Consider the following 57,671-nt stretch of genomic DNA (forward strand, 5'->3'; position numbering starts at 1 on the left):
AAGTCTCTAAGGAGAAGATTCGTAAGATCCAAGATGTCTTAAACCACCGGTTAAGGAAGTGCCTTGGATACCGCAGCGCAATCGCGGCGCTCCAGGCCTCCCCCCTGGGCCTGGAGGAATCCCTGCCCACTACCTAAACCAATTCACATGGATGAGTCTTCACTGTTGCACTTAATTTGACAATTCGGGACTTTAAACGAATTCTCTCGAACGATAAACTGTGGATCTTTATGAAAGCTTTCGTAGGCTCGGTATATCCGTTGAATCCCGGTACCATAATTTTCAGTGTACTTCATTTTATCAAGAATGTGGATGAGCCGCGGATTCCGTGCAGCTGTCAAACCGTCCTTGATCTCGGCTAACGTCAATCCATCTGGGATACCGCCCGGAGAGATAATCTCCATGCGATCGTCAAACACTTCGACCTTCACATTGGAATGAAGCAAATAATCACGATGGACAAACGCATTGATAACTGCTTCACGCCAACTGGTCGGCGTAGAAGTGGCCGGTGAAGGTGTTGATACCGACCGCACCGCCGCCACGATCGAGCGCGGCTCCGTCGGCATTTTTCACGGGATGAAGTCTCTCTTTCTCCAAGATGCCAACGGCCAGATTGACAAAGTCTACTCCATCTCCGCTGGCCTGGACTATCCGGGCGTCGGGCCGGAACACGCTGCGCTGGCTAGCGCCGGTCGGGCCCAATACGTGGGCATTACCGATGATGAAGCCGTCGCCGCCTTTGAATACATCGCTCGGGAGGAAGGTATCGTGGCCGCTATCGAAAGCTGCCATGCCATTGCTTACGTGCAAAAAATTGCCCCGATCATGCGTCAGGATCAGATCATTGTTTGTACCCTGTCCGGCCGTGGTGACAAAGATGTTGCCAATATCGTGAAATATAAGGGGGTGGACATTAATGAGTAAGTTACGAGAAATCTTCACTGACCACAAAGCGTTCATTCCCTTTATCGTTGCCGACGACCCGAACTTTGCCACCACGGTCGCCAACGTGCTGGCCCTGGCGGATGGCGGTGCCGACATCGTCGAGCTGGGCATTCCCTTTTCTGATCCCTCCGCCGATGGTCCGGTGATCCAAGATGCCGACCTGCGGGCCTTCGCCGCCAGCGTCACCCCCACCTCCGCCCACCGCGTGCAGAAAATTGCCGAAGCCGCCACTGGCTTCATCTACGTCGTTTCCGCTCTGGGGATTACCGGCCAGTGGGATGAGTTCGCGCATAATTTGACCAACCTGGTGGCTCAGATTCGACAGTACACCGATGTGCCAACGGCGATTGGGTTCGGGATTCATGATAAATGGGGCAAGGAAACCCATGATTTCAATCATGGGAGGAATTGCCCCGACCCTTCTTTCTTTGATATAATTTACTTAGCTGACAAGAACAAGTGTGTGGCTAAGGAGGTGCTCATGTGGAACTGACCAAGACAGTCAAAATACAGATCAAGCTGGCTGCGGCAGTAGATGGCGGCTTGTTGCGACAGGCCATGGAACAGTATCGTTTGGCCTGTGACGACGTCAGCCGCTATGTGTTCGACCATGGCTTTGTACTCAACACCACGAAACTGCAAATCGTCCTGTATCGCGACCTGCGGACTAAATTTGGTCTGAAAGCCCAAATGGCGCAGTCAGTCCTGCGGACGGTGACCGCCCGCTATAAAGCGGTGCGCACCCAGCTGAAACAGAAACCTTACCGCTATCAAGACGCGGCCGGCAAATGGCAAAAACAAGCTAAGGATCTGACCTGGCTGTGGTACCCGATCAGCTTCCGGCGGCCGCAGCTGGATCTGGTCCGGCGGCGGGATTGGGCCATCCGCAAGGACGGCTCTTTTTCCCTGAACACATTAGACCGCCGCATCACTGTTTGGCCGGTACTGAACCATTGGCGCGACTATTTTGATGGCACCTGGAAACTCGGTACCGCCAAGGTACTGACCAGCGGCGGAAAGTGGTATCTGTACATCAGTGCGACTAAAGAAGTGCCGGATTATACCCAGGACCAGACCGTCCACGTCGTGGGGGTTGACCGGGGGCTGCGCTTTCTAGCCACTGCGTTTGACGAGACCGGCCGGACCATCTACCGTTCAGGGACCCGTTTGCTCAACAAACGGCGGCGGTACAAGCACCTGCGGGCTAAATTGCAAGCCAAGGGGACCAAATCAGCGAAACGAGTCTTGAAACGGATCCGTCAGCGAGAGAACCGCTGGATGTCGAACGAAAACCATCGTGCGGCTAAGGCACTCGTTGACTATTACGGGCCAAACACCTTGTTTGTGCTGGAAGACTTGACCGATGTTCGCTTTGCGACTGAACAGGTCGCTAAAGACCGCCGCTATGAACAGGTCAGTTGGCCGTTTTATCAGCTGGAACAGTTTCTGATTTACAAAACCGCCGCGCAGGGCAGCCATGTGCTGAAAGTGCCGTCTGATTATACCAGCCAGCGCTGGCCGCAATGCGGCGTGATCAAGAAACAGCAACGAAATCACGACCGCCATGAATACCGGTGTGCCTGCGGTTTCCAGGCCAATGATGACCAGTCGGCCGCCATGAACATCCAGCAGCTGGGCAGCCAGTGGCTGGCCGGTACTGCTAAACCGCGATACACGCGCAAGCGAACCGGCTAGAGAAAAACTGCATCTGCGGGAGCCGTCAGCCCCCGAGGCCGTTGAGACACGACCTGAGATGTGACCACACCAAGTAGGAGCCGTTAGGCGTTTGCACTACTGCTGCCCGTTGAGCAGCGTGAGTCACAAGCCCGTCACTTTAGTGGCGGGTAGTTGACACGCCGGCGCAGGCGAGAAAAATGAGCGACCTGGCCGATGGCGCAATCATCGGCAGTGCCATTGTTGATTTGGTCCGGCAGCATGGAACGGCGGCACCGCGGTACTTAGCAGCGTATACCCGGGAGATTCGGGCGGCAATTGACGCGGAAGAACCCGCGGCGGCGGCCAAACCGGCATGACTGATCTACCGACAACACCCCCATGAACAACCAAAATATCGGCTTGCCTTCATCGCGTACTGAAGGGCAGGCCGATATTTGCTCGTTACAATTTGTCCTGCAGCGCATGCAGCACTGCGTTATTTGCCTCAGACGGCAGCGCACCCGCTTCGTAGCTGACCACCGTGGTCAGATTCCACCCCAGCATGTCGGCAAACTCGCTTTGCGTCAGGTTAATCTGCTTGCGCAAGGTGACGATGTCTTGGGAAGAAAAGTAGTCGTGCCGCCCGCGGCATACGGCAAACGTCTGCTCAATAGCAGCGTCATCCAATTGCTGGTCGAATACCGGTTTCCCAGTTTCTACATTAATTCGAGCGCTTGCCGTTATTGCTATTTCTTCACCGCGAATGGTGTACGTCTCTTTAAGTGGTATGACTTTTGTGGACATTGACTGCGCCTCCTTACTTATTCTTGCTTGCGTGTGTACCATTCATATGCTTTGCGCGCTTCAGCAACAATCTCTGCTCCAAGAATGCCGCTTTCCGAAATATTCTTAACCCAACGCACCGTAATATATCCCCAGGGATCGCTCCACTTAGCCTTATCCGAACGCTTTGAAAATCGGATATGGTTATTCCACACATCATCAATGTGGCGGACTACCAGTTCGGTTAATTCCTTCTTCTGGGCCGCCGTTGATGTTTTCCAAGCTAGCTGTAAATCCCTGCGTTCGAAAATATTAACCCTGAGGCCGTCACTAGCGTCTTCCTCCATTTCAGAGCGCAACTGTGAAATATAAAGCGTCGCAGCTTCTGCCTCGTTTTCAGAAACCACATGCAACTTATCATCAATCATCACTACTTTGGTCATTTTCCATTCCTCCTAAAGTTTTCTGCAAACAAAAAGTCGCACACGTATGCACGACTAAAGAAACTTTAGGTGCATCCGTCTATGGTGGGGCACGTTGCCATAAAGGTACGTTGCCGGCCGGTCACAGTGCATAGCCACTACCGACGCTCTTGATACAGAACGACTATTTATTTGACTTTATTGTTCCATAGCCAGTAAGTGATGTCAATACTGCCGGCCGCTTAACACAATTACCAAGTCCGCTTGGTATAAACTATAGACACTTCTTCGGTACGATGACTAAGAGATGGGGAGGTGTGTGCTGTGGCAGACGACAAACAAATTATCCAAGCTAAATTTGGTGCTGCTTTAATGCGCCTGCGTCAGGCCCAGCACTGCACCCGTCAAGAAGTTGTCGACCACAATGATATCTCGCTTAACGCCTTAGCCAGTATTGAAAACGGGCAGGCCCTTGTTAAACTGGACACGCTCTCCATGCTATTGCAGTATTACAATACGTCACTGGAAGATTTCTCCACCCAATACGTGGACGCGGCCAACAATTCAGATTTCGCCACGCTAATGCAGCAATCTATCACACCAGATACGCGGTTCTTCATCCTTGACACAAAGGGCGCCACCCCGGCCAACAACTATTCAGACCAAGATTTCTTCCAGTATCACTGGAATGCTCGGCAATTCAATAAAATGCGCACCGGTGATTGGTTTATCTATCGACGGCCCCAAGGCAGTGCCAAATTTTGGTATTTCTTTGGTGCTGGCCAAATCGGTCCGATCACCCACGACACCCAGGGCAACCAGCATGCCCAGATCATCAATTCAATTGCGTTCACCTATTATTTGACTCCGGAAGATCTGGCTGATTTTCCCTGGACATTTCGTCAACGAACACGCCAGGATTGGCAGCATTTCTTTAATCAATACGGCATGACTGAAATCAGACCGGCGGACTACCACGGTCTGCTAACCATTGCTCTGGACCAGATGAACGGCCAATCACTGCCGCCGCTCACCCGCGCAATCGTTAAAGAGGACGTGGCCGTCTACCGCGATATCCACCAGGGTCGATTCGGCGTAACGGAAAAAATTGAGCCGCACAAACAGCGCATCGGCCAGAGTCAGCTCGCCGAACTGGTCCGGTTGAACTACAGCTACCAATGCGCCGTGACCGGTATCCATACCCGTCCACTGCTGATTGCATCGCACATCATCCCTTGGGCCGTATCACCCCAGGATCGGCTGGACCCCAGCAACGTGATCTGCCTATCGCCATTGTGGGACAAAGTGTTCGATCAGGGCCTCATCACGTTCGATGCATCCGATCGCACCATCCGACTAGCCGCCCAAGTGCAAGCGGATAATCAATTGTACCGCGAATTGGCGCCGTTTAAGGGCAGAAAGCTGCATGATCCCGTGCACGATAAACCCAAAGAGGAATTTCTGGCGTATCACAATCAAAAAATCTTCAAGGGTTAAAATTGCTCGATAAAATGATTGGGATATTTGTCCCAATATTCGCGATATACCAGTGCATCTGTTTGCGCTAGATTGAGCTGATACATCCGAAAAGTAACCAAGATGTCTTTGGGTTGCCACTGTTCTTTGTAGGAATACTGGTATTGCATGCCCAATCGCTGCATCACCTTGCCGCTGGTGGGGTTGTTAACGTCGTGAGTGGCAGTGATGAAAGGCAGCTGTTGCGCCCATAATTCCGTGACGACAGCGCCGGCCGCCTCAGTCGTAATGCCCTGACTCCAATAGGCTTTGCGCAGGCCGTAGCCAAGATCGCGGCTCGGTCCTTTTCCGATGGTGACGTAACCAATCGGTGTGTCATCATCGCGCAAACAGATGGCGTACCACCGGGACTCAGAATTTGGTGCAATCCGTTTTTGATAGAAATCCTGCGCTTCTGCCAATGATTGGATCGGCCACCACGGTAAAAAACGATTCACATCCTTGTCCGCCAAAATCGCGTACAGAGCCGCCAAATCAGTTGGGCTATTTTGAAATGGTCTAATAACGAGTCGTTCGGTTTTTTTCATGATTGCCATCCTCCAAGAAGTTCAATTTTCCCTGTTCACTCTTCTATCTCCCGGCACATTGTGTATACAATAACCCCAAGAATCACGAGAGGGTGGTCACGATGACGAGAACGTATTTTCTAAAAACTCAGCGAATTGGTTTTGCCGTGTGGCAGAAAACCGACTTGCCGCTAGCTAAACAATTGTGGGGTGATCCGCGAGTGACCCACTATATCCACCAGAATGGTGCATTCAATCCAGCAGAGATTGCCACGCGGCTGCAAACCGAAATCAATCAGGAGAAAACTGCTGCAATGCAATACTGGCCGATTTTCAACCTGACCACTGGTCAATTCATTGGTTGCTGCGGTCTGAAACCAGTAGTAAACGGGGCAGAGCTGGGGTACCATTTACGGCCTGAGTTTTGGCATCAGGGTTATGCCGCCGAGGCGGCTGCCGCTGCCATTCATTACGCCTTCAATCAGCTCAAACTCCCGCAATTGGTCGCTGGTCATCACCCGGCTAATCTGGCTTCCGGTATTATTTTAAGAAATCTGGGATTTCACTTTATTGGCACGGAATACTATGCCCCAACAGGGTTGGAACATCCGACCTATGTGTTGGTGAACCGTAGGCAGGTCAACCCAAAAGCAACTCGCTAAAGTTCCTAATTTCGCTGGGTGACCGGACTAGTTAACACGATGGAAATCGATTGGCCATCCTGAATTATCGAATTTCTAATTGTTTCATGGTTAATAAATCGTTCGTCCCTTCAAAGGATTTTTCGTTAATGCAAGCGCTGTAATTTCAGATGAAACAGTATGCTACAATCCATGTTAGAAAGTGCACGATCACCGATCGAAGCACTCAATAATTCATGAGGAGAGCGATTGTTATGGACTTAATGCATCGTATCACACACGAGAATGATCAAACAAAGAAGTTACTGGCATCCCAAAACAAATTGCCCATTGGCTACGCCGCTTTTGTCAAAAAGAATCAAGCGGAAGAAATCATGGCAGAAGCAGATAAATCGGATAAGCGAAACTTTGCCAGATTCTTCGTTGAGTTGGGAGAAAAGGATGGCTTTGACTGGATGACACCCATGCGCAGCTACTTTCTCTATAACTTTTTGCGGTTAACCGTTGGTGACCGGATTTTGGTGCCGTCTCCAGGGCAATTTAGTATATTTGAAGTGACTGGTGTGCCCGAAGCTCTCACTCAAGATGATGTCAATAACGCCGATTTAGGTTTCGCGGTCACTGTTAAACCGATTGCAGAGCATTTACCCCGTAATAACTACCTTGGATCGGCACTCACTTCAAAGCTCAAATACCGAGGGACCAATCTGGTTCTCTCAACGGCCGAAGTCGATAGATTAATCGAGACCCTCAATACAAAGACCACCATCACCGACTTCTCCGCAACAAAAGATGCCGTTGTTGAACAGGTGCAAAAATATATAATCGATAAGCTAACCCCAGATCAGTTGGAGTTGCTAGTCAAAAACTATTTGGAAAACCTCGGTGCCGACAAGACATATATACCATCAAAAAACGGCCAACGCAATGATAACGATCCCGTTGCCGACATTGACGTCATGGGTCAATTCAACAATTTAGGTATTGCTGTTTATGCTCAGGTCAAGCATCACAAGGGGGCTGAAAGCCATGCCGGTTTCACCCATGCAATAGCTCAACTGGCGGCAAGCAGGTACACTGGGATTCAGGAGTACGATTCGCTTATACCCGTCAAGTGGCTGGTCACAACGGCCAAGGTTGATAGTGAGTGGATAGAAGATGTTGCTCCGCAGAATATTCGCGTTATTCAAAATGACGAATTCGCTACCCTATTGGTTGAAAACGGATTGACGATCAATGCGGATACATTCACCAACACTCCTGAATAACCCATTAATTATGTTTATATATTTTTGAATATTTACAAGAAAAAGAAAGCAAGGTCTGCTGACCCTGCTTTCTTTTTCAAGATAAATTACATATGATGCTCTTACAGAGAAATGGTTACTTTTCCCAGTTTATTGATCAGTTTCATGTTCTCGCGATAGTCAACTGGTGCAATAATCACATTGACACCATTGTCCTTTGCCAGACTCTGTTGCAGGGATGAAACCAGATCACTACGACTCGTCACTTTATGTGCGTTGGCACCAAATGAATTGACGTATTGGATAAAGTCGGGATTGTCAAAATCAACTTCGGAGTGGTGACCCATCTCCATGTCCATCTTCCACTTAATCAACCCGTAGGCCTTGTCGACCCAGAGCAGCACTGTCATCGGTACATGATACCGAACGGCTGTCTCCAGTTCTTGGGAATTCATCATAAAGCTGCCGTCACCCATGACAGACAGGATATGCTTGTCTGGCTTGGCCAACTTTGCGCCAATTGCTCCTGGCAGCGTCCAGGACATGGTGGACAACCCATTGTCGATCAAGCATGTGTTTGGCGCATATGTTGGATACAATCTTGCCATCCACATCTTCAATGCCCCTGTATCGACAAGAACAACCCCTTGATCGTCAACTGCCTCACGGGTGGCACTTACGATTTGTTGCGGCGTTAACGGAACGGCACTATCAGCTGTGCCTTGAGCTAATTCATCTGCCACGGCCTGCTTAATCGCCGGAGTGAAGGCAGGCGCCTGGTAGCCAGCCAAAGCCTTGGTCAAGGCGGGGATACTCTCTTGGAGTGTAGCGACAATATTGATCTTAACGGGATAATGTTCATCAGTATCTTCCGTGAAAGTATTTAAGTGAATAATCGGTGTTTTACCCTCAGGATTGATTTTTACCGGATTAAATTCGGATAGACCATATCCAATCGAGACAATCAAATCGGCTTGATCAAAGGCAAAATTCTCATAATCGTGGGCCATGAACCCAACTACACCGAGAGAATACGGAGAACGATCGTCAACCACACCCTTACCCATAAAAGTTGTTGCTACTGGTAAGTGCGTCGCATTCATCAGTTGCGTCATTGCCTCGCAGGCATGCCCGCGAATGATTCCATTTCCTGCCAGAACAACCGGATGCTTAGCCTGGCGAATCGCCGTAGCAGCCGCTTGAATTTCTTCTGGCCGAGGTGCATTTGTCTCAGCTGGCATAGGACTGGCAATTAATTGGGTACCAGTATCCTGTTCCTCAACATCTTGGGGAATACCAACATAAACAGGGCCTGGGCGACCATTAACAGCTTTGTCATATGCTTTCGTAATTACCTCAGAAGTAGACTGTGCGGTATAAATATTCGTGGACCACTTGGTGATTGGCTGGAACATAGCCCGCAGATCAATGACCTGATGAGACTCTTTATAAATTCGATTCAAACCACCCTGGGCTGTGATCGCAATCAACGGAGTAGAATTCGTTTGCGCATCCGCAACACCTAACAGAAGATTGATAGCTCCTGGTCCTAAAGTCGCGGTCGCCACCCCTGGTTGTCCGGTCAAGCGGCCGTATACTTCGGCCATAAAGGATGCTCCCTGTTCATGACGAACCAGAATGAACTGAATCTTATCCGATTGATTGATTGCATCCACCAAATGGATGTTTTCTTCGCCCGGAATCCCGAAGACGTATTTAACGTTTCGGTTCTCAAGAACTTTAACAATTTGTTTTGCTGTTTCCATAATAAAACCTCCACTACACTATCAGATGCTGCGAACGACGATGATAACCCCCATTGTCACTACTGAAAGAATGGTACTCAGGAACAAAGTTGAGGCCATTTCCTGCTCGGCCAAGTGATATTGGCTGGCAAAAATAGTGGCAATGGCCGCAGTCGGGATACTAATCGCCATCAAAGACATGTTCAAAATTGATGTCGGGGTGTGCGCAGCCAGCATAATGACAAACATTACTGCTGGCAGTGCAATATCCTTGGCCAACGAATTGACCCACACGGGCAACGATAATTTAGGCTGCTTCGTAAACAGGATAATCCCAGAAGAGAAAAGTGCTAAACCACCCGTGGCACTGCCTAGGACCGTGAAGTTTTTGGCCCAGGCCGCCGACAACTGACCACCGCACAAAACGATGATAAATGCCAGAATTGGGGCCCATACAACAGGCTTCTTCATCGCACCAAGCAAATTGGCACTGGCAGAAGTATGTTGTTTGCTCGTGGTGGATAGCATAAGTACAGTGAATGGCACCTGAATGATATTCATGATTAAACCACCAAGAGAAATCAACAGTGCGCTTTCGCTGGGAAAAAGTGACCCTAGAATGGTCGGTCCAACGAAGGGAATCGCTGGCCCCGCAATTGCTAACGCCCGCAACGCCGCCAATGCAGTGGACTGATGCAGAATAAAACGCGCAATGAGCAAAACAACAAGATATCCGCCAACCATTGCCACCAGCAGCCAGCCGGCAACCGCTAAATGAGAAAAGATTGCCGCGCGCTGAGTCGTCATAATACCGCCAAACAAACTTAACGGCAAAGTGTAATCCATAACCAATTGATTTAAACTACCAGCTTGCTGCTCACCAAAGTCCTTACGCCATCCGGCGAAGAAGCCCAAAAACAACGTCACAACAATGGGCAGCAATGAGCTGATTAATGCCTCAGCCAATGGTTCTGGTCATCTCCTAAAACTGATTTTGGATAAAATCATCATCATGATGTTGACAATGCAACAATAACGCCATGGTGTTGCATTGTCAACACCCCAATTCAGGATTGCTCTGCCAAGCAATCCATGTTTACAATAGTGGGGAGATTGCATTGACACTGATAGGAGTGGGATCTATGGTACTCAACACGTTCCCCGGCGATATTGCCCAGGCATTTTCGGTCATTCACCGTGCTTTTTTACGTGATACAAAACAAGAATATGCCGCACTGGGGTTAAACCCTACCAGCGCGTATATTTTGCTATATCTGGCCCAACACGGTCCCAGTACTCAATCCACATTGGCGCACGCGCTGATTATCGATAAGGGGCAAATTACCCGTGAAATAAAGAAATCGGTGACCCTCGGCTTTGTCACTAAAACTGTTTCAACTACTAATCGCACCGCAAACATTGTGGCAATTACTGCTGCTGGCAAAGCGATACTGCCCACTATTGTCACCATTCGTAATCAGTGGTGGCAAACACGTCTAACGCGCAATCATATCCAACCCGATGCGCCATTTGTACAAAGTATCGAAAAAATACAGGATGAGTTGATTACCCATTAAGCGTTTGCACCCAGCCCCCTGAGCACCGCTGGGCAATCACCCTACGGCGTTGATCAATACCACCGAGAGTTAAACGGTATCTCTTGAAGCCCAGCAGATGGTCTTACCTTTGGCCAAACACTTATAGATGAACCGCAAACAACTCACTATGTGGGCCGCAACAGTGCATTCGGTCCCACAGAAATTATTGCTGGCAAAGCCCGGTGATATCATCAAGGGTTGCAGACAGAACGGTATATCCGCTTGATTATTCTGAAATGGTCTAATAATGGGGTATTCTGCCATTTCGCATTGCAAAATTTTCTTTCTGCCCAAAAAAGACTAGACAAGTCTTACCCAAAAGTGGTATTAAGTCTCTACCACAAAAGGAGGCTGGTTAATTGTCACTGACCACTGATCAAAAAGAGGCCATTCAGGAATCCCTGCTGGCCATCGACGATCCATACTACCTGAATACTTTCACCAACGCCGCCGATGAAGACGAATGGTTCCGACTCAACGAAGCGTATATTCAAGATGATCTGCAACGCTATATGCCCGTTGGGATCAACACGCACACACCGGCAGTATGGCGCTGCATCCGAGAACTGCTGCGGCAATTCTCAGCTTAATGGGGTAACTTGCTGATCATTGCCGCGGCTTGGGCCGGGACAAGATCCGTCGTATCCAGCTTGATGCTGTTGACGGCGGCAAACTTCGGCAGCCGCGCAATGGCCTGCGGAATAGCATCTGCTGTTCGGATCCCGGCGCGAATATCAGCAGTAATATTCTGAGTCAGTTTCTCTGCACTGGGCATTAACGATACGTTGACCAGCCGGACGCCCTGCATGGTCAGGCCAGCCAGCACATCATCAATAATTGCCTGCTCGTCCATCACCCAGCAAAACACAATGTTGACCAGATCCGGCGCTTGAATAAACGCGTTCAGCAAGTGCTGGATATTGTCCATCACCATCGCTTTAGTCGCGTCGTTCACGACAAATGGATCCATCGCCCAACACCAGTCGCCGTCCAGCATCACCGCCTGCGGCAGCTGCTTGATCAGCTGCTCGCTAACGGCTGTCTTACCAGCCCCCATCGGTCCGCTGATCAGATACAAGGTCTTCGTCACCTCTGTCATCTCCATCTCCGTATCAAAAATGAGCAGCGTCCGCCACCAGGCGGCCTGCTCATTTTTGATAATACGCGATGTTCCAAAGAAAAGAAATCAGTTTTTCACCGGTGCTAAAGCTAATTTACGAATTGCATCCGCCAGTCCGCCCGCGTCATTCGTTCCTGTGACATAATCCGCATGGCCTTTGGCAATTTCTGAACCATTTCCCATAGCGACTGCTGTCCCCGCAAAACTGAACATCGGCAGATCGTTGGCCTCATCGCCGACGGCCATCACTTCCGCCGCAGTGATTTCCAGTTGTTTAGCCAACTCGGCCAATCCTTTGCCTTTGTCCACTTGCGGCGCCATGACTTCCAAGAAATTCGGACTGGCCCGGACGGCATAGAAATCGTCGCCGAATTCCGCCATCACCGCGGGCTCAGCGGCGTCCAGCACGGCTCTACGCCCAACAAAAAGTCCTTTGGCAATCGCAAAGTCCGCCGGCATTTCTGCCGGATCACGCACCAGCATACCGGCTGAGTTCTCCATGGCTTGGACGACCGTCATAAAGTCGATGTCCCGGTCCGCGGTATAGATTGTGCTGTGCTCGTCCAGCACGTTGAACGGCACATGGTGGGCGGCAGCAAACTCGGTCAAGCGGACATACGTCGCCCGATCCAGCAAATGCTTGACCAGCACCCGACCAGCGACGGATTCAATAATTGCGCCATTGTATGTCACCACATACTGATCATCGCCGGCGATGCCCAGCTGGGCAAGAAAGGACTTGACTCCCGCCAGCGGTCGGCCGGTACACAGCACAATTTTGATTCCTTGGGCCAGCGCATCGTGCACTGCCGCAATCGTACTGGGCAGGATTTCTCCCTTGGAATTCAGTAATGTATCATCAATATCCAGTGCAATCAGTTTAATGGTCATGGGAATTACCTCTTTCTAGAATTGGTTGGGGCTGATGGCGGAAGAACGCCGTGACGGCCACCGCGATCAGTCCAAGCAGGCCAGCGGCCCACAGGAGCACGTTGGTGGTTACGGTACCAGGCCCGAGCGCGCCCAGAAAGTTCCATACCGGCGGCGCGAAGAAGGCGCTGATTACTGTGGCGATGGTCAGCCAGCTGCTCATGGCATCAATTTGCGCGGGCGGCAGATCCAACTGGCTGCGATAGACCAGATAGGGGCCGGTATAGGAATAAATAAAGTTGAAGAACACCGCACTGCCCACGGCGACAAGTGTATTGGCGGTCGTCAACAGCAATACTACCGCTAAGGCCGCGCCGGCGTATCCCAAGGTCAGCGTGTATTGATGCAGATACCGGTGCACCCGGCCAAACGTCAATCCCGCCAGCAGTCCGCCCATATTCATCGCCGACAGGGTCCAATTGGCGAGTTCGGCACTGCCGAAGGCGCGGTCCAGGAATAACCACGGCAGCTTGAGCTGCACCCCCCAAATGAGCAGGTAGGTGACGAAAGCCAACGCGACCAGCAGCCAGCGGGATACCGGCAGCTTTTTAACCGCCAACTGATCCGCCGGGACCGCTGCCTCGCTGGCCGGCAGCCCGGCCGACGCCAGCAGCGCCACTCCGCCCAGCAGCAGGTAAAGCAGAAAGACATTGCGCCAGCTGAAGGCCACGACCAGACCCGCCAACGCGAGAAACAGCGCGTTGCCCAGTGCACCGAGGCCGGTCTGATAGCCCAGCAGCCTGGCGCGCAGTTCACCGTGATACGTATGGGCGATCAGGCCGATGGCGTGGGGCGAAAACAGGCCGATACCCAGCCCTAACGCCAATCGGCTGAGCAAAACCAGCCAATAAACATGGGTGAACAAAGGAATCACACCAGTCAGTGCCGCCAGCCACAGGCCCGTCACGACAACCTTCTTAATTCCCCAGCGGCGCGTCAGGTACGGATTCGCCAGCAGCGTCACCAACGCGCTGATGTTCGCCGCTGTCACCAGCCATTCGACCATCGTCGTGGACACGGTGGCGAACTCTCGCTCCAATTGAGGCAGAATGCCAGTGATCAGTGTCGACACCCCGCCGACCAGCGAAATACTGAGGATGCTCGCAGTCGTCAATCCAGTCGGCTTGCTCATTGCGGTACAGCCAGCCAGTCATCAATGAACTGCAGCACACCCTGTGCCTCATTCGTCGTGGTGATCGCATCGGCCACAGTCTTAACCGCCGGCTGCGCGTTGGCCATGGCCACTCCCATGCCGACTTTCCGGATCATTTCCAGATCGTTCCCGCCGTCGCCGAACGCACCCATATCGGCCAGCGCAATACCCAAGGTGTCGCCCAGGATCTGCAAGCCGGCGGCCTTATTCATCCCTGGCTGGATCACATCAATGTCCCCGTGCCCGCTGCTGGTCGGTTCGGCGACCCCAGTTAGCGCTGCCCGCAGATGGTCAACCAGCGCTTGGGTCTGTTCCGGTGGGCAGGTCAGCGCGAACTTCAAGATCTGATCGTCGATTTGGTCAAAACTGTCGATCACCTTGAGCTGGTGGTAATAGTGGCGGGCAGCGGCCACGTGGGCGGGATCGGTGGTCGTTAGTGCATAGGCACTTTTCTGCCCGCAAACCAACAGTTTCACGTCCGGCAAGGCCTGGACCACGGGCAAAATCATCTGGACCGCCGCCGGGGTGAACGCATTCAAGGCATAGATTTGTTTGCTATCGCGGATATACGCCCCATTTTCGGCTACGTAAATCGTGTCGGGATAAGCTTGAAAAAACGACCGTAGTTGAAAGTACTGGTTACCGCTGGCAACCACCCAGCGAATGCCGCGACGCTGCAGTTCAGCATGCAGCCGGGCAAATAATACATCGTCGTAACTCATGTCCTGCCGGAGAAAGGTGCCGTCCATATCGGTGGCCATCAACTTAATCATGGTGAATTGCCTCCAAATAGGCCTGCTTTTCACCTTGCCAGAATCGTTCATCGTTCGCCGTCAGCGGTCGAATCACCCGGGCCGGGTTGCCGGCAGCAATGACGTTCGCTGGAATATTCTTGGTGACGATTGCTCCGGCCCCGATGACGACATTGTCCCCAATCGTGACCCCGGGACAAATCACGGCATTGCCACCGATCCAAACGTTGTTGCCGATGGTGATCGGATGCCCGTATTCCAGGTCCTCATTGCGCACACTAGCCACCACGGGATGCCCCGCTGTATAGACACTGACCGCGGGCCCAAACATCACGTTGTCGCCAATCGTAATCGGCGCGACATCCAAGAAAATACTGCCGTAATTAGCGAAGAACGAGCGGCCTAAATGCAAGTTGCCGCCATAATCCATGCGGGTCGGCACTTCCAAATGGGCATCGCCACTGGGACAATCCACTAGGCCGGTCAGAATCTCCTCACGTGCGTCCTCGTCCTCTGGTGCTGTTTGATTGTAGCGATAGATCGCCTGCTGGGCTTTTTTCCGTAAGCCGATCAGCTCCGAATCATTAGAATTATAAAGTTTCCCAGCAAGCATCAAGGTACGTTCTGTTGTGGCTGCCATATATAAAAAAACCTCCTGTGTAAGTATCTGACAGGAGGTAGCATATCGCGGATAATACGGTTACAAGGGACAATTTTAAAAGCTGTGGGTATCATTTTTGTGATAACGGGCGAATGCCTGGCGATAATCGCTGGGGGTCAGGCCCTTCCACGCCTTGAAGTTGCGATTCAGCGTCTTATCACTGGAAAAGCCGCAACTAGCCGCAATATACGCCACTGTTTTGTTGGTCTCCAGCAACAGCCGCCGCGCCGCCATCAACCGCACCAAGCGGATATAACGATTGACCGACAGTTGCAAGTTCACTTTGAATTGTTGGTTCAAAGTCGTCAGCGATACATTGAACTGCTTAGCCAGCGTCGCACCGCTCAGAGTCGGCTCAGCAAAGGCGCGATTGATGTAAGTCATCACCGTGTCAGTCAGGCTAGGATTAGGATTAATATCCGCCGCTGCTAACGGCACGGTGAAATGTGCCTGTAAAACCACCAGCAGAGCATAAAACTCGCTCAAGATCGCCAACCGGGCAACATCGGTGACCCCTTTGGCGAGCTGATCGTGAATCGCCAATAAATGCCGGCGCAGGGCGGCATACGCTGCTGGGGCTGCGGCCTGGGATTTCTGCCCCGCTAAAGTGATCCGCCAATTCACGCTCTCAGGCAGTTGCGCTTGGAGAAAGTCATCGTCAATGATCAGTCCGAACTCGTCCCACTCAGCCGTTGTCGGCCCGGTGGCACTGTGGACGGCCCGCCGGTTCACGGCCCAGATATCCCCAGGCTGGTACTCCGCTGTCTGGCCGTCCGTCACAAACTTCAAGGTCGCTCCCGCCACCAGATAATTCAACTCAATCCCTTGATGCCAATGAGGTGCTACGTCAATCGCGGTCAGTGGATCATGGACATAATATTTAAACGGCAGCCGCGGGACCACCTGGACATTTTCGTGCTGAATCATCGTCTGACGCCTTTCGTTAATAACGGCTATCCTTCACCAGCGCCGTGCCATAGCTCTGGGGATTGACCGGCGAGAAACCGAGCGACCGATAGAAAGCCACCGTCTTGGGCTCCGCCTCGGACAGCAGCATGATCTGGCCTACATCTTGATACTTTGCTAAAAACTGCCGGATCAAGGTCGAGCCGATGTGCTGCCCCTGAAACTCCGGCCGCACCAGCAAGTCCTGAATATACAGAATCGTCTCGCCGTCGCTCACGCCGCGGATCAGCCCCACTAACCGGCCATCATCCGCCACCGCGGCTAAGACAGTTGATGCGCGCAGGGCCCGCTGGGTTTTCGCCACGTCTTGCAGGTATGCTTGCCAGCCCACCGATTGATAGAGGGCGGTAATGTGGTCCTGAGACCAGTCGTTTTGCCAGGTATAGGTAATCATATCGTTGTTTCTCCTCCTTCGCTTGCTGAGTCCAGCAGCGCCAGTAGTTGTTCTTTCAAATCGGTCAGTCCGGCCCGCCGGTCGGCCAGCTGCTTTTCCTGCACACTGATTTCAGCCAGCTCGTCGTCAATCAAATGCAGATTGAACTGCCATTGTTCCGTTGTACCGCAATGCTTTTCGTGCTGCTCACGGATTTGCTTGATGGCCGAAATCGAGAATCCCATCTGCTGCAGTGTCTTGATCTGGTCGAAATCTGATTCATCCGCAGCCGAATACCAATAATTCCGCCCGCGCCGCACCGGCGTGAGCAACCCCTCTTGGACATAAAACCGGACGGTATCCTTCGTCGTTTGATGCTTCTGGATAAATTCACCGATCAACATTGGCCAGCATCTCCTTGCCGTGGGGTGCACCCCACATGGTTTACTAGACCCATGGAGGTGTTTATTATGCGTATTCTATTCACTATTCTGGTTGTCGCCTATGCCGGATTAATGGCAACGGCCGCACTCTTATCGCGACACAAAATCCCAGCCTGGCTGATTGTCGGCACATTCGCGTTCAGCCTCTGCTTGCTAAGCGGCCTCTTTTGGCCATGGGCCATTCCCCTCGGCCTGGCCGGTCTGCTCGCTGCCGCGGTGGGCAACGGCCTGGCGCTCTATGGGCATGTCCATTGGCCGCATGTATTGGTGCGCGTTCTTCTTTCTGTCATTATACTTGGCTTGTGGTGGAAAATACAAAGGAACTGATCGTTACCGCCGTTTGAAATACGGCCAGAAAAGCAGCACCATGGCACCGGCATACCCCGCCGCAATAATGACTGGCGAATAGGGACACGCCGTCCACTTAAGCACACCAATCAAGCCAACCAGACCAAGCACCAGTAGCGTCGGCGCCCAGAGATTTCTTTTCTTAGTCGTCCCGCGCAACGCCCGGTAATAGCGACCGACCCGAGGTAATGACAACACGTTGGTCACAGTCATCAGAACCAGTAACAAGCTGAGCCCGTGACTGGTCGAAAAGCCCGGTACGGCCAACTGTTCCGCTACGAGAAACAAAATGAACCCAATGTCCAACAACAGTGACACGCGGAACATGATTCCCGCGTCCCGTAGTGCTGCCTCTTTATCTTGCCATGCTTTGATCATATCTTTATCCTCCCGAATCAAGTTATCCAAGGAGAGGTGATACAGCTCGGCCAGGGCGACTAAACTCGTAATATCAGGATACGTCCGTTCAGTTTCCCAACTTGAAATAGTTTGCCGGGTCACGTGCAGCACGGCCGCCACATCATTTTGCGTCAGTTCGCTATGCTGCCGGGCCGTCGCCAGCCGTTGGCCAATCGTCATCATCATTACTCCTCGCAGGTTTAATTTAGTAAACATTACAGTCGTGTTGAGTTGCCTTTATTATGCTGTTTTATGGCGTCGAAACGGCCGATGCATATCGGGCCAAAACATAACCATTGCAAAAACAGCATACCCAATACCAATCACAGCGATGGTATACCGAAAGTGCAAGATTCGAGTCACAATCATTAAAACGACCAAGCTGAATACAACAGTCCGCCACACCCATTTGGGCAGCGATTGTTCAGCCTGCATTGTCTGGTAGTATCGCCGAGCTCGCGGCAAGGCCAAGACGTTGGTGAAGGCCATCAATAAAAGCAGCAAACCCACCCCGTCATCCATGGCAAACCCCGGCGCATTGATGCAAAGTCCCAATAAGAGCAGCATGAAACCCACATCTAACATCATTGATACCCGGTACAGCACACGCGCCTCACGTAAGGCAGCGTCCTTCTTTGTCCATGCTTTCATCAAATCAGTATCCTCCCGAATTAAATCATCTAAGGAGAGGCGATACAACTTGGCCAGCGCGACTATGCTCGTCATGTCAGGATAGGTACGCTCAGTTTCCCAACTCGAAATAGTCTGCCGGGCGACATGTAACTCGGCCGCCACAGTATTTTGTGTTAAGTTAGCATGTTGCCGAGCGGCCGCTAACCGTTGACCAATTGTCATCAATCACTCACTCCTTGTCGTTCAACATAATTCGGTTCCTTTAAGCATACAAGCAAAGAAATGTAGCGGCCAGTATTTCCTGGGAAATATTAGCCGCTACAGTTTGTTGCATGTTCAGTTACCGGTATCTAGTCATTCTCTTTCAGCCAATGATCCAGTACACTGATGAATTCATCATGCTGATCCAACAGCGCCAAGTGCCGGCTGTTGGCAAATAAGTGCCACTTGGCCCCCGGAATATGGTCATACACCGTTTTGGCAATCAGCGGCGTGCACAGATCATCAGTCCCGTTAGTCACCAGCACGGGAACATGGATCTTGTGCAGCTGGTCCGTGACCTCAAAGTCGCTGATCGTGCCATTTTCAGTGAACTCATTAGGCCCTTCAGCAATCAAACTCGCCCGTTTGCCATTGGTCGGCCGGCGCAGCGGCTCCGGTGAGTTTTCATCCGGATCATCCCAGCAATACCGTTCCATATAGCGGTCATTCGCCGCCAGATACTTCACGTTCTTGAAATCACCCGTCCGCTCCGCCTCGGCGATAGCCATGCGATCTTCGTAACTCAGGTAAGAAATCAGCCGATGCTGCTCTTTGATCCACAACTTAATGGACGACGGCGACCCGTCGATCATGACACTCTTGATTCCCTGGGGATCAAAACTGGTCAAATAGTACATTTCCAGCATACCGCCCCAGGACTGGCCCAGCATATGCACCTCATCCAAGTGCAGATACTTGCGCAGCGCAATCAATTCCTCAGCCCACGTCTCTTTGACGTACACCTTGGGGTCCTCCGGCAAAGACGATTTCCCACAACCCACTTGATCATACATGATCAGCTGCCGACCGGTCTCGGCATAGTCATCCAGCAGCTCAAAGTAGTTGTGGGAGGATCCAGGACCGCCGTGGATCAGCAATAGCGGTGCCTTATCCGGGTTGGGTTCGCCAACAATGCGGTAATATGTTTTGTATTCGTGGAACGGCATGTAGCCTTCTTGAATTTTCATTCTTGAGTCAGTCCCTTTTACTGAAAATTGTAATGCTTAAGACTGATTGTACTACTTCTGATTTTCCAGACAAAAACACCCGGCGGTTTCCCACCGAGTGTCAAGTGTTCCTGGTGTTTCATGGCGTCGCCGCAGTTAGAACTTTAACTGTCCGTCGCCTGCCATTAAGGCCGTCATTTCTTCGATTTTATCCAACGGGAACGGCGGGTCTGCCACGGGTTTCATGGCAATTGACATGAGCTTCATCGGATTGTCGTCCGCCGCGATACGGTTGGATGATAACGCACCGCAGCGCCGGCAGCGGTGAATGATCGCCCACTCGCCGCCCTTTCTCACCCACACGGCCACGGGATCCATAATGCCGCCGCAATTGGCTTGCCGATCCCCGGGTTCGTTGTCGACGTGCAAGCTGCTCAAGCAGTTCGGGCAGTGGTTGCGCTGCTCCGTTCCCGCCCCATTGGGCATGACCGGCCGGCCGCAGACTTTGCAGGTGAAGCTGTCGTTGTTCGCGTGTGTTTTGTAATAGCCTTTAGCGTATTGTTTTCGTTTATTTTCTCGATTCACGAGTTGTACCCTCCTAGTTGCTTCGCTGATGACTCACGATTAGGAAGGTTTGCAACGTTGGTGCTGTGCACAAACCCTCCGGTTAGCGCACACTCGCCGATGTATAATTTTTATGCATGGAGCATAGTCCTTTCTTGGCATTGCCAGACCGTACCGTCAGGCCTTACGGAGGTACGAAAAAAGCACAGTTCCCACTGCGCTACAAAAGAGACTGCGGGTGCTGTCATCCGCGGCGTCATTCCGTAGGGCATTTGGGTACACAAAGAGTATCGTCTGAAAACCTCTTTTGTATCACAAATGGTTCCTTACGCAATCGCCGACATACAATACCTCACTCGCTATTAAGATGCTCAAATCTTAGCATGTTGTTGTATTCGCTGTCAACTGCTGCTTACTTTTCCGCCGGTTTTCTGTGGGTCCGATAATGCTGGTACACCATGTCTTTGACAACCAGGAATGTATCTAAATCGCTCAGACCGAGTTCTTTGCCCACCCAATCATAGAGATCGGCAACTTCTTGGCTCAGCATCCTAGCCTTCGTCCTGTGCTGATAGTCCTGAAGGATCGGATACTTCTTTGCCCACGCGCCGGTCCAGTCAATCTGGTCCGACAGCTGTTCCCAATTCGGATTGTCCACGGTGACATCATTACCCACTAATCGATCGTAGGTTAGGCCAAACAAATCAGCCAGGATCTTCCCCTTCATTAATTCCGGTACAGCCTGGCCGGTTTCCCATTTTGAAACAGTTTGCCGCGTGACGCCGACCTTTTCAGCTAATTCTTCTTGCGACAGCCCGGCTTTACGCCGCTGGTCACGCAGTTGGTCTTCGAATTTCATTGCTGATCCCTCCTGACGCCTCTTATTATCGCGGCGCTGGTTGTGTCTTGCTACCAACTCAAACGGGCAAAGTGTCAACTGAAATTAACAACAAAAGCATGTAGATAACTCTGGCCCCTTCAATCAAGGGCTAGCTCACGCACCGCCTGTACCTCAGAGTCACGGGCAGCCAGTACACCATCAAGAGCCGCATTTAGTTCAGCTCTCAACCGATTCAACCGCGGCATGTCCTTAACTACATCATCACTGTACATGATTTCTTTCGGTGTCCACCAAACCGGTCCGGCCTGTGCCGTGTCACCGTTATGCCGCGGAAACAGGTGCCAATGCACATGCGCATCCCCGTTGCCAAGCAGCTCAATATTCATTTTATCTGCGTGAAATGCTTTGGCGCAGGCTTCTTGGACCAAACTCATTTCTTCCAGAAAGACCAATTTCTCAGCTGATGCCAACTGGTGAAGTTCGGTGACGTGGCGTTTACTCAAGAATATCGTGTAACCTTCAAAATACTGACTATCAGCAAGTACGACGTAGCCGGTACTCAGCTCACGGACAAAGTATGGATTCTTGTTTTCTTGGATCAGCTTGATACGGTCGCAAATCAGACAATTATTGGTCAAGCGGACGGCCTCCTTAAGCTTGGTACTACTTATGATACGGACTCCCAATATTAATCATAAACGCCCGATAAATCTGCTCCATCAGCACCAACCGCATCAACTGATGCGGCATTGTCAACTTGCCAAAACTCAGCGTATCATTGGCCCGCTGCATCACCTCCGGACTCAACCCCAGCGTTCCGCCGATCACAAAGGTGACATCAGGATGGCCATAGGTGCCCAAGTCGGCAATCTCTTTGGCAAAGGCCTCAGAACTGCGCTGCTTGCCCTCAATGGCCAGGGCAATCACATACTCCTTGTCCTTGATCTTCCCCAGAATCCGGCTGCCTTCTTTCTCCTTCACCTGGGCCATCTCCGCTGCGGACAATGACTCCGGCGCTTTCTCATCGGCGACTTCCACGATCTGCACCTTGGCCAGCTTGTCCAGGCGTTTCTTGTACTCCGCGATGCCGGCCTTGAAGTACTTCTCCTTAAGCTTGCCCACGCCAATCACTTTGATATTCAACGGCTTCACCTCGCTATCATTATACAGGGCGGTGCGGGTACAAAACAGGCTGACCTGCCGCCCAGAGAACTGGAACAGGCAAGTCAGCCTGGATACTGGATTAATTGATTAGCGGGGCTGCAGTGAACTGCGCTCCGCGACGAATCGTGATTCGGTCGTCGGAACTTGGTTGGTCATCACTTCGGGAGAAAAGAGACGATCCACCAAATCGGGGGCGAGAATTTTCTTTTCTTTCAACAAAGTCTGAATGTCGCATTGCTTCGCCAACGCTTCCTTCACCAGCGCCGTGGTTTGAGCATAGCCCAGATAGGGATTCAGCACTGTGGCACTGACCGCGGAGTGGCGGACGTTCTTTTCGCACTGTTCCACATTCACCGTCAGCCCGTTCAAGCAATTGTGCACCAGCGTGTCGATGGCCTGGGTCAAGAACCGCTCGTTTTGCAGCAGGTCGCGGAACATGATGGGTTCAAAAGCGTTCAGCTCAAGCTGCCCCGCTTCCGCCGCCATGCCGATGGTCACGTCCTGGCCAATAACTTGGAACGCCACCTGGTTGACGACTTCGGGAATGACCGGATTGACCTTGCCGGGCATGATCGACGACCCGGCCTGTTTCGCGGGCAGCCGCAGTTCGCCGAAGCCGGCCTGGGGACCGCTGTTCAAGAGGCGCAGATCGTTGCAGAATTTAGAAAGGTCCACCGCCAGCACCTTCATGGCGCCGGAGAAGGCCACATAGGTATCGGTATTTTGGGTCGCATCAATCATGTCGTCCGCCAGCGCCAATTTCAAACCACTGATGCCGTTCAAAGCCTCGACGACGTGGGTGCGGTAGTAATCGGTGGCGTTCAGGCCCGTGCCAATAGCAGTCCCGCCCAGATTGATCTGCTGCAACGCCTCGGCGGCAGTCCGCAGGCGAGTTAAATCCCGGCGGAACAGCGACGCATAGGCATGGAAGGTATGGCCGTAAACGGTCGGCACAGCGTCTTCCAGCTGCGTGCGGCCCACTTTGAGAACATTGGCATAGCGATCCGCCAGATCCAGCAGCACCGCCACCATTTTCTCAATATTCTGCAGCAGCGGCGGCAATGCCTTGAGCATCGCCATCTTGCCCGCGGTCGGGTATGTATCATTGGTCGACTGGCATTGATTGATGTCATCATTCGGCAGAATCGTCACGCCGTCCGCCATACGCATGGCGCACTTGGCAATCACTTCGTTGACGTTCATGTTCACCGAGGTGCCGGCACTGCCCTGAATGGCCGGGGCGACCAAATCATCCTGGTGCTGACCCAACAGCAGCGCGTTGCAGGCCGCGACAATCAGCTTCGCCTTCTGCTCGGCCAATGTTCCGCCGCGGTGGTTAACGACTGCCGCAGCTTTCTTGATCTGAATCATGCTCTGGAAAATTAGGCTGTCCGTGCGTTCCGTGGTGATATTGAAATTGTGCAATGCCCGCGTGGTGTTGATGCCGTACAAGACATCGTCCGCCACTGCGAGTTTCCCAATACAATCTTCTTCGTAGTGCATGGTATTCTCCCTTCCCGTAGACCAATTAATCTTAGCTAGTATACCAAACCTGTCTGATCTGACAAGGGATTTTGTTAACTATCTTGACAGGGAAGCTGAAAATTATACGTGCGGAAAAAGGCAAAGCACCGAATGCCGGTTTCGGGGACACCGTGCTTTGCCTTTTTTGACTATACTAGGTGATTCGTTAACAGATATCTGTTTTAAAAATCGGTATTGATATCTAGACCAATACAAGAAGGGCGGCACTGTTTTTCTCATCATCACCGTCCCGATCAAAGAATCATCGTCTCTGACTTAATACTTGTCGAGTCGCTCTTTACCAACAGGTGTATCGTCAACCGTACCGTATGTCTTGCGCAATTCATCGAAGTCGATATTAGCGTATGTGCCATCTGTCCACGGATTGCTTTTTACCCGGTGATAGGTCAGGTCCCCATTCCCATTCACCGTTAGTTCAAATCTTGTGCCAGCAGTTACCCCCCGCAGTTGCTGGTACAGTGATTAATAATGAGTCCCCCACTTGGCGCGCCGTGTAAGTGCCTAGACTACGCTGCTTATTGTGCTTTGCCATGACCGCATCCATCCTTTCATTTTTACAGAAGCATTCACTGATACAAAAGCTCTTTCAACGCCATTTTCAGAAAGACGGCATACATCTCCGCCTGTTCCGTGATTTTTTGCTTCAATTCACCGGTCAGCGGTCTAAAGCTATCCACCGTCATACTTAATTGCTTTCCCTGTTTCCGCTGCCGCCACACCCCGACAATCTGCCCATCAAGCAGCACCGCTCCCGGATTTCCCACCGTCCGCCAGACTTTACGCTGCAATTTCTTATCCGGCAGCAGCAAGTCCCGGCCGTTCGCGTCCAGATAGGGATCGTGGGGCCCAAGCAGCCGCAAGGTACCAGTAGGACTGGCATTTTTTTGAAATTCAGACAAATCGGCCGTCAGCACACTCCCCGCGTCAACAGCTGTGACTTCACCAGCTATCAAAGCCCATAACCGCTGCCCCTGCGCAGTGGAACAGCCCAGCCATTTGGTAAACTCTTGGCGGTTGGTCGGTCCATAAGCATGCACATACCGCCAGGCTAACTCACGGAGCGCCCCAGACTCTTGCGGCCAGTCAACACCCCAATGCTGGGGGCTGGTAAACGATGGCGACTGACCGGACCGCTTGCCAAATACCACCAGGCCTTGAAAGCTGGCCGGCCGCAGCATGAAAGACACCGCTGCCTCACCCAGGGTCTGCTTGGCCCCATAAGGCGACGGCTGCTGCCACGCCGCCTGCTTCGCTGCCGGCAAGTCAGCCGCCACCGCATCAGCAATCGCTGCATCCAACTGGCCCTTGCCCGTAATTGTTTTGTCCGCCAGAACGGCCTTGGTCGCCTGGCCGACCACGGTTAGCAGTGTTGTGTAGTCAATCCCCAGCTGCGGCAGCGACGGTACCAGTCCGGCCGTATAGATCCAAGGGCCTTCATTCTTTTCAGCCACTAAGGCGTTGAGAAAAACAGCTGCATCCTGCGTCGGAAAAACCGCCGGCGCTCCGCGAAAGCTCCAAGCCTGAAGCAAGGATTTCTGCTTCTCTAACATCGCTCGCAACTCTGCCGCGGCAATATCCGCTATCCGGTTAGACACCGCCTGTTCCCACGCTCCCGGCGGCGAATTCTGGAAGCCGATCGTACCCGCCGCAGTTAATAGCTGCTGGGCCGGCAATCGCTGGTCCAAGTGGTGCGTCCGCACCCGAAATTGCCGATATTGTTCATCACTGATTACCATAAGACTCCGCTTCCCACGTTAAAAAGAGGGCCGCACTGCAATCGCTCGTGCTGCCCATTTTATCCTATTCCATCCCGGCTCTCGCCAGCAGTGCCTCAATCTTCGCCACCGTCTTGTGCATATACTGCCGGTCCGCATTTTCATCCACCCCGACCGCGGCGCCATACGCATTCACCGTCTTCGCCGGCAAAGGTGTATCAATCAGCGTATCCAAATATGCCGTCAGTGCCTTCACCCCAGGTGTATCCTGAGTCGCCGTACTCGCAGCCAGCAAGCGCCACTGGCGAATCTGGCCTAATGTGTGGGCCATCATCATGATCCGCGGTGACAGATACGGCGCGGTATCGCCTTCCCGGTGCGGATAAAGCAAGAACGGATCACCGCTTTCCCAATACCAATGATTGACTGACTTGAAGGGGTCTTCAACCCACCCGTCCAAGGCCCAGCGCAGAAAACCATCCACGCCTAACGACGCGAAGTACCACAACAGATACGCGGTCTCAATCGGCTCACTCAACGCAAACATGCTGGGATAATTGCCGACACAATTATAGAAAGTCGTCTCCAGCCCCTTCGCCTGCCGGTCCGCCACGAATTGCTTGAACGCATGGGGATCGCCAATATCAGCCTGATTGATCGAAATATCCTGGTAATGATCCAGCACATCCGTCGCCACCGTCTGGTAATTCACCGCGCCCGACAGCTTCAGCGGCTGCCCTGACGCAGTCTTGAAGTGACTCAGAAAATCGATCACGGTCTTCATCTCATCTATGGGCCGTTCGTCCAGCGCCATATATGTCCGGTCGAACCATTTCTTCTCATTCAAATGGCCAATGAAGTCAGTTAAGAAAGCCGTCCAGATCGCCCGCCAGCGGTCCGAACCTACTGCCGGCTTTTCAGTGACCCACGCCCCCTGCGCATCCCGGTACTTAATCTCGTTTTCCCACGGCAAGATTGAGAAGCACTTGATCTTGCGGTCAATGCCCAGATCCAGATTCCACTGCACATACCGATCAAAATTTGTGTAGTCAAAATGGAAGCCATCCGCTGCCCGGGTCCACTGCACCAAACTGGGATAAGCATCATAGGTCTGGTGATGCCAGGGATCTTCAACAATCGTCGTGGTAATCGAATGCCCGCCCATTGCGCTATATTTCTGCAAATTTTCCTTGGTCAGCCGCTCGTGTTCTGGGCCGAAGAGCTGATCCGCCGGAATATGGTAGAAACGTGCCACAGCATACGGGTATTCCCATAATTCCAAGCTGAACAATTGCGGGTCGAGGGGCATTGCGCCCGGCCCACCAACTTGCAAAATCAGGGGCAAGGTCTCCTCCCCGACTTGAATAACGGTCTCTACCGGCAACTCCGAATAGGCCTCGGCAGGCACGGTAATCGCGGCCAAACAATTCAGATACGGTGCTGGCGGTGTCTGTAAGTCGACCAGCGGCTGAACATAATCCGGAGCCGGCTTGTTCGGTCCAGCAGGAATCTCACCCCACGTCATCCCCCGCCCGATGTATGCCGACGTTTCTCGGACGACGCCGATTTCGACAGTCCAATTGGTCGGCAGATCAATACTGATGTCAGGTATCTTGCCATTCGTTAATGGGCCGACGGCGAAGCTAATGAAAGCCTGCTCTCCGCGCCAAACGTGGACAGTTGGGTGCTTCTGTTCCTTGGCCCGCGCCAGTTCCGTTTGGGTGTAATGCCGGCCAAAATCGGTGAAAGCTAACATGCCGATATCCCCTTTTCTTTTAGTGAGTTATCCTTTTAGGCCTATTGTCACAGTTGGTTTAAGCGCTGTCAATTATATCAAAAAAGCCCCCCACTGGGAGCCCCTGCCAATTACTCATGATATCCACGATTTAGTACTCAGGCTGCCGCATCTTAGCCCGATTCCCCTTAACTGCGAAGTCCAAAGCCCCCAGCTGATCGGCCACGATCCGTACCAGCTTCTGGAGTGCCTTAGGGTCATCCGCGGTGCTGAGAAAATCCGCCGTTGCCTTGGCGTAATCGTCCTTATACTCCGTATTCAGTGCCTTCCAGTTCACACCGGCAAAGGCCTGCACAGTTTTCTTAGAGTTGCTGGGCAAGCCGATCTTGCGCTGCTCGATCAGCACCGCCACGATCGGGTACCCGGCGTAATGCTGCCAATACGTCGCGTTATCGTTGGACGAATAAAATCCGTCCCCAAAGCGTACCGTATACTGCTTACTATGATCCGACGACACCACCAAGGCCTCGCCCGGCTCCTCCGTCGGGAACGTGACCCGCTGATCTGCAACAGCACTCAAGGCTTCATAAACCTTGGCGATGGGTGTCGGTTTTCTGTCTGCCATGATTATCAATGCTTCCTTTGTATGTAGGGATGTTTGCCTCCATTGTTGCGGTGCGCTGGGTCAATGTCAATCGTTGGTCTTCTCTGGCCGGCTGTAACCTGTTACACTGATGGCAAATCGAATACGAGGAGGGACACTAATGTATAAGAATCGGCCCTTGGGACCCTATCGCACGTTGCCTGAGCTCACGGCCAACCAACATTTGATTGGCGATCGCTATGCCACGAGAACCGGCTTGCTGAAGCGGTATCGCGTTGAGTATCGGCCGAACAAGCACGGGGCTTTCTCCGATTCACTGACGTTCCATAAGCGCTTTGAGAGAAAACTGCTGGCTGTGTTTCACGAGATGTTTTCCCAAGCCACACCCGCAGACAGCCTTGCGTATCGGAATTACTTGCGCGGCTACGTAGGTAGTTGGGACTACATTCATCTGTTTTTGCTGGCTGAATCGACCATCCGCCTGCACAAGCATTTTGGCGATACGTTGACCGCGGCAGAACAAGCCTACATGGATGTCCACGCCTCAATTGTGAAACATGATGACGCGATTTTGGAAAAGCCCGAACCAGGCGCCTACTTTGATGAGGAATATCGATTGAACCAACAGCAGGCCCGGACTCTGTTCGACTTGATGCAGGCCGACGTCAAATACGCCATTTTGGCCAAGATTATGATCACTGAGTTAGCTTGGGCCCAACAGACGCACGTGGATGCTGACGATACGAAGCGTGACATGCACCGGTTCATCTCTGGCTACCTCGTACCGCGCATGATCTACGGTCCGCTGGCTGGGCCAGAGGCCGAAACTTGGCGTGAGTTCTTAGCTGACCAGATTGCGGGGTGGTGGGACTAAATCAAATCAAACCCCATCTCCTCTGCTTTCTCCCGACCACGATTTTGGAAATGCGGATCATTCCCATCAAACAGCACAACGAACTGATCCGCCGTCTCTAAATTGATGGCGTAATGATTGTCGCTCCAGGAATATGGATCATTGGTTCGAATGTCCAGCCAGGGCAGCTCCAGAGTCCTAGTCGGTGCACCATCTGCAATCAACTCTAAATCCGTGAGATCCGCCGGAGTACCTTGGGCAAAATGATCTGTCAACCGGTCCACGAGTTGCGGCACAATCTCGTCATCGGTTAGTCCTTGCGCAACCCAGTCTTTGACATTTTGCGCCAATACATATGGCCCCGCCAGCGTCTGTGTTGCCAACGCATCTGGCAACTTGGTTCGTTCCGCCACAATGGCCCGGCGCGCGATTGCAGGGAACCAGTCCTTGCGGATCGCCACGTAGCCTTCACCGATTTTCTTAGTGAATGACTCATGTGCTGAGCCATAATCGGGGTGGAACAAAAACGCTGATTCGGTAATATGGGTCAGGTGGAGATCAATGATATCTGCCGGTAGTTCTAAGACTTCTGTGTTTTCGAAAGCCATTTTGATTGTTTTGAGCATGATTATCCCCCTAAGGTGAACTCAAATTCACCAGCTATGGTCTGGTCGTCAGCGTCAAAAGTGAAGAAGCTCAAAGGTCCCTCCAAGGCACTGAGTTTCTTATTTTTCTATCCAAGATCAAACCCAAAAAATTCCTGTAATTCCATTAAGACCCTCTCTTGCCGTTCTGTCGGATCATCGTAAACCAGGTACTTGCCCTCTCCTGGCACAATCACCACCAGGCCTGCTGACCGCACCATGGACTGCCAGTCGTCACTGGCGTATTGGCCGAGCATTAACTGCAGCACCCCGACAGTGTTCTTTTGATACCAAAAGGCGGTACCACCAGTCACTAAAGTGCCGTCCCTCAGGATAAAACACGCCTCATCAGGCCGTTCAATACCATAGTGAACGCCAGCCATGACTGGCAGACTCGCCGCTTTATCCATATTGTCTTTGATTTCTTGGTCACTGATCTCCGGCATCCAAGCCACTCCCAATCCTTAATCAATTGATCTTGGATCGTACCTGAATCAGCCGAATTGATCAAGCGTCTGTCTATTCTTCGTCACCACTGACTAACTGCAAGATCGGCGCATCTACCCACAGCTGAAACACCTTGTCTTGCGGCAGATCAGCAGTATCGCTGAACATCATTCCTAGCCCCGGAAAACCGCGGGGGTAAAGCAGACGATGTAACCATCCTTAAATGCATACACGACTGGATAGTTGTGTACCCGCTGCTCATAGGCAGCCTTTGCCGCCTTCATGGCCGTTTCCCGCACGGTTGCGCCATGCATCAGCGTGCGACCCACTAAGGAATCATCCACCGGCAATGGGATCCGAAAGATATGCATGTCCTGTCCCGCGAAAGGTGATTGCATTTCCGCCTCCGGATCGACAAAGCTTAACCAAACCAGGAACACCTCTTGGTCTCCTGCAATCGCTACTGGATCAAGCATACTGGCCAGCCGCCGTTGCGGATGATCTTTGATGAAGTTGGTGACTGTCTGTACGACATCTGCTGGGCCAAACGTATAGACTGCTGCCTGATTAATTCCTAAATCGTTGTAATAGTTCACCTAAAGCCCTTCTTTATGCTGTTTCAACTCTGTCCCGGTACCGCTGATGGCTTTAGCCGAGAAAAATACTCGGCAATCACGGTTGCCATGAGTTGCCGCCGCTGATTGAGAAAATCTGGATAGGTTGAGAAGTTGCCGTTCACGATGTCAACCGGAATTGCATTCTCGGCCAACCCTTTTGCAGTCGAAAATTCAGTTACTGCTGGATCCTTCATATACCGTTCTGGTGCCAAATCACTGATCTGTAAATTTCGGGGTTGTGTCAACCAGCAATAATTGGCAATTTGATTGATCTCATTCTGTTGTGCGCCATGCTTACGCAGATACGCCTTGGGGAAAATATGGTGAATATTGCCCTCTTGACTGATCACGGTCCGCACCGTAACATCCTTTTCCAACCAGGCAACGGTCTGGTTGTGTACCTGAGCCATTTGAAAAATTCGCCAACCGTTGTTCTGCGTACTTTGAGTGGCTAAATTATTCGGTAATTGAATTGTCCAATAGGTCTCTGGCAGTGCATCCGCAATTTCTTTTTCCACTGCTGCAACGACATCAGCACGGTGAAACAGATGACTATCCTGCTCCATCTGTGTTTCACTGGAACCACTATACCGGCCAGTCAAAGCGGACATAATAATCCACTGTTTAACCAGTGACTCGCGGACAGACTGAGGTATGCCGTTTTGTCCTTTCAAGATCAGAAACAACATATATCCAGCATTCAGGAACGCCGTGCCATTGAATTGCAGCTTACCGCTGATCATGCCGAGACTTTCCAGAATCATAATAAATCGGCGAAAGTCTGACTGATTAACAAAGTCATCAATTCCTTCACCCAACTTACTATATGCCGCCGCCATGGCTGTTTCCGTGTATTTCTTGGTCTCAAAATCACGGCCAGAAATTAGGGCAACAAGATCTGCATGTTTTCCTCGACCAAAATGGCTGCCCAAAATCACATGGAAAATATCGCCAAAGGTCGGTTGATAAAGGGTCGTGTTTTCACTCACGATCCAGGCAATCTTCTGCATTGCCGCCGATTGTGCAAATTTTGGATCAGACTCTTGAATACCAGACAACGCCGACGCGTCAGCTTGCAGATTGGTGAAATATTCAACCATTTTTCGTTGAATATTGCCTTGATGCAGAGTGTCCGCTGACATCTTAGACATGATGAAGTCCGCAGTGGATAGTCGGGTCCCCTGTGAATTAATCCGGTTAAAGATTTCAGTCACCTGATCAATCGTCAGCGCATCTAACAGGCTGATATTGCCGACGCCGTATGACGTAATGCGCTTCAAATCATCGATTGCGCGCGCCACTTCGTCTGGTGGGCAGTCATTGGCCTGGGAATAGGCGGTAATGAAATTGAAGCTTGAGAAGTCGTCCGCAAAAACTTCCGCGATATCACTGATCCAGCGTTTGTCCTTCTGGAGCAAAGCATTAGCCGTTTGAAATTCCCTGGTCAAAGGATTAAAAGCAATACTAATCCGCCGCCGCTTAAATCTTCGGTCGATAATCTTCTGCCCCGACAATGCGGTGGCTAATGCTGTGAGACGCTGCTGCCCATCGATCACGATCTTCTTTCCAACAGAGATTGACCCATCTTTAAGCCGAATACTGGGGTTATTCCAAGTGATAATGTAGCCAATCGGAAAACCATTAAACAACGAATCGATTAGATCCCGAACTTTGGTCGAGGGCCACACAAATGGCCGTTGCAGTTCCGGCAGCCCAATCTCCCCAGAGTTAATCCACCCCAATAATGTACCAATCTGACTATTCTGTACGTCGTATTTCGAATCTGCCACGGCTGATTGCCTCCCTTATACGTCTACGCTACTGCTGCACACCCAATGCCTTCATCACCGCATCCTCAATCGTGTTGTAGAACTTCAGCGAGAAAGCCGCAATCAAATCTCCCGGCACCGTACCCAACTCACTCGTGGCACTCGATGGAATCAAGACCGCCTTCGCCCCGCTATCCAGAGCCACCTGCAGCCGATCCGCCAAGCTGTCCATTTTCTTAATGGTGCCTCCGATGGAAAAGTCTCCCAAGATGGCTAACCCACCGATGACCGGCTTTCCAACCGAAATAGAAACCAGTGCGACATAGGTCGCCAACGACAACTCCGCCGCCATGGCGCCATTATTCAGGTTGGTTGCGTTCACGATATAGTCATGCTGCGCTGGCGCAATATTCTGACTGACCTGAGAGAAATTAGCCTTGAGGTAATTGAACGCCGTATCCATTTCTTCCTTGGCCAACCTATTGGATTGGATCCCGGTCCAACTCGTCTTCCCGTTGCCGGCCGTCATCTGCGACTCCAATTTTATCAAACTCAACCGTTCATCCGCATCATAAGCAACCGTGTAGACTTGGCCAGGTTTCCCTTCATTCTCAGGAATCAATCCCGTCGAACCCTGCTCTGGCACCGGAACGAAATGCTCGTCAAGCGTTTCCTTGTCGATGTAAGAAAAGTTAACATCGTAAAACTCCATGCCGCCAATTTTCTTCAGCTGCTCTTTCACCCGTCGACGCATCTCCAAGGCGAACGTCAGAATCTGGGCGATGTCATCCTTTGTGAACTTGCCATCTGGATACAGCAGCTTCACCATCCCAGACACCGTCTTGCGTACCGCAATCGTGTCCCGCTGGTTCAGCTGATTGCCCAGGGTGAAGTACTTATCGAAGGCATCCCCGTAAGAAATCTTCCGCAGGGCCCGCATGACCTCCGCGAAATAGTCCGTGATCAGGCCATAGCCGTTCGTAAAGAAATTCGGCCGATACTTCGGAATCTCCCAGCCAGGCAAGTAGTTGTGAATCCGGTCCAAAAAGGCCGTGTCGTTAGCCATGACAGCGGGAAACGGATCAAACAGATTGGACGTCCGCATGACCACGTCCACCGGCTGATTAATATTCCCAACAAAGACCATCCCGGCAGACGCCTGAATTTCGTCCCGGCCCCGGGCAAAGGAGCCGGACGCCATGTAGTCCTTCATGATCTGGACGCCGTCGTTATCCTTGAACTTAATGCCCGCCACTTCGTCAAAAGCCACGACATCCCACATGCCGACCAGGCCGACTTCATGCCGCGCCATATTGAAGAACAGGTTGGCTACCGTTGTCTGGCCCCCAGAAACCAAGATCGAATTGGGTGATAATTCTTTGTAGACGTGGGACTTCCCGGTACCCCGAGGCCCCAGTTCCACGAAGTTATAGTTGTTCTCGACAAACGGAATGAGCCGCGATACCATGAGCCACTTCACCCGGTCATCGAATTGCGTGGGCTCCATGCCAATCGTCCGCAGCAGCAAGTCAATCCACTCGTCGGTCGTGAATTTCTCCCGGGCATCATAAACTTCCTGCATGTTCACAGACGGCACCTGAACCGGGGTCAGCTGATCAATGAGAAAATGGTCATCGCTGGTATGGTCGTAGCGTACCCGCACGATGGACCAAATACCACCCACTAGCAACCGTTCATAGTCCTGGACGTAGCGCTCATCCACCGGCACACCGGTGATCCCCAAGTTGCCAAACGCCGCCTCGTACCGGTCCTTATCCGAGTTCAAAGTCACCGTGATCTTGTCGATGACCGTATACGCTCCCTCTTCCCGAATCCGAGACTTCACCTTTTCCGCCTCGTCCGGCCGCACGTAGTTATTAGCCAGCGTCTTCTTGACGTTTTCCACGCCCCGTTCAATGATCACCGGATCCGAGCTGTTGGCATACTGCCCCAGCAGGAATTCCAGCACATAGGTGGGGACATTGGCCCCCTCCTTAATCTTCTGGGTCAGATCCTTGCGCACAAAGCGCCCGGGGAAAAAGGCCTCCAACTTGTCCAGCAAGTCTGTCTGCACATTTTCTGCCGCTTGCTCCTGAGCAATGGCTTCCGCTGGCACTGCCACATCCCCGTCACTCTTCGCTCGTAACTTTTCTTCCTCTTGCTTGTTATCAGATGTCAAAGCCGAAATCCCCTTTAATCGTCAAGTCCATTTGATATTGAATCCGCTGAATCTCTTCCTTAGTTTCTGCATTCTGGATAATCAGATAGTACGCTCCGCTGTTGTCGAAGTCCCGATCCTGCAAGGTCAGGTAGAAGCTCTGGCGCCGGCTTGGGCTCTGAGGATCATCCTCCCGACTATCGGCTACATAGCGTTGTTCGTTAGAAATGGGCCGATCCTGGCTATCGACAAAGTAGAGTACATAGGTGGCGGCGGTGGTTTTGTCGGTTACCGGTTCTTCTTGAGAAATGGGCACCATCACGCTGCGGCTGGTGATGCGATGGGCGCCTTCTGTAACCTTGATCGACACCGGTGTGGCCTTGGATCGACCACTTTGTGTCCGCACGTGCAGCACCGGCACAATCATTTCTTCCGGTGAGGCGCCGCCATGCACGTAGTTTTGCCCAGCTCCAGCGGACTTGAAGATACTATCCGTGGCCGGATAGTAGACACGCCGCTGATCATCATTATCCAGCAGTGCCCCCAGACGCTGTGACCGCACCCCGGGCTGCTCGATGGTCTCACTGCTAATTGCATAGCGCTGCCCCAGCACGTCCAGATCGTGGCCGCTGATGTCGATCTTGTCCGCCGAATCCAGACCAGACCGTTTGTACAGATAGCCATGATCGGCGGTCACGATGATGTGCGCTACACTTAAATTACGCAAAAAACCGATTGTCCGCGCAATTGTGTTGATGGCTTCCTCGGTGGCGTTAAAGACCTGCTTCTCGGTCTTCGCGTCATCACCAGTGGCATCCACTTCGTTGTGGTACAAGTAAACCACCTTTTGCCCCGCCAAGAGTTGTTTTCTTTGCGGCGTATCCCAGTCTTTGAGAAAAGTCATCACATGGTCGGCGTTGCTCTGCGGATCCCGATTTTGCAGGATCTGACGGCGCTTCTCCAGCGTGTCTGCTTTGAGTCCATCCACTAAGACCGTCTTGTCCGGTTGGTACGTCAATGTTTGATGCGGCAGCAATGCTGGCATTCCAAAATACGTCACAGAGGGCAAGCCAGAGTATACCGTATCGAGTTCTGTACTGTAGACATCCTGATCATCCAGCTTGCGTTTCAGCTCCGCTGCAGCTTCAAACCGAAAGGCATCAGAAATAATCACGACGATCCGTTCCTTAGGAGAACTGATAAATGTCCGATAAAAACTGCGCTGCCAGCTACGCGGTTCAACGTCTCGCGGATCAAACACTGTGGTCCAAGCTGTCACCGTCGGGGTGAGAAATTCATTGACGTAAGTGTTGTCCACTTTGTCAGCGATACCTTCCAGAAGATCCATAAGGTCGATGGCAATCCGGTCGTAGCGCTGAACGAAATGCCGGTACGCCGTATCCACCGCGTAATCAGTGGTGATGTACTGTTCTTTGGCGGCCGCTAAGTTTTTTACCTCACGCCGGCGGTACGTGAGAATTACCAATGCAGCGCGCAACAGGGCATATGCGTCGTGATACGTCTTGCCGAAGTACATCTTTTCTCGCTGGGTCAAAACATCCGCCAACGGTGTTGTCCCTGCCACGGCATGAAAATCATCCGCCTGCAATCGCTCGACGGCCCAAGCCAGAATTTGCCGATCAAAATTGGCAAACACATCCGTCTTGAGCAAGTCCACGATATCCAGTTGCTGGAGCTGCCGGGAAACACCACTGAAGCTTTCAAGATGCTGCCACACTGTTTCGGCCAACTGACGATATGTATCCGCAAATGTCTGGTCATTTCTTGCTAAGGACAGAAAGGTGACGGCATTGTTGGCGCTGGTCAGCTTGTAATTATCGATACTTCGCGGCAGATCCTTCTCCATTTGGTAATAGGCAAAGTTCAAATACAGGGCCGTCGTGAAATCCAGCAGTGAATTGGTGGCGCCATTGAAGCCATAAGCGTTCCGCACGTTCTCCCAGAACTGGGTGAGCAGACCATATTTTTTAAACTCTGCTAGAACTGGATTGGTATCACCAATGCCGGCCTGCAGCACGGCCCGCAAGACCATCGTCATGGTGTGGTCACTGGCTCCGGCCAGCGCAGCCATGATCGCCATTTGCAAATCCTTGCCCGGCTGATAGAGTCTCTGAAATTTAGCCTGGCGGTCTTTGCTGGCAAAAAACCGTTTCTGCTCCTGGAAGGTCGCGGCATCCTCGTCCGGCACTCGCAACTCCTGCCGCAGCATGACCAGCGCATTAGCGGTGTATTCCCGCGAATAGTAAAGCATGTCCGTCATGAAATTCTCCGTCAAATCTGGCTTCGGCGCCGGCGAATAAACCAAGGCCGACTGCCCCTGCTGCTCCATCGCCACCAGCGTCAGCTTGGTCTTAAACTGCTCGTTTTTCCCCATGATAACGACCGGTTCCCGCAACTGCTCTGTAATATCCGCAATGTTGTCCGCAAACTCGCCCTGTGCGTCATACCAAAAGACAAAGTGATTATTGTCCGCAAACAGCTTCTCAATACCCGCCACGATCTTCTTGGTGTCTAGCTCCGCCATGTTTTTCATTCTCCGTTCCAGTGTCCGCTTATCCGTGTTCTCAACCTGTGTTAAGTATAACGAAGGGGCTCTGCCAATGCCATACTTCGCTAATCTTATCGTTCACTCCCAGCTATCAGAACGGGGTGATCAAGGAGCTTGTAACTGAGGTGCCGCGGGATGACTTTGACGTGGAGAAGGAGGGGCAGGTCGAGATTATTGGGTGGCTGTACCAATACTACAATGAGGAACCTAAGGATGTTGCCTTCAAGAAAAGCAAGTACGCTGCGTCAGACATTCCAGCCGTCACTCAGTTGTTCACACCAGATTGGATCGTCAAGTACTTGGTTGAAAATTCGCTCGGCCGCTATTGGATCGATGTGCTCCATATACGCGGTGATCAACGGTCTGAACAGGATATTGCCCAGAGTTTTGGTTGGCGATATTTCATGCCCGCTGCTCAGCAAACTGAGAATGTTCAGCAGCAACTGTTGGCGACCAACAGTCATCTGTCAGACAAGAAGCTTCAACAGATCACCTTCTTAGATCCTGCCATGGGTTCTGGCCACATCCTGATCTATGCATTCGATGTCTTCATGCAGTTATATCAAAGCGAAGGCTATTCAGCACGAGAGGCTGCCAATAGCATTGTTACCAACAACCTGTTTGGTCTAGACATTGATCGGCGTGCCTACCAGCTCGCCTACTTTGCAGTGATGATGAAGCTCCGGCAATACGACCGGCGCGCACTGAATCAATCCATTGATCCGCAACTGTCGGATATTCCGCAAACTAATATTCTCAATGATGATCTCAACGAGTTAACCAGAGCCTATGCTAATCAGTTGCCACAGCAACAAGCCAAGTCCTTTCAGGGCACAGTGAAGGAGTTCAACCGGGGCGATGTTCTCGGCTCCTTGATCAAGCCTAGCCTCGATCAAGGAATACTATCTGAACTCCAAACGAGTGCAGCCACAGAGCCAGAATCAGCACAGCTTTCCTTTGCGACGACAAATTTCAATTCTGAAGAAATGTCCCGCATCACCCACGTGCTCACCATCTTGGCTACCCAGTACACAATCGTAGTAACAAATCCACCCTATATGGGGTCTGGCAAAATGACACCGAGCCTTTCAAAGTTTGTCAAAAGGGAATACCCGGACAGTAAAGCAGACTTATTTGCTGTCTTTATGGAATTGGCACAGAAGTTGAATGTCCAGAATGGATATCACGCACTCATTACCCAACATCAGTGGATGTTTCTGTCTAGCTTCGAAAAGTTGCGAGTCAAGCTCCGTAAGAATGTACTCGTCAATATGGCCCACTTGGGTACCCGTGCATTTGAAGAAATTGGCGGCGAAGTGGTCCAATCAACTGCATTCGTGATGAGAAATTCGTCTATACCGAGTTATGTCGGCACATACGAGAGATTGGTGAATGCTCCTTCTCAGACCGCTAAAGAGAACGCGTATTTGGAAATGGTGAAAGATTCCTCCTGCAAGGGTCTCTATCGAACTAACCAAGCGAATTTTGAAAAGATATCAGGAAATCCAATATCATATTGGATTCCGAAAACTGCCGTGGAGATCCTGAATAACACAAAATCAATAGCCAGTGCTTGGCAGTCGGGAGGTAGGCTAAAGACCCATAACAATTTAAAATTTCTGCGTTATTGGTGGGAAATACTTTTAGGTGACGGCCGTTGGAAGCCCATTGAGGATGGAGGAAGTTTTAGAAGATGGGCGGGCAACGATTATATAGTGGTTGATTACTCTCCTGCGGCGATTAGCGCGTATCGGGAAAAGGGAGGGTTACCCAATCAGAAACTTATTGACAAACAGGGCATCACTTGGAATCTAATCACCTCCGCAGACAACGCATTCAGAATTAAACGAGAAGGGAACGCCTACAGTTCGGCTGCCCCAACCATAATTCCCATAGATGATGTAGATATAAGTGACAATACAACAGTGCTTTCTCTTTTGGGGCAACTGAATTCCAAGTCAACTGCTTATATTCTTGAGGGCTTAAACCCGACGCTAAATACAACGATACATGATGTAACAAGACTTCCGCTATTCAAAAGCAGCAACCAAATTGCACTCATAGTGACAGAAAATTTATCAATTTCCAGTGCTGACTGGTCTGAATCCGAAACAGCTGGATCATTTCTAACCTTCAGCCTTGTCACTAATATTGCTGAGCATAATCGAAATTGGACCGTGAAAGCAGCTTTCAACCAGTGGAAACAAGAAGCCCAAGACCGGTTCAATCAACTGAAGAAGAACGAAGAAGAACTGAACAAGATCTTTATTGATCTGTACGGCTTGCAAGACGAATTGTCCCCAGAAGAGTCTGACAAAGAAGTTTCCGTGCGTAAAGCAGATCTGGGACGGGACATCCGCGCCTTCATGTCCTACTTTATTGGAGTCACATTTGGCCGGTACTCGCTAGATACGCCAGGATTGGCATTTGCTGGTGGCGATTGGGATGCTTCGAAGTACACGAGCTATCAACCCAATACAGATGATGTGATTGTACTGACTGACTCGGATTATTTTGGCGATGATCGGGATATCATGCACCGCTTCCGGGAGTTTTTGACGGTTACTTTTGGTGAAGAACATTTGGAAGAGAATCTCACGTTCATTGCCAAGGCACTGGGTAAAGTGGGCGACACAGCGGAAGATCAAATTCGGAGTTATCTGTTCAACGACTTCTACAAGAACCATCTGACTATCTATCAGAAACGACCAATCTATTGGCAACTGGACTCCGGTCGGCAAGGTGGCTTCAAAGCACTGATGTACCTGCATCGGTACGATGGCGACACGATGGCGATGATTCGCACATCGTATTTACACACCCTACAGGCCGCTTATGAAAAGCGGGTGACCACGTTGGACACCTTCATCGCCTCAGAGACCAACACGCGTCAGAAGAACCAGTTGATTAAACAGCGGGACCACACCCGCAAACAGTTGGAAGAATTGGTGAAGTATGACGCTCAACTCCAACACGTCGCCAACATGCATATTGCGATTGATCTAGATGACGGCGTCGTGGTGAACCACCAGAAAGTACAAGCAGACGTCAAGTTATTGACGCCCATTAAATAGATATTTCCCCTCTAGAATCAATCTGGAGGGGATTTTTGTGCCAACAGATGTGCCAACTATGCATTCTCGAGAATTGCCAGGATTTTATCGGTATCTTTTGCCTCCAATTCCTTGATAATGTGCAAGTATGTAGACTGAGTGGTCGTGATGCTGCTGTGGCCGAGACGTTTGGAGACGGAAAGGACACTCACGCCTTGGTAAAGGAGGACGGAGGCGTGGGTGTGGCGAAGCCCGTGGAACGTCACTCGGGGTAGTCCCAGTGCATGCAACTTGTTTGTCAGGACTTGGTTGATTTCGGCACTGACCATGGCGTGGCCGTCAATCAAGAATAGCGGTGTATTTGGTGGTGTGGGGTGGTTCTCTACGAAGATGTGCAGGCGATGCAAAGAGATCGAGTCGAGCGGCAACTTACGCATTGACGCTTTGTTCTTCGTTTTCTTGAAGCCGGCGTGGTACTTGTAGTCCCACGTCTTATTCACGTCAACAGTACCATCCTGCCAGTCAATGTCATTGGTGGTTATGCCCAGGATTTCTGCATACCGCATGCCTGTGACGGCGGCCAAGTAGATCATCATTTCTGGAATCTGTTCTGTATCCAGATGATGGATCAGCTTCTGCCATTCGCCATAATCGAGTGCTTTTTTCGAGCGGTGAACTGCCACCCCGGTGACCACGGCCTTGCGGGTTGGATCGTTGGCAATGATGTGTTCATCCAACGCATCAAGTAGCGCTGCTCTGATTTGCTTATGGAATGCCGACACGGTGCGGGGCGCGTGATCGCGAGCAAAGATGTTCAGCCGTTCTTGGTAAACTGTTCGGGTAATATCCTTCAGCGGCATTTTGCCGAAGATCTTGCGGATGTGGTTCAGCGTGTTTTCGTACTTGACGAAAGTGACGTTGGTCACAGAGTTCCGCTTATAGAGATTTATCCAGCGTTCGAAATAGACGCTCAGTGGAATTTCGCCCGCCTTGAACTGGCGTACATCAGCATAGAGCGACTTCACCTGACTAGCTGCCAACTCCGCATCAGACTTGAGGCGAAAGCCAGACTTTCGTAATTTCTTGTACGCACCATCCAAGTCCTTGTACGAAATCTCGTACTGCCACACCTTGCCTCTTTTTCGGTAACTGACCATGTTAATGTCCTCCTAATCCAAATATTTGGCACTTTTTTGGCACATTCTGTATTTTATGCCACCAAGTAGTCAATTTTTGGGCCTGATGCTCAATCGTAGCGCATATGTTGGAAAGACATTGTTGAATACGGTGAATTGCCAATACCGTATGCTCAGCGATGTGGCTCACTAAACATTCTCCGGAAAAGTCCATGGCCTCTTCAAACTGATTCCAATCCAGTTTTGATAGAAAGATATTCTTTTGACTTAATTGACTAACACGATTGATCGAATCTATCTTTATCGGGAGCTTTTCTAAATCACTCGCTTGAAAGTTTATGGTGGGGTTTAGTTCTGCCGTCATTGACAAGATTGGCGAATTAGTCAATGCAAGGTAATATTCAACATTAGTGTCAGGAAATACCCCAGTAGTTGCGGCAGAAAATATTTCTTGGTCAGTAACAACTCGGAAACCCAGGATTCCAGACGTTACTTTGGATGTCACTATTCCAGTAGAGAAATAATTTGATTCATTTTTTACCACGAACCCATAGTTTCCATGTAGATATGGGTACTTATTGGATACGTATGACTTGATTTCAGAACCGTTGTTTTCCCAGTTAACTATAAAACTCGTATTTCCATACCATTTACGATAACCGCCTCCTTTATCATAGACCGCCCATTTGTGCTCTCTACCAATTGATCGATAACGCACTTCATACCATAGCCTGACAAATTCCTTGTCATTGCTAGTTTGCAGACCGGTTCCTGCTTTGAACATGGAACCCAATAAAGGTAAAGTAAATAAACTCACGGCCTTGTCAGAAAACCAATATATAATTGGGCTTCCAGGAATCTTTTCAAAATTCGCTTGGTTAGTTCGATAAAGGTAGTTTACAGACGGATCTACGATTGCCGCCGTGACCTTTTGACGTTGTACCTCCATACCACCCGTGAAATCGACAAGACGCAAATACGTACCGACTTTATCGGTTTCATCGGTTGCTTTCTTCAATACAAATGTATTGATAGTGACGTACGCCTCATCGAAGTAGGCGTGTGTCTCCATCTGAATTAAACTAGCAATACTCGTCAGCGTAAGCACAGAATCCCGTAGTTTTTCAAACGATTTCAAGAACATCCAAGAAACCGGCGTCATATAGCCAGTATAGCCGTTAGTCTTCGCCATGTTGATATTGTGCCAAATGAAAACAGAGAACAGATCCGCAGAATAATCCTTATAGTGCTTCTTCACGTACTTCTTCAGGGTACTGTTCATCTTGTTCAAGTACGGCGGATTGGTTACCACAACATCGTATCGTTGGGTCATCGTTTCCGCAGTGGCAATGATTTCCAGCAATTGCTGGGCTGTCTGCTGGTTGCCAAAGAGGCTAATCTTTTGAGCTGTCGCAACTGGTTCTAGCGCATTCCGCATGCCAGCATAGTCATAATTGGCTGGCAACTCAATAATCGAGCCGAGAGTCTTGGCATCCATAAAGTGGGCAGCGATGTCTTGAATCTCGTCAATCACTTCTGAACTTGCTTTCAAACTATGCAAAAATTCTTCCGTTACTGCCGGGGCAGCAATGAAGACGTGGATATTAGGCATCACACTGCGGTTTAATGCTTGGCGATCATATCGACGCAATTTCATCATCAGTGAGAAGTACGAGAGCTGGAAGGCCCGTCGGTCGATTTCCAGACCAAATAGGTTATTCTGAATGATGCTATTAGCTGCTTCACGTTTGGCATAGCCTTGATCCTCGTACATGGTCATCAGCACATCAAACGCATAGGCCAAAATATGACCCGAGCCCATGGCATTATCCATCACTTGGATTCTGGTGATGTCAAAGTCTGAATGATCCGGCGTTATGTCTCCAGGCAGTAAGTACTTGAGCTGCTCCTTAACTGGCGAATTAGGATAATATTCCAGATATTTCTTGCCCAGTGAATTGTCCACCATGTAGCGGACAACCCAGTCGGTGGTAAATAACTGCGTGGCTGCGGGAATGTCATCAGTTTTCACTGGTCCACCATTGATGTTCACCACTTGATCATGGGGCTCTTCATTATAGTATTGGTACAGCCACCCAATAATCTCGACCTGCCCCTCCTTCTCCACGTCAAAGTCATCCCGCGGCACCTCAGTTACAAGCTCCTTAATCACCCCGTTCTGATAGCTGGGAGTGAACAATAATTGCAAGGCGTCAGTTGTTTTCTCAAACAAATGGGGCAAATTGGCGTTCAAAGCGTTAGCCTGCTTCAAAAACAGCAACCGATACGCATCATCCATCGCCGCTGGTTCTTGGGTTTCTTGGGCACGCTGAATAAGATCCCGCTGCTTTTCGGAAAAGCCGCCAAGGTCGTCTTCGATTTCCAGTGCATGAGCCAGAATGTCCGGTTCTGCCCGTCCTTCTTCGGAAGAAAGCACGGCAACCCGGCTCGGCAAATAATGGTTCACTTCCATGAATCGTAACGCAATGATCCGGTTGAACCAAGTGTACGAGGCCTCTTCTACGAGATTATCGTAAGCGGTCTGCCAATCGTCCTTGGCTGCTGCTGTCTGCAATCTCTGAACTAAGCCGACGCGACGCGACGTGTCAAGTCCGCTGACCCCTTCAGTGTCGTTTGGCACATAGAAGGCAATCTCGGCCGTCGATGTTGGCAGTTTCTCTTTCACACCGTCTCTGGTGATCCCCACTTGGGTCAGCTTTAACTCAACACTCTCGATGAGCTCGCGGCGGGCTTTCACCGCGAAATCATGAATCTTCTTTTTATCCATTGCGATTCCTTTCAAAATAACGGCCACTCCCACGAATGGCCGTTATTGTCTGCTAGAGAGTAAACTTCGTGATCTGGTTTTCTTTAACTTGATCCAGCAATGCCTGCCGAAGCTTCTCAACATACCGGTTTACGTCATCTTCAGAGGAAATGGACCATTCCCGTTCGATGGGTAGTTGATCGGCTTCAAGATACTTAGTTTGAATAACAACAGGTGCTGCGGGTTCTGGTTGAGGCGCCGGATTGGGGCCAGGAGCAGGAAGCGGATCCACAAGCTTAATGGGTTCCTCGTCTGAACTCGGCTTTGGGGATACTTTCTCCACCTCGGCTGTTTTCTTTCGAGCGAGTTCTTCCAACCGCTCTTTCTCAGCCAGCTTCTGTTCTTCTGCTAGTCGCTGCTCCTCATTTTCCAAGCTCTGCGTAATGCGCCGTAACACCGCATCAGCTGCTGCCGGTTTGGCCTCTAAGCGCGTCAAATCCGGTGCTTCCTCAGCCTCGGTCATAATTCGCTTAATCTGCTCCGTCAACGTCGCCAGCCGTTGCTGTTTGAAGTCATCTCCGGTGGAAGAATCGTTAATCCGCTGTTTGGCCTTTTCATTGACTGCTTGGATTTTGTCGGTCACTTGTTTCTGGTGATCGTCCATAATCTTAGCAAAGGTATCCACAAACTTCTGGTGAACGGCGTCAATTTCTTGGATAACACGTCCAGCTCGGTCCTCATTCAGCAGTTTGTTCAGCTGCTGGTAGTCCTCAGCCAAAGCCGTGCTGGTAAAGAAGTCATGGGATGCCTTGTACCGCGCGATGTCATCCAATCCCCGCGTCCAGATTGTCTGCTGCTGATCGCTGAAGTAGAAGTCCATGATTCCCTTATCGCTCATGTCGTCTGCCCACTGCAGCAAATCATCATAACGGGTATGGATCTTGTCGTAGAAAGTTTCCGCATCATTGATGGCCAGTAATTCACTGAACATCTTGCTGCCCTGTTTGAGCAGTTCATGACCCGGGAAGGAACCATTCTTTTGATCAAAAAACTGCAGCGTCCCGTTGTCCTTGGCAATCTTCTCCTTCAATTCAGCCACCATCAGATCCGGCTGAGCTGCACTGAATGACCGCTTATTGAAAACCTGATCGGCGACATCCTTCATTTCCCGCAGGTAACGCGGATTGATGTCTTTCTTCACCTGAATCGAAATCTGTTCCGCGTATTGCTTCTTGGTCAGGAAATTGGCAATATCCTGAGGCTTGTACGCCGTATTGACCGGAGAAAGTACTTGATCCTGTAGATTAGCCTGAATCTTGCCATCCGCCAGCAGCTTGGCCACCAGCCATTCGATGTCGTCCTCAATATAGCCATAGGGAATGGCCTTGAAGTTGTTCAAGATGGCCTGCAACGTCACATGCTTGTCCTTTTGCATCGTCCGCTGGAGCCAGCTGTACACTGCTTGGACCGCGCGCTCGTTTTCCTGCGTGGATACTGCCAACTCATTATCCTGATCCAGGATTTGCGTAATATCTGACGACGACTTGGCTGCATCAATGAGTCCTAAACTGCGGTACGTATCATCCACCAACATCTTCAAGCCGTCGGTGAAGCGGCCCTGGAAGTCTTTGCCGCCCTCAATCTTATGCCCGGCAACATAAACGTCTGCTTGTTCCAAGGCCGTCATAATCCGCTCCCGAGCCTTGACTAACAGCTGCTGCCGTTCAGCAGTCCGCTGTTCTTTGATGAAGTTGAACCGAGCGTCGGCATGGGCGTTGCCAAGCATGACAAATTTCCCAATCTGCTCCGCCCGCCGCAAGTCGCCGAGATAGTCGTCCGTGCTCGGCAGATCAACCACGATCTTATGTTTAGACGGATCCATGGACAGAAGCAGCAGGTTAGCCTCATTCCGATTATTGGCGCCATCCAAAGACGTGATGACTTGGATCGTCATGTCATTGTTGGTCCGCCCCTGGGGAGTTTCATCCACGTATTGATTCAACGTGAAATTGTAACGGCCTTTCAGCTTGGGGTAGGTGTACTTATTGGTAATGCCGGTCTTCGGATCAAAAATAAAGTTGCCCATCCGGTCTTCCATTTCACCCGGCAAGACTTCTTCCCGGCTGATGGCCTGGTTGACTTCCTGTTCCGCATCGGTCAAGAATTCGTAGTTATCCAAGTTTTTCTCGACAAACCGTTGCTGCCGCAGAATGGCTAATGCATTCTGGACCTTTTTCTGCAATTCAACCCGATCAGTATCTACTGAGTCAATCATCAACGTCACGATGTTGTTCAACGTGGCGTCAAAGTCCTTCAGGTACTTGACCATGAACAGCGCCTTGAGTACCTGAACGTTGAAGTTGTCTTCTTCATGGGTAGGATCAACGGTGTCGTTGTCCACCGCGTGGGCAATCACAATGCTATGGGTGTGGTCCAAGAACTGGCGCAGGCCTTCAAAGAACAAGCTGAACGGCACTAGCGCCGTATCTTGTTCGTCCATAATGGCTTCCACGGACTCCTGGAAAAGAGACAGCATCGACCGTGCACCTTCAGACAAGTGCTTGCCATCAGAGCCGTGGGTCCGGACCGCTGTGAGCACATTTTGCAGCAAGTTAAACTGGTACGGAACGAACGGATATGTCGCCGCAAAATCTTCCCCTGAACGGAACTTAGGCCGATCCACGCCATCGTCAAAATCAATCATGTTATTGATTGCGGCTGCGTTAGCCTCGTAGTCTGCCGCAAGTTGTGTTGTAGCCGGCTCTGTCTTTGCCAACAGCCGCTTGCGAATGACTTCGTCCACGTTGGCCGAACTCATGCTGATTTTGGTCGCAAACCGGCCTTGAATCTTGGAAAAGTCCTGACCGCTGATTTTGTCCGTAATGGTATCAATGGCCTGCTGGGAAGTGACGACCACCCAAGCCTTGCCGTGAGTAGCCGCGCCCAAGTCTTCAACCACTGTTTGCAAGTTGAGCATCCGTTGCGTGCTTTCCCCAACGAACTGGCCAACTTCATCCACCAGGAAAACGACCCGCTTCCCGGTCTTCTTGATATAGGCGGCCACCAGTTTAGAGAAGTCCTCAATACTGACTTGATAAGATGTCGTCAATTGATCCATCAAGCCCTGGGCATCCTCTTCACTGTATGCATCGACTTGCACTAGGGCATCTTTGATCGTGCCTTTCTTGAAAATGGCATGATCCCGACCAACCGTCCAGTCCATGTGAGTGTTATCCAACTCCGTGAACTTGTCCTTGAAGGCGTCGTACTTACCCTGCGCAACTAATTGGCGCTCCATTTCAGCAATCCAAAAATTGGTACTCGAAAAGCCCTGCATTTCGTTAAACACTTGCAGGAAAACATTGATGATGGCATTGTCATCTGACTTGGCACCAGTCTTAGCTTTGGAATCAATATTGAACAGCACCACGTCGGTTGGCTGTTGCGCAGCCAGCTCAATACGGTTGATCGTCATCTGGTCATTGATTTTCTCTTTGAAATAGTCAATGGCGCTCTTGCCGTCAACTTTCCGATCTTCCAACAGATAGGAGAGGATTTTCAGAAAGTGTGATTTACCAGAACCGAAGAAGCCGGAGATCCATACTCCCATCTCGTCGGTATCGTGGTTGATACTTTTCTCGTAGGCCGCAAAGAAGTCGTCAAAGTGGCCCTTCAATTCCCGGGTAACAACGTACTCGTCTAGTTCCTGCTTCACGTTAGCGTCTGCATCCTGGCCAACCTTGATGACGCCTTGGATATTTCGATCAATCGGTTTAACAAATAAGTCGCGTATTTGCATTGTTATCTCCCCTATTCGAAATGAAACGCGCGGTAGTAGTTGTCTTCCTGTAACTCCCCGAAGGCCTGCAACCGCACACTGTTGTAATTACCTGGATAGAACATCATGACCGGAATTTGGTCAATGACCTGAGTCATGGTGTTCAACACCTTGTGAGCCCGGATAATTGGATAAACCTGCCCAACACCGGTAATGAACACGATGGTGGGACCATCTTTGTTCAAATGGTCGCTGATGTACTGCACCACCAGGTTATGTTCTTCGTTCATCTCCATGATGTTGTTCATCCAATCAATCACTTGGGTGATGCCATCGCTTTTTTCCAGGTCTATGAATCCCTCGCGATACCCAAATTTGTCGATGATGGACAGCATAATGGTGTACAAGTTAAATACTTGGATCGTGGCGCCCGTTGGTGCCGCTTTAGCTTGGCGAACGATATCGCCAATTTCTCCACGGACGTATAGTTCTTTCTCGGGATCATAGTCGAATATATAATAGCCAACTTCGTTCGATAAGCCCCGATTCTCTTGAAAAGACTGGCTTTGAATCTTTTCTCGTAAATCCTGAAACTTCTTCTTCAGCGGTACCATTACGACGTCCTCCCTGTCAGAATTGCCAAGTAATCCAGGTGATTTTCTTGCTGTAGCTGGGCGACTAGCCGTTCATCCAGCAAGTAGTTTTGCACGACGAGTGCGTCCTTATAGTCCTTAACCACTTGGGCACTGCGTAAGTAATGCGTTACCGTAGCTTGCAGCCTTCTTATCGTCTGCTCCGTCCATTGCGCCGCTTCATGATGCTCCAATGGTAACTTTTTGAAAAAAGCAGAAAGTTCGTAGTTTTCAATTTGGCGATCACCTAGAATTAATTCTGGACGGAAGACATCGTACATGAAGACATACATCAGCTGTTCCGTATTCATGATGGCAATGAGATTCACGATGCGCTGATTGACTGGATCTAGCCGGTCAAACAAACCACGCATCGCCGGAGTGAGTGAATCTACCCGGCGCAATACCACATTTGTCTCGCTCTTTAGACGCGCTGAAGAGGACGCTTGAAATATATTTTCGGCTAAGATTTTCTGACGAACCAACGAAAGGTCGCCAGAGTCAACGACCATGCCAATTGATTGTACAAATTCAGCAAACCAAAACTGATATTGAACTGCACTAGCTGATATTCGTTTCATGTCGACCTTCCTCGCTTGTGAATTGGTTATCGATAGCGTGAAAAATAATTTTACTTGCTTGAGCTCAGTATACCAGATTGGCGGTGAAACCGTATGCCCTGTCTGACTTCGCCATATATTTTTCAGCTGGGACTTGACGGCCTTCAATCCGATCATGTTACGCTATTTATGGTGAGTAAACCGCTCCCATGGGACTTATTTCTCTTGGCGGGTATCTCTTGCTCAATTCTGACGAAGTTCACTTTGAGAAAGGAGTCCACCATTTCATGGATCACAATGCCGAAGAAGCACTAAAAGCTGCCTACGACCAATATTTACGTGAATACACGTTGACCGATGTCACTACCGCTCTCGAAAACAACATTCCGTTAGAACAGGTTCAGCGAACGTACTGTTTCGCAATCAATCCCACCACGACCTATCTGCTTCAACCAACTATTCTCTTCGAGGAGAAGCTGGTGATGGGGATGAATATCGCGCTGGACCCGATTGAGACCTTGTTTCAGGCAGTGTACCTGTTTGACACAAAGACTGGTCAACCGAAACCATCGTTCTTACCCCGAATCAGGAAATACTTCGAGGACCGTCCGGCTGGAATCCCCTACATCTTCGAATTTGTCGACGGGTTCATCATGATTAATCACGCTCATTCCTTGAAGAAAAAGGGGAAAACGCAGGCCCCTCGCTTCATTGCTGAACCAGTCGCCCGGCCGATTATCTATGATTTCTTTGAAGTGTAACCATTAGTTTACCCCACTTCCTCCCATGTGCTAAAATATCCCCCATTACATCAACTGCCACTGGGTAGCCACCACACACCGTTCCGATAGGTCATCGGAGGAACGGCGTGTAGTGGCTATTTTTGTTTGGCGGCCAACTTTCAAGGAGGACCTACATCATGGCGTGAATCTACTTAGTTTTCGCAGGCATCTTCATAGGTAACGATTGGGACTGATATGTTCGACGCGTCGTGCATGTTTCTCAGACTTTAGGCACTGATCCATGATGAAATAGCTAAACCGCCAGCCGCTTTTGTTCCATTGAGATTAGTTGCTTTTCGAGCTGCTCAGCTGCGTGATCATCTACTGAACTCGTTGCTTCAGCAGTGGAGATTGCCATTGTTGAATTCTGAGCGTAGTTCTCGAATGTTCTGCGCTTTCGATCCAATAGCTCCAGCATTAAATCGTCGACACTGTTTTCAGTCAACAACCGATACACGCTCACCTTCTGTGCTTGTCCCATGCGATAGGCCCGTGACAATGCCTGAGACTCCAAAGATGGCTTGATTTGCGGCTCACAAAAGATGACAATGCTGGCTTCTTGTAAATTCAGCCCCAGGCCAGCTGTATTGATTTGAAGACACAAAACATTTCTGTCTTGAGAAGCCTTAAACTGATCGATAATTGCCTGGCGGTCATTGCTGCTTACCCCACCCATGATCACTGGGAAGCCAATGTCCTGAATCTCATTCTGAATTTTCTGTAATACCGCGCGGAAAAAGGAAAATACCAGCACTTTACGTCCCGTTGCATGTGCTTCCCGACATATCGCACTCAAACGCTCCATTTTCGGTGACGATCGTACCGTCTTTCCTGTCCACGCTGCTCGGCGCATGGCCATAAAGTTGCCGTTTGCCACCGCTAACCGATAATTAGCTTCTTCCTCTACGCCAAAATCAAACTTTTCATCACTCTGCTGAAGTGCCGGTAACTCACCCAATACTTGTTCTCTTCGACGCCGCAGGTATACTGGTGCCACGGTTCTTTGAAATTCAGAAGGGGTCATAAATACCCCATTTGGCAAAGACTCTGCTACTTTTGGTTGTAGTGGTTCAATTAAGTGGATCATATCGTCCACAACATTTTCAATTGGCGTACCCGTCATGAACACAGCATAGGGCACCTCTCTGGCTACTTCATGTATACACTGTGAGCGCTTGGCCAACGGATTCTTTACATACTGGGCCTCGTCGGCGATTAAAATATCCGTCATGTGTACACCTTCAGGATTAAGCCGCCACATCGTCTCATAATTGGTCAAAGCAATACCACCGTTAATCATCCATTTTTGAAATTGCTCATTTCGATCGGGGCCATGAATAATCGTCCCCTGCAAATGGGTGTGTTTATGAACTTCACTTCGCCAATTTGGCAAAGTACTCATTGGTGCAACAACGAGTGCATGAGTTTTCCCCTGAGCGGCCAATTTGCAAATCACTGCCAACGCTTCAACAGTTTTCCCGAGCCCCATCTCATCGCCGAGAAGAACCTTCTTCTGCGCCAAAATATACTTGGCTCCGAACTTCTGCCAATTTCGTAAGCGCGCTTTCAGTAGGGGCGACAACGGGTCGATTTGACTGATTCGCGCCATAATCTGGCGCAACGCATCGTTGATTGGCGGTTCTTGACCTGGTCTTGCGCCATCAGCTGTCACGTCTGCACCACTGGCCATTCTTACGAATTGGTCTTCGCTAGACTCGGTACCCTGTGTGCCTGGTAAACCAATAGATTCAAAAAACGCGTAATAGCCAGCGGCATTTCTAAAAAAGTCAGCCTCGATATCCGCTTGGCTACCGACAACTTGTTGAAAATACGCTGAAAAGTCGCCAACTATCGCCGTTAGCTGATTTGTATCCTCTTTCAGCCGGAAAAATTGCCGAATGATCTTTTCTTTCGTTTGACGGCGCGTTAACAACCACCGCATATTTCCAATTCGTTGGACCGGAAATTTATTAAAGTACTTGGTCAACGGTTCTACTTTTTCACCGTTTATAACGCGTAACTTGGCACCTAATCCGTCTACCTCACCCCATAGATGAGCTCCCTGCAGTATGTCAGTACTTAGCTTCCTGTATCTGGAAAAGTCAATCACAAGTCTTGTATTTCTTTGTACATCCTGCTTCAGCTTTTCTGCTGCCGCTCGTAAATTCTCACTCTCGACAAAGGAGAATCCCGGGAGTATAAAATCCGAATTTTGGCAGAACGAAAGTAATTGGCCCAGCGTACCAATCCCTTGCGTAGCCAGTTTGCTAATGATTTTTTGATAGCCGCTACCACCCGATTTGTTGAGTTGATACGCATTGATCGCATCTTGGACTTCAATTTCATAAAGGCGAGCCGCATTCTTTACCAAATCGGGTTTAATTGTCTTTACGATGGACTCATATGCACCGATGTGTGCTTTAGCCGCATCAATTTCTCTTTTCAACCGGTTATAATCACTTTGTTTCGGTGCCACCAACTCCAATGTAACTCTCCCCTTTGACGTCTAAGTACCTACGCAAACTATTCCTATGCAGCTTATCGTAGCACAGGATATCTATGGACACACTACTGAGTTCCCTTACCCAGGGAACCGCCAGTGTTGCCGAATTTTGCTTAGTGCGCCAACGTTGTTTGCCCCCACCCTCCCCATGTGCTAAAATATCCCCCATTACATCAACTGCCACCGGGTAGCCACCACACACCGTTCCGATAGGTCATCGGAGGAACGGACCATGGGTGGCTATTTTTATTTGGCGGAACGCTGCGCCGCACACCGCGCTCGGCATTCCGCGATGGTGGCCAACATACAAGGAGGAAACACATCATGGCATGGATCTACTTAGTATTCGCAGGCATCTTCGAGGTCGTTTGGGCGACCTTCATGAAACTCAGCAACGGCTTCACCCACTTAGGCTGGAGCATCGCGACGCTGATCGGCATGATTGCCAGCTTCGGGTTGCTATCCCAGGCGACGACCAAGCTGCCCATGAGTCTAGCGTACCCGATCTGGACGGGCATCGGCGCGGTGGGCACCGTCATCGCCGGCGTCGTACTTTTCGGTGATCAGTTGAAGCCGGCGACCTGGTTCTTCGTTGCGCTGCTTTTTGTGGGAATTATCGGCATCAAGCTGACCACGGGCGGTGGCGAGTAATTACGCTCAATAACTGACTGGCTGCCGGCGAAAAATGATTTCTGCCGACCGCCAATCCTTTTGTGAAGCAAACATACCCGCTTTCTGCGCAATCTTCGGCCCACCGCGAAATCGACGCAAAGCCGCCCACTGTACGGCATTCAGCTGATCCCCCGCTGACAACAAGTGAATTATTTTTCAAGACGTTTTAGTTGGCATCAGGTTCCCACCTGGTGTACGATGTAAAATGTAAGCGAAATCATTGTACACAAACAAGTTTTAAGGAGGCACCACACTATGGCTGAAGAAGAGAAATTCATTTTGGCAATTGACGAAGGCACCACCAGTACCCGGGCGGTGATCATCGACCACGACGGCAAAAAGGTGGCCGATGCGCAGCGGGAGTTCCCGCAGTACTTCCCGCATCCGGGCTGGGTGGAACATAACGCGAATGAAATTTGGAACGCGGTATTATCGACCATTGCCACAGCCTTCATCAACTCCCGCATTCAACCGCGGCAGATCGTGGGTATCGGCATCACCAACCAACGGGAAACGACGGTGATCTGGGACAAGCAGACGGGGCTGCCGATTTATAACGCGATCGTCTGGCAATCTCGGCAGACTAGCGAGATTGCGGATAAGTTGCGGGCAGACGGCTATGCGGATAAGATCCACGATTCCACCGGCTTGCTGATCGACCCGTACTTCTCGGCCACGAAGGTCCGCTGGATTTTGGACCACGTCCCTGGGGCTCAGGAACGCGCGGAGAAAGGCGAGCTGCTCTTCGGCACCATTGATACCTGGCTGACCTGGAAACTCTCTGGCGGGGCCTTCCACGTCACAGATTACACCAATGCGTCCCGGACCATGCTCTTCAACATTCACACCCTGCAATGGGATGATGAAATTTTGAAATTATTGAATATTCCGAAGATCATGCTGCCGGACGTGAAGAGCAACTCAGAGGTTTACGGCAACGCGGCGGCGTACCACTTCTTCGGCAGTACCGTGCCCATTGCCGGGATGGCTGGGGACCAGCAGGCGGCGTTATTCGGCCAGTTGGCGCTGGAACCCGGGATGGTCAAGAACACGTACGGCACCGGGGCGTTCATCGTCATGAATACTGGTGAAAAGCCGACCCTGTCCAACAATAATCTATTGACCACCATCGGCTATGGCCTGAACGGCAAGGTCACCTACGCTCTGGAAGGATCCGTCTTCGTTGCCGGCAGTGCCATCCAATGGCTGCGCGATGCGATGAAGTTATTGGAGAAAGCCGGCGACTCTGAAGCCGCTGCGCTGGCTTCCCAGAGTCAAAACGAGGTCTACGTCGTTCCGGCCTTCACTGGCTTGGGGGCGCCGTACTGGGATTCTGGTGCGCGGGGGGCCGTGTTCGGCATTACTCGGGGGACGACCCGGGAAGACTTCATCAAGGCGACGCTGCAATCCCTAGCTTACCAGTCTCGGGACGTTGTGGACACGATGAACAAGGATACCGGCATTCCGATCCAGACTTTGCGGGTTGACGGCGGCGCGGCCAACAACAACTATTTGATGCAGTTCCAAGCGGATATTCTGGGCATTCCCATTGAACGGGCCGCTAACTTGGAAACCACCGCCATGGGGGCCGCTTTCTTAGCCGGTCTGGCCACTGGTTTCTGGAACAGCACCGATGAATTACAAAACATTGTGGCGATTGGCAAGCGCTTCGAACCGAAGATGGCCGCAAAGGAACGGGACTTCCTGTACGATGGCTGGCAGCAAGCTGTGGCCGCCACCCAGATGTACAAGCACGAACCCAAGGAAGGGTAAACCCATATCTGGGGGATATGGCTGCACCGATTTTCTAAATAAAAGGAGATCATCACCATGGCATTTTCTAAAAATACCCGTAAACAAACCATTGAGAACTTAAAGCACACGGACCTGGATCTGCTCATCGTCGGCGGGGGAATCACCGGCGCGGGCGTCGCGATCCAGGCTGCGGCATCCGGCGTGAAGACCGGCTTGATTGAAATGCAGGACTTCGCCGAAGGCACCAGCTCCCGGTCCACCAAGCTGGTCCACGGCGGCATTCGCTACTTGAAGACCTTCGACGTCGGCGTCGTGGCCGACACCGTGAAGGAACGGGCCGTCGTGCAGGGCATTGCCCCGCACATTCCCCGGCCGTTCCCGATGCTGATGCCGATCTACGACGAACCAGGCAGTACCTTTGACATGTTCAGCGTCAAGATCGCTATGAATCTGTACGACCAGCTGGCCGACGTGGAAGGCTCCCAATATGCCAACTACACCGTCACCAAGGACGAAGTCTTGCAGCGCGAGCCGCATATTGAAGCCACCGGTCTGCAAGGCGGCGGTGTCTATCTGGACTACGTGAACAACGACGCCCGTCTGGTGATCGAAAATATCAAGGAAGCCGACGAGCTGGGCGCTGAAGTTGCCAGCCACGTGCAAGCCACTGGGGTCATCTACAATGAGGCTGGTCAAGTCGCCGGCTTGCACGCTAAGGATCTGCTCACTGGCGAAGAGTTCGACATTCACGCCAAGCTGGTGATCAATACCACTGGTCCGTGGTCCGACAAGTTCAAGAGTCTGGATGGGAAAGAAAACCAAGCCCCGACCCTGCGGCCGACCAAGGGCGTCCACCTCGTCGTGGACGGTTCCCGTCTGCCAGTGCCGCAGCCGACTTACATGGACACCGGCTTGAATGACGGCCGCATGTTCTTCGTCGTTCCCCGGGAGGGTAAGACTTACTTCGGCACCACCGACACGGACTACACCGGTGATTACAAGCATCCCCGGGTAGAACAAAGCGACGTGGATTACCTGCTGAAAGTGATCAATACCCGCTATCCGGATGCCCACATCACGATCGACGACATCGAGGCCAGCTGGGCCGGCTTGCGCCCGCTGATTGCTAACAACAGCAGCTCCGACTACAACGGCGGCGGTGCCAACAAGGGCAAAGTGTCCGACGCGTCCTTCAACGCCTTGATCAAGACCGTGGACGACTACGAAGACAAGACCGCCACTCGGGAAGACGTGGAACGAGCCATTTCAAAACTGGAAACGGCCCACGCCGAAGCCGCCGGCCTGACTCCGTCGCAAGTCTCCCGGGGCAGTTCGCTGACCCGGGCAACCGACGGCATGATCACCCTATCCGGCGGCAAGATCACTGACTACCGGAAGATGGCCGCTGGCGCGCTCGCCCTGATTCGCCGCCTGTTAGCTGACAAGTTTCACGTGGAAACTAAGGAGATCGACTCCAAGAAGCTCCAGGTTTCCGGCGGTCACTTCGATCCGACCAACGCGGAAGCTACGATGAAATTCTACGCCCGGATTGCCGCTGATGCCGGCTTGCCGGACGCCGACGCCAAGGATCTGGCCAACCGTTTCGGTTCCAACACCGGCCGGGTCGTCACCTATCTGGAAGGCGGCGCCGCACCGGGCTTGAGTCTCAAGGAAACCATCAGCCTGCGCTACTCCGTGAATGAAGAAATGACCTTAACGCCCGTGGACTACCTGCTCCGCCGGACCAACGCCATTCTCTTCCACGCCGAAACGCTAGCCGCCCTGAAACAGCCGGTTATTGACGAAATGGCCCGCTTGCTGGGTTGGGATGAGGATGAAAAAGCCATTCAACTCGCCCGCTTGAACGCAGCAATCGACGAGAGTGCATTAGCTTACCTGAAGAAGGCCGCCACGCCGGCCATCACCCATTAGAAAGAGGGAGCACTATGTGGACAGAAGCATTAGGTGAACTGGTCGGGACTTTTATCCTGGTCCTGCTTGGTGACGGCGTTGTCGCCGGCGTTTCATTGAACAAGTCGAAAGCCCAAGGAGCCGGCTGGATTGCGATTACCCTGGGGTGGGGTCTGGCGGTAACGCTGGGCGTCTACTCCGCCGCCTTCATGGGCCCGGCCCACTTGAATCCAGCCGTGACCCTGGCCTTCGCCGTAATCGGTAAATTTCCGTGGGCGTGGGTCGCTCCTTTCATCATCGCCCAAGTACTTGGCGGCTTTCTCGCCGGCGTTGTAGTTTGGATCCAGTATTACCCGCACTGGGCGGCTACCGATGACCCGGCCACAACCCTGGGCGTGTTCGCCACCGGCCCGGCGATCCGCAGCTACTTCGCCAACTTCATTTCTGAATTCATTGGCACCGCCGTCCTGATCTTCGGCCTGCTGGCCTTCTCCCGGGGCAAGTGGACCGACGGTTTGAATCCCATCGGGGTGGGCATTCTGATCACCGCGATCGGTCTCTCCCTGGGCGGGACCACCGGTTACGCCATCAACCCGGCCCGGGACCTGGGACCGCGGCTGGCCCACGCCGTACTGCCCATCGCCAACAAGGGCGACTCCGACTGGGCCTACTCCTGGGTGCCGATCATCGGTCCGTTCCTGGGCGGGATCGCCGGCGCACTGATCTTCGTTCTTTTACCATAATTAATTAAGCGCTGCCATTATCTGGTCAATAAAAAGCCGATACCGTCCAAACCGCGACGGCCTCGGCTTTTTGCGTACTTAACGAA

At 51.2% G+C, this 57,671-nt stretch carries 53 protein-coding genes and 3 pseudogenes (1 of these 56 running past the window's edge); 17 read left to right on the plus strand and 39 right to left on the minus strand.

Translation table 11 applies throughout. The features are described from left to right. Nucleotides 1-143: 143 nt before the first annotated feature. On the minus strand, nucleotides 144-569 hold the full coding sequence (locus H627_RS19625) for an ATP-binding protein (RefSeq protein ID WP_081674696.1): 426 nt from the start codon (nucleotides 567-569) through the stop codon (nucleotides 144-146). Between H627_RS19625 and H627_RS0105095 the strand changes: the two are divergent. The 4 genes and pseudogenes from H627_RS0105095 to H627_RS19975 form a co-directional block, all read left to right on the plus strand. Next, nucleotides 481-927, plus strand: a pseudogene (locus H627_RS0105095) (pyridoxal-phosphate dependent enzyme); the annotation flags it as partial. The gene H627_RS19625 and the pseudogene H627_RS0105095 sit on opposite strands and share 89 nt — an antisense overlap. Then, nucleotides 920-1,312: pseudogene (locus H627_RS17090) on the plus strand (tryptophan synthase subunit alpha); the annotation flags it as partial. The pseudogenes H627_RS0105095 and H627_RS17090, both read left to right, overlap by 8 nt. Before the next feature lie 119 nt (nucleotides 1,313-1,431). Continuing rightward, the gene (locus tag H627_RS0105105; protein WP_027828065.1) at nucleotides 1,432-2,643 is read left to right on the plus strand and encodes an RNA-guided endonuclease TnpB family protein; all 1,212 of its coding nucleotides are present in this window, start codon (nucleotides 1,432-1,434) and stop codon (nucleotides 2,641-2,643) included. A gap of 179 nt (nucleotides 2,644-2,822) precedes the next feature. Beyond that, complete coding sequence (locus tag H627_RS19975) at nucleotides 2,823-2,981, plus strand: hypothetical protein (RefSeq protein ID WP_146995623.1); 159 nt, start codon at nucleotides 2,823-2,825, stop codon at nucleotides 2,979-2,981. 85 nt (nucleotides 2,982-3,066) lie between these two features. On the opposite strand, the gene H627_RS0105115 is transcribed toward H627_RS19975, so the two are convergent. Next, entirely contained in the window at nucleotides 3,067-3,408 is a 342-nt protein-coding gene (locus H627_RS0105115; protein WP_027828066.1) for a helix-turn-helix domain-containing protein, read from the minus strand. A 17-nt stretch (nucleotides 3,409-3,425) separates the two neighbouring features. Further along, a complete protein-coding gene (locus H627_RS0105120; protein ID WP_027828067.1) occupies nucleotides 3,426-3,830 on the minus strand; it encodes a hypothetical protein in 405 nt (134 codons plus the stop codon). 303 nt (nucleotides 3,831-4,133) lie between these two features. Here H627_RS0105120 and H627_RS0105125 point away from each other — a divergent pair, with 303 nt between their 5' ends. Beyond that, nucleotides 4,134-5,306: an HNH endonuclease gene (locus tag H627_RS0105125; RefSeq protein WP_027828068.1), complete on the plus strand. Its 1,173-nt coding sequence runs from the start codon at nucleotides 4,134-4,136 to the stop codon at nucleotides 5,304-5,306. On the opposite strand, the gene H627_RS0105130 is transcribed toward H627_RS0105125, so the two are convergent. After that, the gene (locus H627_RS0105130) at nucleotides 5,303-5,872 is read right to left on the minus strand and encodes a GNAT family N-acetyltransferase (RefSeq protein ID WP_027828069.1); all 570 of its coding nucleotides are present in this window, start codon (nucleotides 5,870-5,872) and stop codon (nucleotides 5,303-5,305) included. The genes H627_RS0105125 and H627_RS0105130 overlap by 4 nt on opposite strands. Before the next feature lie 101 nt (nucleotides 5,873-5,973). Between H627_RS0105130 and H627_RS0105135 the strand changes: the two genes are divergently transcribed. Together H627_RS0105135 and H627_RS0105140 are read left to right on the plus strand one after the other, a co-directional pair. Continuing rightward, the gene (locus H627_RS0105135) at nucleotides 5,974-6,513 is read left to right on the plus strand and encodes a GNAT family N-acetyltransferase (RefSeq protein ID WP_027828070.1); all 540 of its coding nucleotides are present in this window, start codon (nucleotides 5,974-5,976) and stop codon (nucleotides 6,511-6,513) included. A 233-nt stretch (nucleotides 6,514-6,746) separates the two neighbouring features. Further along, a complete protein-coding gene (locus H627_RS0105140) occupies nucleotides 6,747-7,760 on the plus strand; it encodes a restriction endonuclease (protein WP_027828071.1) in 1,014 nt (337 codons plus the stop codon). A gap of 101 nt (nucleotides 7,761-7,861) precedes the next feature. Here the strand turns inward: H627_RS0105140 and H627_RS0105145 are convergent, their stop codons facing one another. Continuing rightward, entirely contained in the window at nucleotides 7,862-9,505 is a 1,644-nt protein-coding gene (locus tag H627_RS0105145; RefSeq protein WP_027828072.1) for an acetolactate synthase large subunit, read from the minus strand. A gap of 21 nt (nucleotides 9,506-9,526) precedes the next feature. Next, nucleotides 9,527-10,450, minus strand: a complete 924-nt coding sequence (locus H627_RS0105150; protein WP_027828073.1) for an AEC family transporter — start codon at nucleotides 10,448-10,450, stop codon at nucleotides 9,527-9,529. A 176-nt stretch (nucleotides 10,451-10,626) separates the two neighbouring features. On the opposite strand from H627_RS0105150, the gene H627_RS0105155 reads away from it, so the two are divergent. Both H627_RS0105155 and H627_RS17095 read left to right on the plus strand, forming a co-directional pair. After that, complete coding sequence (locus H627_RS0105155) at nucleotides 10,627-11,061, plus strand: MarR family winged helix-turn-helix transcriptional regulator (RefSeq protein ID WP_027828074.1); 435 nt, start codon at nucleotides 10,627-10,629, stop codon at nucleotides 11,059-11,061. A 380-nt stretch (nucleotides 11,062-11,441) separates the two neighbouring features. Further along, nucleotides 11,442-11,672, plus strand: coding sequence for a hypothetical protein (locus H627_RS17095; RefSeq protein WP_035440002.1), 231 nt, complete (start codon nucleotides 11,442-11,444; stop codon nucleotides 11,670-11,672). Here the strand turns inward: H627_RS17095 and H627_RS0105165 are convergent. The 8 genes from H627_RS0105165 to H627_RS17105 form a co-directional block, all read right to left on the minus strand. Next, on the minus strand, nucleotides 11,669-12,187 hold the full coding sequence (locus H627_RS0105165) for an ATP-binding protein (protein ID WP_226999200.1): 519 nt from the start codon (nucleotides 12,185-12,187) through the stop codon (nucleotides 11,669-11,671). The genes H627_RS17095 and H627_RS0105165 overlap by 4 nt on opposite strands. Before the next feature lie 81 nt (nucleotides 12,188-12,268). Next, nucleotides 12,269-13,093 (minus strand): Cof-type HAD-IIB family hydrolase, encoded by an 825-nt coding sequence (locus H627_RS0105170; protein ID WP_027828076.1) that lies wholly within the window; start codon nucleotides 13,091-13,093, stop codon nucleotides 12,269-12,271. Further along, nucleotides 13,083-14,264, minus strand: a complete 1,182-nt coding sequence (locus H627_RS17100; RefSeq protein WP_051225196.1) for an MFS transporter — start codon at nucleotides 14,262-14,264, stop codon at nucleotides 13,083-13,085. The genes H627_RS0105170 and H627_RS17100 overlap by 11 nt, the downstream gene beginning before the upstream one ends. Beyond that, the gene (locus H627_RS0105180; RefSeq protein ID WP_027828077.1) at nucleotides 14,261-15,058 is read right to left on the minus strand and encodes a Cof-type HAD-IIB family hydrolase; all 798 of its coding nucleotides are present in this window, start codon (nucleotides 15,056-15,058) and stop codon (nucleotides 14,261-14,263) included. Before H627_RS0105180 ends, H627_RS17100 begins: the two co-directional genes overlap by 4 nt. Continuing rightward, entirely contained in the window at nucleotides 15,051-15,677 is a 627-nt protein-coding gene (locus H627_RS0105185; protein WP_027828078.1) for a sugar O-acetyltransferase, read from the minus strand. Before H627_RS0105185 ends, H627_RS0105180 begins: the two co-directional genes overlap by 8 nt. Before the next feature lie 75 nt (nucleotides 15,678-15,752). Continuing rightward, complete coding sequence (locus H627_RS0105190) at nucleotides 15,753-16,625, minus strand: AraC family transcriptional regulator (RefSeq protein ID WP_027828079.1); 873 nt, start codon at nucleotides 16,623-16,625, stop codon at nucleotides 15,753-15,755. A 16-nt stretch (nucleotides 16,626-16,641) separates the two neighbouring features. After that, nucleotides 16,642-17,058, minus strand: coding sequence for a GNAT family N-acetyltransferase (locus H627_RS0105195; RefSeq protein WP_027828080.1), 417 nt, complete (start codon nucleotides 17,056-17,058; stop codon nucleotides 16,642-16,644). After that, nucleotides 17,055-17,441 carry a MerR family transcriptional regulator gene (locus tag H627_RS17105; RefSeq protein ID WP_051225197.1) on the minus strand — a complete coding sequence of 129 codons (387 nt, stop codon included), beginning with the start codon at nucleotides 17,439-17,441 and terminating at the stop codon, nucleotides 17,055-17,057. The genes H627_RS0105195 and H627_RS17105 overlap by 4 nt, the downstream gene beginning before the upstream one ends. Before the next feature lie 66 nt (nucleotides 17,442-17,507). Between H627_RS17105 and H627_RS17110 the strand changes: the two genes are divergently transcribed. Then, on the plus strand, nucleotides 17,508-17,807 hold the full coding sequence (locus H627_RS17110) for a hypothetical protein (RefSeq protein WP_035440005.1): 300 nt from the start codon (nucleotides 17,508-17,510) through the stop codon (nucleotides 17,805-17,807). Between the two features lie 3 nt (nucleotides 17,808-17,810). On the opposite strand, the gene H627_RS19135 is transcribed toward H627_RS17110, so the two are convergent. From H627_RS19135 to H627_RS0105260, 12 genes are all read right to left on the minus strand, one after another. After that, entirely contained in the window at nucleotides 17,811-18,413 is a 603-nt protein-coding gene (locus H627_RS19135; protein ID WP_258457054.1) for a helix-turn-helix transcriptional regulator, read from the minus strand. Nucleotides 18,414-18,467: 54 nt separating this feature from the next. Further along, entirely contained in the window at nucleotides 18,468-19,082 is a 615-nt protein-coding gene (locus H627_RS19140) for a helix-turn-helix transcriptional regulator (protein ID WP_051225199.1), read from the minus strand. Nucleotides 19,083-19,210: 128 nt separating this feature from the next. Then, nucleotides 19,211-20,089, minus strand: coding sequence for a proline iminopeptidase (pepI, locus tag H627_RS0105220; protein WP_027828081.1), 879 nt, complete (start codon nucleotides 20,087-20,089; stop codon nucleotides 19,211-19,213). A gap of 135 nt (nucleotides 20,090-20,224) precedes the next feature. Further along, nucleotides 20,225-20,653 carry an RNHCP domain-containing protein gene (locus tag H627_RS0105225; RefSeq protein ID WP_027828082.1) on the minus strand — a complete coding sequence of 143 codons (429 nt, stop codon included), beginning with the start codon at nucleotides 20,651-20,653 and terminating at the stop codon, nucleotides 20,225-20,227. A 391-nt stretch (nucleotides 20,654-21,044) separates the two neighbouring features. Next, the gene (locus H627_RS0105230; protein WP_027828083.1) at nucleotides 21,045-21,491 is read right to left on the minus strand and encodes a helix-turn-helix transcriptional regulator; all 447 of its coding nucleotides are present in this window, start codon (nucleotides 21,489-21,491) and stop codon (nucleotides 21,045-21,047) included. Between the two features lie 119 nt (nucleotides 21,492-21,610). Next, a complete protein-coding gene (locus H627_RS0105235) occupies nucleotides 21,611-22,111 on the minus strand; it encodes an HIT family protein (protein WP_027828084.1) in 501 nt (166 codons plus the stop codon). A gap of 25 nt (nucleotides 22,112-22,136) precedes the next feature. After that, nucleotides 22,137-22,616, minus strand: a complete 480-nt coding sequence (gene rlmH / locus H627_RS0105240; protein ID WP_027828085.1) for a 23S rRNA (pseudouridine(1915)-N(3))-methyltransferase RlmH — start codon at nucleotides 22,614-22,616, stop codon at nucleotides 22,137-22,139. Between the two features lie 108 nt (nucleotides 22,617-22,724). Then, nucleotides 22,725-24,140, minus strand: coding sequence for an aspartate ammonia-lyase (locus H627_RS17125; RefSeq protein WP_051225200.1), 1,416 nt, complete (start codon nucleotides 24,138-24,140; stop codon nucleotides 22,725-22,727). Nucleotides 24,141-24,437: 297 nt separating this feature from the next. Beyond that, nucleotides 24,438-24,590, minus strand: a complete 153-nt coding sequence (locus tag H627_RS19980; RefSeq protein WP_155827897.1) for a hypothetical protein — start codon at nucleotides 24,588-24,590, stop codon at nucleotides 24,438-24,440. 158 nt (nucleotides 24,591-24,748) lie between these two features. Next, on the minus strand, nucleotides 24,749-25,918 hold the full coding sequence (locus H627_RS0105250) for a winged helix DNA-binding domain-containing protein (RefSeq protein ID WP_027828086.1): 1,170 nt from the start codon (nucleotides 25,916-25,918) through the stop codon (nucleotides 24,749-24,751). Nucleotides 25,919-25,982: 64 nt separating this feature from the next. After that, entirely contained in the window at nucleotides 25,983-27,653 is a 1,671-nt protein-coding gene (locus H627_RS0105255) for a DUF4091 domain-containing protein (RefSeq protein WP_027828087.1), read from the minus strand. A gap of 130 nt (nucleotides 27,654-27,783) precedes the next feature. Continuing rightward, nucleotides 27,784-28,257 (minus strand): UCP014422 family protein, encoded by a 474-nt coding sequence (locus tag H627_RS0105260; protein ID WP_027828088.1) that lies wholly within the window; start codon nucleotides 28,255-28,257, stop codon nucleotides 27,784-27,786. Nucleotides 28,258-28,396: 139 nt separating this feature from the next. Here H627_RS0105260 and H627_RS0105265 point away from each other — a divergent pair, with 139 nt between their 5' ends. Further along, nucleotides 28,397-29,110, plus strand: coding sequence for a hypothetical protein (locus H627_RS0105265; protein WP_226999201.1), 714 nt, complete (start codon nucleotides 28,397-28,399; stop codon nucleotides 29,108-29,110). Here H627_RS0105265 and H627_RS0105270 read toward each other — a convergent pair. From H627_RS0105270 to pglZ, 6 genes are all read right to left on the minus strand, one after another. Then, complete coding sequence (locus H627_RS0105270; RefSeq protein ID WP_027828090.1) at nucleotides 29,107-29,715, minus strand: hypothetical protein; 609 nt, start codon at nucleotides 29,713-29,715, stop codon at nucleotides 29,107-29,109. The genes H627_RS0105265 and H627_RS0105270 overlap by 4 nt on opposite strands. Before the next feature lie 107 nt (nucleotides 29,716-29,822). Then, nucleotides 29,823-30,179, minus strand: a complete 357-nt coding sequence (locus H627_RS0105275) for a hypothetical protein (protein WP_027828091.1) — start codon at nucleotides 30,177-30,179, stop codon at nucleotides 29,823-29,825. Nucleotides 30,180-30,353: 174 nt separating this feature from the next. After that, complete coding sequence (locus H627_RS0105285) at nucleotides 30,354-30,776, minus strand: hypothetical protein (protein ID WP_027828092.1); 423 nt, start codon at nucleotides 30,774-30,776, stop codon at nucleotides 30,354-30,356. A gap of 23 nt (nucleotides 30,777-30,799) precedes the next feature. Next, a complete protein-coding gene (locus tag H627_RS0105290; RefSeq protein WP_027828093.1) occupies nucleotides 30,800-32,587 on the minus strand; it encodes a GmrSD restriction endonuclease domain-containing protein in 1,788 nt (595 codons plus the stop codon). A 28-nt stretch (nucleotides 32,588-32,615) separates the two neighbouring features. Further along, nucleotides 32,616-34,688, minus strand: a complete 2,073-nt coding sequence (gene brxL / locus H627_RS0105295) for a protease Lon-related BREX system protein BrxL (protein ID WP_193323146.1) — start codon at nucleotides 34,686-34,688, stop codon at nucleotides 32,616-32,618. A 46-nt stretch (nucleotides 34,689-34,734) separates the two neighbouring features. Beyond that, nucleotides 34,735-37,269, minus strand: coding sequence for a BREX-1 system phosphatase PglZ type A (pglZ, locus tag H627_RS0105300; protein ID WP_027828095.1), 2,535 nt, complete (start codon nucleotides 37,267-37,269; stop codon nucleotides 34,735-34,737). 95 nt (nucleotides 37,270-37,364) lie between these two features. Between pglZ and pglX (H627_RS17130) the strand changes: the two are divergent. Further along, nucleotides 37,365-40,367: pseudogene (gene pglX, locus H627_RS17130) on the plus strand (BREX-1 system adenine-specific DNA-methyltransferase PglX); the annotation flags it as partial. 56 nt (nucleotides 40,368-40,423) lie between these two features. Here the strand turns inward: pglX (H627_RS17130) and H627_RS0105310 are convergent. The 5 genes from H627_RS0105310 to H627_RS0105330 are packed head-to-tail and all read right to left on the minus strand — an operon-like array spanning nucleotide 40,424 to nucleotide 49,240. Then, a complete protein-coding gene (locus tag H627_RS0105310; RefSeq protein ID WP_027828096.1) occupies nucleotides 40,424-41,503 on the minus strand; it encodes a site-specific integrase in 1,080 nt (359 codons plus the stop codon). A 1-nt stretch (nucleotide 41,504) separates the two neighbouring features. Beyond that, the gene (pglX, locus tag H627_RS0105315; RefSeq protein WP_081674698.1) at nucleotides 41,505-44,270 is read right to left on the minus strand and encodes a BREX-1 system adenine-specific DNA-methyltransferase PglX; all 2,766 of its coding nucleotides are present in this window, start codon (nucleotides 44,268-44,270) and stop codon (nucleotides 41,505-41,507) included. A 52-nt stretch (nucleotides 44,271-44,322) separates the two neighbouring features. Further along, nucleotides 44,323-48,048 (minus strand): BREX system P-loop protein BrxC, encoded by a 3,726-nt coding sequence (gene brxC, locus H627_RS0105320; protein ID WP_027828098.1) that lies wholly within the window; start codon nucleotides 48,046-48,048, stop codon nucleotides 44,323-44,325. A gap of 11 nt (nucleotides 48,049-48,059) precedes the next feature. Then, entirely contained in the window at nucleotides 48,060-48,641 is a 582-nt protein-coding gene (locus H627_RS0105325; RefSeq protein ID WP_027828099.1) for a DUF1788 domain-containing protein, read from the minus strand. Beyond that, entirely contained in the window at nucleotides 48,641-49,240 is a 600-nt protein-coding gene (locus tag H627_RS0105330) for a BrxA family protein (protein ID WP_027828100.1), read from the minus strand. The genes H627_RS0105325 and H627_RS0105330 overlap by 1 nt, the downstream gene beginning before the upstream one ends. A gap of 266 nt (nucleotides 49,241-49,506) precedes the next feature. Between H627_RS0105330 and H627_RS0105335 the strand changes: the two genes are divergently transcribed. Next, nucleotides 49,507-49,980, plus strand: coding sequence for a hypothetical protein (locus H627_RS0105335; protein WP_027828101.1), 474 nt, complete (start codon nucleotides 49,507-49,509; stop codon nucleotides 49,978-49,980). A 274-nt stretch (nucleotides 49,981-50,254) separates the two neighbouring features. Here the strand turns inward: H627_RS0105335 and H627_RS19145 are convergent, their stop codons facing one another. Beyond that, entirely contained in the window at nucleotides 50,255-52,477 is a 2,223-nt protein-coding gene (locus H627_RS19145; protein ID WP_226999236.1) for a DEAD/DEAH box helicase, read from the minus strand. Nucleotides 52,478-52,828: 351 nt separating this feature from the next. Here H627_RS19145 and H627_RS0105345 point away from each other — a divergent pair, with 351 nt between their 5' ends. From H627_RS0105345 to H627_RS0105365, 4 genes are all read left to right on the plus strand, one after another. Beyond that, nucleotides 52,829-53,155, plus strand: coding sequence for a DMT family transporter (locus tag H627_RS0105345; RefSeq protein WP_027828102.1), 327 nt, complete (start codon nucleotides 52,829-52,831; stop codon nucleotides 53,153-53,155). A gap of 276 nt (nucleotides 53,156-53,431) precedes the next feature. Next, complete coding sequence (gene glpK, locus H627_RS0105355) at nucleotides 53,432-54,949, plus strand: glycerol kinase GlpK (protein ID WP_027828103.1); 1,518 nt, start codon at nucleotides 53,432-53,434, stop codon at nucleotides 54,947-54,949. A 57-nt stretch (nucleotides 54,950-55,006) separates the two neighbouring features. Further along, nucleotides 55,007-56,863, plus strand: a complete 1,857-nt coding sequence (gene glpO, locus H627_RS0105360; protein WP_027828104.1) for a type 1 glycerol-3-phosphate oxidase — start codon at nucleotides 55,007-55,009, stop codon at nucleotides 56,861-56,863. A gap of 14 nt (nucleotides 56,864-56,877) precedes the next feature. Next, nucleotides 56,878-57,585 (plus strand): MIP/aquaporin family protein, encoded by a 708-nt coding sequence (locus tag H627_RS0105365; RefSeq protein WP_027828105.1) that lies wholly within the window; start codon nucleotides 56,878-56,880, stop codon nucleotides 57,583-57,585. A gap of 78 nt (nucleotides 57,586-57,663) precedes the next feature. Here H627_RS0105365 and H627_RS0105370 read toward each other — a convergent pair whose 3' ends face one another. Further along, a protein-coding gene (locus tag H627_RS0105370) for an ABC transporter permease (protein ID WP_027828106.1) crosses the window boundary here: on the minus strand, nucleotides 57,664-57,671 show its end. 760 nt of this gene lie beyond the right edge of the window; only the last 8 of its 768 coding nucleotides appear in the window; its start codon lies beyond the right edge, outside the window — the gene reads right to left on this strand; the stop codon is at nucleotides 57,664-57,666.

Source organism: Schleiferilactobacillus harbinensis DSM 16991 (genome assembly GCF_000425885.1).
Taxonomy (GTDB): Bacteria; Bacillota; Bacilli; order Lactobacillales; family Lactobacillaceae; genus Schleiferilactobacillus; species Schleiferilactobacillus harbinensis.

Coding starts and splice junctions, on each gene's coding strand:
- H627_RS19625 (WP_081674696.1), bottom strand. CDS start 569: ATGCCGACGGAGCCGCGCTCGATCGTGGCGGCGGTGCGGTCGGTATCA.
- H627_RS19975 (WP_146995623.1), top strand. CDS start 2,823: ATGAGCGACCTGGCCGATGGCGCAATCATCGGCAGTGCCATTGTTGAT.
- H627_RS0105115 (WP_027828066.1), bottom strand. CDS start 3,408: ATGTCCACAAAAGTCATACCACTTAAAGAGACGTACACCATTCGCGGT.
- H627_RS0105120 (WP_027828067.1), bottom strand. CDS start 3,830: ATGACCAAAGTAGTGATGATTGATGATAAGTTGCATGTGGTTTCTGAA.
- H627_RS0105130 (WP_027828069.1), bottom strand. CDS start 5,872: ATGAAAAAAACCGAACGACTCGTTATTAGACCATTTCAAAATAGCCCA.
- H627_RS0105135 (WP_027828070.1), top strand. CDS start 5,974: ATGACGAGAACGTATTTTCTAAAAACTCAGCGAATTGGTTTTGCCGTG.
- H627_RS0105140 (WP_027828071.1), top strand. CDS start 6,747: ATGGACTTAATGCATCGTATCACACACGAGAATGATCAAACAAAGAAG.
- H627_RS0105145 (WP_027828072.1), bottom strand. CDS start 9,505: ATGGAAACAGCAAAACAAATTGTTAAAGTTCTTGAGAACCGAAACGTT.
- H627_RS0105155 (WP_027828074.1), top strand. CDS start 10,627: ATGGTACTCAACACGTTCCCCGGCGATATTGCCCAGGCATTTTCGGTC.
- H627_RS0105165 (WP_226999200.1), bottom strand. CDS start 12,187: ATGGAGATGACAGAGGTGACGAAGACCTTGTATCTGATCAGCGGACCG.
- H627_RS0105170 (WP_027828076.1), bottom strand. CDS start 13,093: ATGACCATTAAACTGATTGCACTGGATATTGATGATACATTACTGAAT.
- H627_RS17100 (WP_051225196.1), bottom strand. CDS start 14,264: ATGAGCAAGCCGACTGGATTGACGACTGCGAGCATCCTCAGTATTTCG.
- H627_RS0105180 (WP_027828077.1), bottom strand. CDS start 15,058: ATGATTAAGTTGATGGCCACCGATATGGACGGCACCTTTCTCCGGCAG.
- H627_RS0105185 (WP_027828078.1), bottom strand. CDS start 15,677: ATGGCAGCCACAACAGAACGTACCTTGATGCTTGCTGGGAAACTTTAT.
- H627_RS0105190 (WP_027828079.1), bottom strand. CDS start 16,625: ATGATTCAGCACGAAAATGTCCAGGTGGTCCCGCGGCTGCCGTTTAAA.
- H627_RS0105195 (WP_027828080.1), bottom strand. CDS start 17,058: ATGATTACCTATACCTGGCAAAACGACTGGTCTCAGGACCACATTACC.
- H627_RS17105 (WP_051225197.1), bottom strand. CDS start 17,441: ATGTTGATCGGTGAATTTATCCAGAAGCATCAAACGACGAAGGATACC.
- H627_RS17110 (WP_035440005.1), top strand. CDS start 17,508: ATGCGTATTCTATTCACTATTCTGGTTGTCGCCTATGCCGGATTAATG.
- H627_RS19135 (WP_258457054.1), bottom strand. CDS start 18,413: ATGATGATGACGATTGGCCAACGGCTGGCGACGGCCCGGCAGCATAGC.
- H627_RS19140 (WP_051225199.1), bottom strand. CDS start 19,082: ATGACAATTGGTCAACGGTTAGCGGCCGCTCGGCAACATGCTAACTTA.
- pepI (WP_027828081.1), bottom strand. CDS start 20,089: ATGAAAATTCAAGAAGGCTACATGCCGTTCCACGAATACAAAACATAT.
- H627_RS0105230 (WP_027828083.1), bottom strand. CDS start 21,491: ATGAAATTCGAAGACCAACTGCGTGACCAGCGGCGTAAAGCCGGGCTG.
- H627_RS17125 (WP_051225200.1), bottom strand. CDS start 24,140: ATGCACTACGAAGAAGATTGTATTGGGAAACTCGCAGTGGCGGACGAT.
- H627_RS0105250 (WP_027828086.1), bottom strand. CDS start 25,918: ATGGTAATCAGTGATGAACAATATCGGCAATTTCGGGTGCGGACGCAC.
- H627_RS0105255 (WP_027828087.1), bottom strand. CDS start 27,653: ATGTTAGCTTTCACCGATTTTGGCCGGCATTACACCCAAACGGAACTG.
- H627_RS0105260 (WP_027828088.1), bottom strand. CDS start 28,257: ATGGCAGACAGAAAACCGACACCCATCGCCAAGGTTTATGAAGCCTTG.
- H627_RS0105265 (WP_226999201.1), top strand. CDS start 28,397: ATGTATAAGAATCGGCCCTTGGGACCCTATCGCACGTTGCCTGAGCTC.
- H627_RS0105270 (WP_027828090.1), bottom strand. CDS start 29,715: ATGCTCAAAACAATCAAAATGGCTTTCGAAAACACAGAAGTCTTAGAA.
- H627_RS0105275 (WP_027828091.1), bottom strand. CDS start 30,179: ATGCCGGAGATCAGTGACCAAGAAATCAAAGACAATATGGATAAAGCG.
- pglZ (WP_027828095.1), bottom strand. CDS start 37,269: ATGGCGGAGCTAGACACCAAGAAGATCGTGGCGGGTATTGAGAAGCTG.
- H627_RS0105310 (WP_027828096.1), bottom strand. CDS start 41,503: ATGGTCAGTTACCGAAAAAGAGGCAAGGTGTGGCAGTACGAGATTTCG.
- pglX (WP_081674698.1), bottom strand. CDS start 44,270: ATGGATAAAAAGAAGATTCATGATTTCGCGGTGAAAGCCCGCCGCGAG.
- brxC (WP_027828098.1), bottom strand. CDS start 48,048: ATGCAAATACGCGACTTATTTGTTAAACCGATTGATCGAAATATCCAA.
- H627_RS0105325 (WP_027828099.1), bottom strand. CDS start 48,641: ATGGTACCGCTGAAGAAGAAGTTTCAGGATTTACGAGAAAAGATTCAA.
- H627_RS0105330 (WP_027828100.1), bottom strand. CDS start 49,240: ATGAAACGAATATCAGCTAGTGCAGTTCAATATCAGTTTTGGTTTGCT.
- H627_RS0105335 (WP_027828101.1), top strand. CDS start 49,507: ATGGATCACAATGCCGAAGAAGCACTAAAAGCTGCCTACGACCAATAT.
- H627_RS0105345 (WP_027828102.1), top strand. CDS start 52,829: ATGGCATGGATCTACTTAGTATTCGCAGGCATCTTCGAGGTCGTTTGG.
- glpK (WP_027828103.1), top strand. CDS start 53,432: ATGGCTGAAGAAGAGAAATTCATTTTGGCAATTGACGAAGGCACCACC.
- glpO (WP_027828104.1), top strand. CDS start 55,007: ATGGCATTTTCTAAAAATACCCGTAAACAAACCATTGAGAACTTAAAG.
- H627_RS0105365 (WP_027828105.1), top strand. CDS start 56,878: ATGTGGACAGAAGCATTAGGTGAACTGGTCGGGACTTTTATCCTGGTC.